The sequence below is a fragment of the Cognatundibacterium aquatile genome (genome assembly GCF_014699135.1).
Taxonomy (GTDB): domain Bacteria; phylum Pseudomonadota; class Gammaproteobacteria; order Burkholderiales; family Burkholderiaceae_D; genus Undibacterium; species Undibacterium aquatile.
In genome coordinates this window covers 172,345-230,015 of the sequence record NZ_JACOFT010000004.1, presented here as the reverse complement: position 1 = coordinate 230,015, position 57,671 = coordinate 172,345, and the positions used below count along the sequence as shown (strand labels likewise).

Annotated in this window: 42 protein-coding genes, 1 tRNA gene, 1 pseudogene and 1 riboswitch (2 of these 45 only partly in view); of the genes and pseudogenes, 21 read left to right on the top strand and 23 right to left on the bottom strand. The window is 49.6% G+C overall.

Annotation, left to right across the window (positions count from 1 at the left end):
- Together ybgC and H8K26_RS12690 are read right to left on the bottom strand one after the other, a co-directional pair.
- A protein-coding gene (gene ybgC, locus H8K26_RS12695) for a tol-pal system-associated acyl-CoA thioesterase (RefSeq protein WP_190479971.1) crosses the window boundary here: on the bottom strand, nt 1–146 show its start. Its footprint begins 253 nt before the window's first position; 146 of the gene's 399 nt are visible here — the first part of the coding sequence; the start codon lies at nt 144–146; its stop codon lies beyond the left edge, outside the window.
- A gap of 139 nt (nt 147–285) precedes the next feature.
- Complete coding sequence (locus H8K26_RS12690; protein WP_186885174.1) at nt 286–1,038, bottom strand: SDR family NAD(P)-dependent oxidoreductase; 753 nt, start codon at nt 1,036–1,038, stop codon at nt 286–288.
- A 233-nt stretch (nt 1,039–1,271) separates the two neighbouring features.
- Nucleotides 1,272–1,405: riboswitch (ZMP/ZTP riboswitch) on the top strand.
- Nucleotides 1,406–1,550: 145 nt separating this feature from the next.
- Here H8K26_RS12690 and glyA point away from each other — a divergent pair.
- From glyA to H8K26_RS12675, 3 genes are all read left to right on the top strand, one after another.
- On the top strand, nt 1,551–2,801 hold the full coding sequence (glyA, locus tag H8K26_RS12685; protein ID WP_186885173.1) for a serine hydroxymethyltransferase: 1,251 nt from the start codon (nt 1,551–1,553) through the stop codon (nt 2,799–2,801).
- A 92-nt stretch (nt 2,802–2,893) separates the two neighbouring features.
- Complete coding sequence (gene nrdR / locus H8K26_RS12680) at nt 2,894–3,367, top strand: transcriptional regulator NrdR (RefSeq protein WP_190479969.1); 474 nt, start codon at nt 2,894–2,896, stop codon at nt 3,365–3,367.
- Between the two features lie 14 nt (nt 3,368–3,381).
- The gene (locus tag H8K26_RS12675) at nt 3,382–4,128 is read left to right on the top strand and encodes a sulfite exporter TauE/SafE family protein (protein ID WP_223827009.1); all 747 of its coding nucleotides are present in this window, start codon (nt 3,382–3,384) and stop codon (nt 4,126–4,128) included.
- A gap of 141 nt (nt 4,129–4,269) precedes the next feature.
- Here the strand turns inward: H8K26_RS12675 and H8K26_RS12670 are convergent, their stop codons facing one another.
- Entirely contained in the window at nt 4,270–5,115 is an 846-nt protein-coding gene (locus H8K26_RS12670) for a D-hexose-6-phosphate mutarotase (protein WP_190479964.1), read from the bottom strand.
- Between the two features lie 129 nt (nt 5,116–5,244).
- Here H8K26_RS12670 and H8K26_RS12665 point away from each other — a divergent pair, with 129 nt between their 5' ends.
- The 8 genes from H8K26_RS12665 to H8K26_RS12630 all read left to right on the top strand — a co-directional run bounded on the left by H8K26_RS12665 (nt 5,245) and on the right by H8K26_RS12630 (nt 16,898).
- Nucleotides 5,245–5,994, top strand: a complete 750-nt coding sequence (locus H8K26_RS12665; RefSeq protein ID WP_190479962.1) for a FadR/GntR family transcriptional regulator — start codon at nt 5,245–5,247, stop codon at nt 5,992–5,994.
- A gap of 350 nt (nt 5,995–6,344) precedes the next feature.
- Nucleotides 6,345–7,256, top strand: a complete 912-nt coding sequence (gene kdgD / locus H8K26_RS12660; RefSeq protein WP_186885168.1) for a 5-dehydro-4-deoxyglucarate dehydratase — start codon at nt 6,345–6,347, stop codon at nt 7,254–7,256.
- Nucleotides 7,257–7,345: 89 nt separating this feature from the next.
- Entirely contained in the window at nt 7,346–8,920 is a 1,575-nt protein-coding gene (locus tag H8K26_RS12655) for an aldehyde dehydrogenase (NADP(+)) (protein WP_190479960.1), read from the top strand.
- Nucleotides 8,921–9,023: 103 nt separating this feature from the next.
- A complete protein-coding gene (locus tag H8K26_RS12650) occupies nt 9,024–10,382 on the top strand; it encodes an MFS transporter (RefSeq protein ID WP_190479958.1) in 1,359 nt (452 codons plus the stop codon).
- Nucleotides 10,383–10,397: 15 nt separating this feature from the next.
- On the top strand, nt 10,398–11,291 hold the full coding sequence (locus H8K26_RS12645) for an SMP-30/gluconolactonase/LRE family protein (protein WP_190479956.1): 894 nt from the start codon (nt 10,398–10,400) through the stop codon (nt 11,289–11,291).
- Between the two features lie 424 nt (nt 11,292–11,715).
- Nucleotides 11,716–12,969, top strand: coding sequence for a porin (locus H8K26_RS12640; protein ID WP_190479955.1), 1,254 nt, complete (start codon nt 11,716–11,718; stop codon nt 12,967–12,969).
- A gap of 24 nt (nt 12,970–12,993) precedes the next feature.
- Nucleotides 12,994–15,141, top strand: a complete 2,148-nt coding sequence (locus tag H8K26_RS12635; RefSeq protein WP_190479953.1) for a glycoside hydrolase family 28 protein — start codon at nt 12,994–12,996, stop codon at nt 15,139–15,141.
- A 149-nt stretch (nt 15,142–15,290) separates the two neighbouring features.
- Nucleotides 15,291–16,898: a methyl-accepting chemotaxis protein gene (locus H8K26_RS12630; RefSeq protein WP_190479951.1), complete on the top strand. Its 1,608-nt coding sequence runs from the start codon at nt 15,291–15,293 to the stop codon at nt 16,896–16,898.
- 85 nt (nt 16,899–16,983) lie between these two features.
- Here the strand turns inward: H8K26_RS12630 and H8K26_RS12625 are convergent, their stop codons facing one another.
- The 6 genes from H8K26_RS12625 to H8K26_RS12600 all read right to left on the bottom strand — a co-directional run bounded on the left by H8K26_RS12625 (nt 16,984) and on the right by H8K26_RS12600 (nt 28,059).
- Nucleotides 16,984–18,873 (bottom strand): glycoside hydrolase family 28 protein, encoded by a 1,890-nt coding sequence (locus H8K26_RS12625; RefSeq protein ID WP_190479949.1) that lies wholly within the window; start codon nt 18,871–18,873, stop codon nt 16,984–16,986.
- 26 nt (nt 18,874–18,899) lie between these two features.
- Entirely contained in the window at nt 18,900–21,641 is a 2,742-nt protein-coding gene (locus tag H8K26_RS12620; RefSeq protein WP_223827008.1) for a pectinesterase family protein, read from the bottom strand.
- An 8-nt stretch (nt 21,642–21,649) separates the two neighbouring features.
- On the bottom strand, nt 21,650–22,459 hold the full coding sequence (locus H8K26_RS12615; RefSeq protein WP_223827007.1) for a rhamnogalacturonan acetylesterase: 810 nt from the start codon (nt 22,457–22,459) through the stop codon (nt 21,650–21,652).
- A 63-nt stretch (nt 22,460–22,522) separates the two neighbouring features.
- A complete protein-coding gene (locus tag H8K26_RS12610) occupies nt 22,523–24,394 on the bottom strand; it encodes a glycoside hydrolase family 28 protein (RefSeq protein ID WP_190479947.1) in 1,872 nt (623 codons plus the stop codon).
- 55 nt (nt 24,395–24,449) lie between these two features.
- Nucleotides 24,450–27,140 carry a TonB-dependent receptor plug domain-containing protein gene (locus H8K26_RS12605; RefSeq protein WP_190479945.1) on the bottom strand — a complete coding sequence of 897 codons (2,691 nt, stop codon included), beginning with the start codon at nt 27,138–27,140 and terminating at the stop codon, nt 24,450–24,452.
- 214 nt (nt 27,141–27,354) lie between these two features.
- Nucleotides 27,355–28,059, bottom strand: a complete 705-nt coding sequence (locus H8K26_RS12600) for a FadR/GntR family transcriptional regulator (protein ID WP_190479943.1) — start codon at nt 28,057–28,059, stop codon at nt 27,355–27,357.
- Nucleotides 28,060–28,437: 378 nt separating this feature from the next.
- On the opposite strand from H8K26_RS12600, the gene garD reads away from it, so the two are divergent.
- From garD to H8K26_RS12570, 6 genes are all read left to right on the top strand, one after another.
- On the top strand, nt 28,438–29,991 hold the full coding sequence (gene garD, locus H8K26_RS12595) for a galactarate dehydratase (protein ID WP_190479940.1): 1,554 nt from the start codon (nt 28,438–28,440) through the stop codon (nt 29,989–29,991).
- Between the two features lie 107 nt (nt 29,992–30,098).
- Entirely contained in the window at nt 30,099–30,923 is an 825-nt protein-coding gene (locus tag H8K26_RS12590) for an NAD-dependent epimerase/dehydratase family protein (RefSeq protein WP_190479938.1), read from the top strand.
- Nucleotides 30,924–31,044: 121 nt separating this feature from the next.
- Nucleotides 31,045–32,610, top strand: coding sequence for an ATP-binding protein (locus tag H8K26_RS12585; RefSeq protein ID WP_190479936.1), 1,566 nt, complete (start codon nt 31,045–31,047; stop codon nt 32,608–32,610).
- A complete protein-coding gene (locus tag H8K26_RS12580; RefSeq protein WP_186897958.1) occupies nt 32,607–33,293 on the top strand; it encodes a response regulator in 687 nt (228 codons plus the stop codon). The genes H8K26_RS12585 and H8K26_RS12580 overlap by 4 nt, the downstream gene beginning before the upstream one ends.
- Nucleotides 33,294–33,857: 564 nt before the next feature.
- Nucleotides 33,858–35,684, top strand: a complete 1,827-nt coding sequence (locus H8K26_RS12575) for an NACHT domain-containing protein (protein WP_190479934.1) — start codon at nt 33,858–33,860, stop codon at nt 35,682–35,684.
- Between the two features lie 1,014 nt (nt 35,685–36,698).
- Nucleotides 36,699–38,576, top strand: a complete 1,878-nt coding sequence (locus H8K26_RS12570; RefSeq protein ID WP_190479933.1) for a potassium transporter Kup — start codon at nt 36,699–36,701, stop codon at nt 38,574–38,576.
- Nucleotides 38,577–38,648: 72 nt separating this feature from the next.
- Here H8K26_RS12570 and H8K26_RS12565 read toward each other — a convergent pair whose 3' ends face one another.
- Nucleotides 38,649–39,509 (bottom strand): SDR family oxidoreductase, encoded by an 861-nt coding sequence (locus H8K26_RS12565; RefSeq protein ID WP_190479930.1) that lies wholly within the window; start codon nt 39,507–39,509, stop codon nt 38,649–38,651.
- Nucleotides 39,510–39,596: 87 nt separating this feature from the next.
- Here H8K26_RS12565 and H8K26_RS12560 point away from each other — a divergent pair, with 87 nt between their 5' ends.
- A complete protein-coding gene (locus H8K26_RS12560) occupies nt 39,597–40,004 on the top strand; it encodes a winged helix-turn-helix transcriptional regulator (RefSeq protein ID WP_223827006.1) in 408 nt (135 codons plus the stop codon).
- Nucleotides 40,005–41,637: 1,633 nt separating this feature from the next.
- Nucleotides 41,638–41,988 (top strand): annotated as a pseudogene (locus H8K26_RS18040) (methyl-accepting chemotaxis protein); the annotation flags it as partial.
- Between the two features lie 362 nt (nt 41,989–42,350).
- Here H8K26_RS18040 and H8K26_RS12550 read toward each other — a convergent pair.
- The 12 genes from H8K26_RS12550 to H8K26_RS12495 all read right to left on the bottom strand — a co-directional run bounded on the left by H8K26_RS12550 (nt 42,351) and on the right by H8K26_RS12495 (nt 53,922).
- Nucleotides 42,351–42,725 (bottom strand): MerR family transcriptional regulator, encoded by a 375-nt coding sequence (locus H8K26_RS12550; RefSeq protein ID WP_186897953.1) that lies wholly within the window; start codon nt 42,723–42,725, stop codon nt 42,351–42,353.
- A 9-nt stretch (nt 42,726–42,734) separates the two neighbouring features.
- The gene (locus H8K26_RS12545) at nt 42,735–43,148 is read right to left on the bottom strand and encodes an integration host factor subunit alpha (RefSeq protein ID WP_186885145.1); all 414 of its coding nucleotides are present in this window, start codon (nt 43,146–43,148) and stop codon (nt 42,735–42,737) included.
- A 41-nt stretch (nt 43,149–43,189) separates the two neighbouring features.
- On the bottom strand, nt 43,190–45,616 hold the full coding sequence (pheT, locus tag H8K26_RS12540; protein WP_190479926.1) for a phenylalanine--tRNA ligase subunit beta: 2,427 nt from the start codon (nt 45,614–45,616) through the stop codon (nt 43,190–43,192).
- A 49-nt stretch (nt 45,617–45,665) separates the two neighbouring features.
- Nucleotides 45,666–46,682, bottom strand: a complete 1,017-nt coding sequence (gene pheS, locus H8K26_RS12535) for a phenylalanine--tRNA ligase subunit alpha (protein ID WP_186885143.1) — start codon at nt 46,680–46,682, stop codon at nt 45,666–45,668.
- 126 nt (nt 46,683–46,808) lie between these two features.
- Nucleotides 46,809–47,168 carry a 50S ribosomal protein L20 gene (rplT, locus tag H8K26_RS12530; protein WP_186885142.1) on the bottom strand — a complete coding sequence of 120 codons (360 nt, stop codon included), beginning with the start codon at nt 47,166–47,168 and terminating at the stop codon, nt 46,809–46,811.
- A gap of 29 nt (nt 47,169–47,197) precedes the next feature.
- Entirely contained in the window at nt 47,198–47,395 is a 198-nt protein-coding gene (gene rpmI, locus H8K26_RS12525; protein WP_038493025.1) for a 50S ribosomal protein L35, read from the bottom strand.
- Between the two features lie 156 nt (nt 47,396–47,551).
- Nucleotides 47,552–48,073, bottom strand: coding sequence for a translation initiation factor IF-3 (infC, locus tag H8K26_RS12520; RefSeq protein WP_186885293.1), 522 nt, complete (start codon nt 48,071–48,073; stop codon nt 47,552–47,554).
- Nucleotides 48,074–48,144: 71 nt separating this feature from the next.
- Nucleotides 48,145–50,055, bottom strand: a complete 1,911-nt coding sequence (thrS, locus tag H8K26_RS12515; protein WP_186897950.1) for a threonine--tRNA ligase — start codon at nt 50,053–50,055, stop codon at nt 48,145–48,147.
- Between the two features lie 216 nt (nt 50,056–50,271).
- Nucleotides 50,272–50,348 (bottom strand) — tRNA-Val (locus H8K26_RS12510).
- 156 nt (nt 50,349–50,504) lie between these two features.
- Nucleotides 50,505–52,739, bottom strand: coding sequence for a RelA/SpoT family protein (locus tag H8K26_RS12505; RefSeq protein ID WP_190479924.1), 2,235 nt, complete (start codon nt 52,737–52,739; stop codon nt 50,505–50,507).
- Nucleotides 52,740–52,747: 8 nt separating this feature from the next.
- Nucleotides 52,748–53,098, bottom strand: coding sequence for a RidA family protein (locus tag H8K26_RS12500; protein WP_186885139.1), 351 nt, complete (start codon nt 53,096–53,098; stop codon nt 52,748–52,750).
- Between the two features lie 8 nt (nt 53,099–53,106).
- Nucleotides 53,107–53,922, bottom strand: coding sequence for an alpha/beta fold hydrolase (locus H8K26_RS12495; protein ID WP_190479922.1), 816 nt, complete (start codon nt 53,920–53,922; stop codon nt 53,107–53,109).
- A gap of 183 nt (nt 53,923–54,105) precedes the next feature.
- Here H8K26_RS12495 and H8K26_RS12490 point away from each other — a divergent pair, with 183 nt between their 5' ends.
- Nucleotides 54,106–54,900, top strand: a complete 795-nt coding sequence (locus H8K26_RS12490) for a 3-hydroxybutyrate dehydrogenase (protein ID WP_190479920.1) — start codon at nt 54,106–54,108, stop codon at nt 54,898–54,900.
- 69 nt (nt 54,901–54,969) lie between these two features.
- On the opposite strand, the gene H8K26_RS12485 is transcribed toward H8K26_RS12490, so the two are convergent.
- Nucleotides 54,970–56,598, bottom strand: coding sequence for an electron transfer flavoprotein-ubiquinone oxidoreductase (locus H8K26_RS12485; protein WP_190480147.1), 1,629 nt, complete (start codon nt 56,596–56,598; stop codon nt 54,970–54,972).
- A 357-nt stretch (nt 56,599–56,955) separates the two neighbouring features.
- Between H8K26_RS12485 and H8K26_RS12480 the strand changes: the two genes are divergently transcribed.
- Nucleotides 56,956–57,671, top strand: the 5' portion of a protein-coding gene (locus H8K26_RS12480; RefSeq protein ID WP_186885136.1) for an SDR family oxidoreductase. 61 nt of this gene lie beyond the right edge of the window; only the first 716 of its 777 coding nucleotides appear in the window; it begins with the start codon at nt 56,956–56,958; its stop codon lies off the right edge, out of view.

Genomic DNA, 57,671 nt, shown 5'->3' with positions numbered 1-57,671 from the left:
GTCATTTCCTGCTGATGGATGCCGGTGGCGCGCAGCCATTCGGTGCGGGCGCGTTCAAAGAACTTCAGGTAATTCGCATAAAAGACGATGCCGCCAGCGTCCGTGTCTTCGTAATACACACGCACATTCCAGTTGAAATTATTCATGATGAGCAGCTGATTTTCGCTTTTTTAACTAGGTGTTTTTCATAAACAGGGGGAGTATCTGCCTGTTTCGCCTTAATGTCAGCATAAACAAAGGGCTTTTAAATATACTCCCCCCAGTATTATTTCAGCAAAAATCCGCTCAAACGACGTTTCGTTTGATGTTCAGCGGCCCGAAACCCTGGCAGGTCGGCATCATCTCGATATAGTTGATGTTGACATGCGCGGGTAAAGTCGCAATCCAGTAGGCGGTTTCAGCGATATCGACCGAAGTCAATGGCACCGTGCCTTCATAGACTTTCGCGGCAGCATCGTCGTTGCCACGGAAACGCACATTTGAAAACTCAGTTCCACCACATAAGCCTGGTGCAATATTCGTCGTGCGCACGCCAGTACCAGCCATATCTGCCCGCAGATTCTTGGTGAACTGATCGACAAAGGCCTTCGTCGCGCCATACACATTGCCGCCCGGATAAGCGGTTGAGCCAGCAATCGAGCCGATATTGATAATCATGCCGCTGTTACGCGCCACCATGTCAGGCAAAACTGCCCGCGTCACGGTCACCAGACCTTTGGTGTTGGTGTCTATCATGGTTTCCCACTCTTCCTGCGAGGCCAGATGGGCGGGTTCGGTTCCCAATGCCAGACCGGCATTATTGATCAGCACATCGATTTTCTTCCAGTCCGCAGGCAAATCTGCCAACGCCTGCAGTATCGAAGACTTTTGCGTCACATCCATCGTAACCGGCAATAACTTGTCGCCCAGCTCTGCGTGCAAAGCAGACAAACGTTCGAGCCGACGGGCGGCAGCGATGACCTGATGACCTTCGCGTACAAATTTACGCGCCATTTCTTCGCCGAAACCTGAGCTTGCACCTGTAATTAATACGATCATGCTGAAATCCTTTATGCCGTTGAATAAAAAAATGCGCTTGTTTGCCGTGTTTGTCGTAGCCGGAAACAAATATCTGTCAGATATCTATTCTAAGGGCTTTTGCGATACAGGTTAGGGCAGACAGACTGCGACTAAAACGAAAGCAGTTATTTTTTAGCAAAATAACCATATCTATCATGTGCTGATGAGTGGCTTGCCCATTCAAAGCGCATCACGTAAAATCTCAGCACCATTTTGTCTCACGTGACTGGCGAAATTGTGGCTGATCCCGATCAGGGCGGCTGCAAAAGATGGAGATCCATCGGGAAGCGTGAGATGTCGGGGTTACTGTGTTCCGTGATCCCAGCCGTGCGCCTGGGTAGCCTGATGGTAAAAGTAGTGAGGCTGCCTCTCTTCGTCCGCGTCAGACTGACACCTCATTGAAGTCAATCACCAATCTCGTTTACTTAACCAGTTTAATGCGCTTGTTGAATTCACTTATTTAACTCACTCTCACGATAGTCAGGAAAACCATGTTTGCAAAAAACCATACTCTCGCCAATATCGATCCCGAATTGTTCGCGACGATACAATTAGAAAACCAGCGTCAGGAAGATCACATTGAGCTGATCGCTTCTGAAAACTACACTTCCCCTGCCGTCATGGAAGCACAAGGCTCGCAACTGACCAACAAATATGCCGAAGGCTATCCAGGCAAACGTTACTACGGCGGCTGCGAACACGTTGATGTGGTCGAACAACTGGCGATTGATCGCCTGAAGCAGTTGTTCGGCGCTAACTTTGCGAACGTACAGCCAAACTCAGGCTCGCAAGCGAATCAGGGCGTGTTTTTTGCGCTATTGAATCCGGGCGACACCATCATGGGCATGAGCCTCGCTGAAGGCGGTCATCTGACGCACGGTATGCCGCTGAATATGTCGGGCAAATGGTTCAATGTTGTGTCTTATGGCCTGAACGCACAGGAAGACATCGACTACGATGCAATGGAAAAACTGGCACGCGAAACCAAACCAAAACTGATCATCGCCGGTGCATCTGCATTTGCACTGCGTATTGATTTTGAACGTTTCGGCAAAATCGCCAAAGAAGTCGGCGCGTATTTTATGGTCGATATGGCGCATTATGCCGGCCTGATCGCAGCGGGCGTGTATCCGAATCCAGTGCCGTTTGCTGACGTCGTCACTTCCACCACGCATAAGAGCCTGCGCGGCCCACGCGGCGGTATCATACTGAGCAATGACGAAGCGATCGCTAAGAAAATTAACTCATCGATTTTCCCTGGTATTCAGGGCGGCCCGCTGATGCATGTGATCGCCGGTAAAGCAGTGGCATTCAAAGAAGCGCTGTCTCCGGAATTCAAAGAATATCAGCAACAAGTCATCAAAAATGCGGCGGCTCTGGCGCAGACACTGACAGAACGCGGTCTGCGCATCGTTTCCGGCCACACTGAATCTCATGTGATGCTGGTGGATCTGCGTCCTAAAGGTCTGACAGGCAAAGAAGCGGAAGCAATCCTCGGTTCCGCACACATGACTTGCAACAAAAACGGTATCCCTAACGATCCGCAAAAACCGATGGTCACTTCTGGTATCCGTCTGGGCAGCCCGGCATTTACCACCCGTGGTTTCAAAGAAGCAGAAGCAATCAAAGTCGGTCATCTGATTGCTGACGTGCTGGATAATCCTAACGATGCGGCAACCATAGAACGCGTCAAAGCAGAAGTGAAAAAACTGACCAGCGCTTTCCCTGTGTACGCGAAGTAATTTCTGGTCGTCATCAAAACGCCACTCAGCCGAGTGGCGTTTTTTTAATTGTCGCTGTCTGACAGACAAACTCACCCACTACGGCTCTATTCATGAAATGTCCTTACTGCCATCATATTGATACTCAGGTCATCGATACGCGTGTTTCCGAAGAAGGCAATGTTATCCGTCGTCGCCGTCGCTGCGCAGATTGTGATAAGCGCTTCACCACGTATGAGCGGGTGGAACTGGTGATGCCTGTCATCGTCAAGAAAAATGGCAGCCGCACTGAATATGAATCGAATAAACTGCGCGCCAGCTTCATGCTTGCGCTGCGCAAACGCCCTGTGTCTGCCGAAGCGATCGACAGCGCCATTCAACGCATAGAAGAAAAATTGCTCTCCAGCGGCGAACGGGAAATCATGTCCGTCCATCTGGGCGAACTGGTCATGCACGAATTAAAACGTCTCGACAAAATCGCCTACATCCGTTTTGCTTCGGTCTACAAAAGTTTTAAAGACATCTCTGAATTCGCCGAGGCGATACAAGAAGTGAATGTCGACAACAAACCTTCAAAAAATAAATAAGCAACATGGAGCACATGAACACCGCCGGCTGGCTGGTTGCCGCCTTTGCGGTTCTGATTACCGGGATTTCTAAATCAGGGCTGGGTGGTGCATTGGGCGGCCTGGCCGTTCCCTTTCTTTCGCTGTGGATTTCACCGCGTAACGCAGCAGCAGTGATGCTGCCTATCCTGATCGCGATGGATATGGTCGGCATCCGCGCCTGGAGCGGCAAAGCCGACTGGCGTGATCTGAAAGTGCTGATACCGGGCGCCATCGTCGGCATTGTGTTGGGAACGCTGGCCTTTGGTGTCATGTCCGACCAACTGGTGAAAGGACTGATAGGACTGATCGCCGTCGGTTTCACCCTCGACCGGCTATTACGTCATCGCGGCCAGGCAACGACAGAACAGCGTCCATCACGTATTTTTGGCTGGCTCAGCGGCATTGGTGCTGGCTTTACCAGCACACTGGCGCATGCCGGCGGGCCACCGGTGATGATCTATCTGCTGTCTTGGCGGCAGCCGCGTGAAACCTTCGTCGCAACCACGGTCTTTTTCTTTTCCGTCATCAACCTGGCGAAACTGCCTTTTTACATCGCGCTCGGCCTGTTCAGCATCGACACGCTGACGATGTCCGCCTTACTGCTGCCGCTGGTACCAGTGGGCGTGTGGATAGGCATGCGTCTTTTACAGCGCATCCCGGAACGTCCGTTTTATCTGTTCGCAACCGCAGCGCTCGGGCTTTCCGGCGTCAAACTATTGTGGGATGGATTGATGGCGTAAGTTTATGCCGTGCTTAGGTCGCGAGAGTAATGGCATGCTCCACATTCTGTGTCTGACATCTCTTTGCACCATTGTTTTGCTGTGTACTGTGTCCCAATTCGGGTACGGGTCATCTAAGTAATGCGGTTCCTCACCGCAGGTTCATTCTTCTGAGCATCCCAGCTTCATACTAGCGTTCCAGTTTTGTTGCGGTGATAGAGTAATGGGAACATTTACACAAGCTGCCTCCACACAGATGAACGCACGCCCTTCATCATCTGCGAGATCCGCAATTTGCCGCGCGCCCTCATCCCAGGGAGTCCATACGACCGTATCGGGAAAACCATGCTTGTCAATTCGGAGCTCGCCAAGACCGGTCTGTAAAATCAGATGATCTGGTGTTTGCGCATAAATACTGTCGATCGCATTTTTCACAATCAATTGATCCATTCCGCTTGCCGCTGCCTTTTCCTGTGTAAGTTTGTTGTAACTGGGGCTATTTGCCAGTCCCAGTATCGTCGCAAATTTCCCTTCTGCGACGCGGAAATAGGTATGCAACGCAACCTGAAACGACATTGTTTGCACGCCCTCATTCCGCACTTGCCAATCGACCTGTAAGGCCTGGTCGGTTAAGGTGATGCGTATCGTTGCAGTAAATGAATGCGGCCAAAACTGCATACTTTCAGGGGTATCCGTCAGCACCAGTGTCGCGCTTGCCGTATCGTCGTTCTGCTGCACATCCTCAAGCCGCCAAATTGCCGTGCGGGCAAATCCATGCTTGGGCAACGGCCCCAAGTCAGCAAACTGAGGAAAGATGACAGGAATGCCACCACGCAAAGGCTGACTCTGATCTGGAGAAGAAAGACGACTCATAAATAACTGTTCGTCGCGACCTGCCGGTGACCAGGAGGCGATATGTGCGCCTTGAACACGGATATTGCATCGCGCATGATTTTTGGTATGCAACGCTATCCAGTCTGCATTTGTTTTTTTATTGTTGTTCATCATCGATTAATTTTGATTAATTTTGATCAATTCACTTACAACGTCGCCATTTATACGACATCGTATAACATTTAACAGACGTTTTCCTATACAATCGCGCCAAAATCATCTCTACGGCGAATAGATACTGCGATGGAAAAATCAGCCTTATTTCCCAATAACACCAGAAGAAAACATAAGAGCCTCTCGCAAAGTCTGGCGGAAAATATCACCGAAAAAATTCGTAGCGGCGCCTTGAAACCTGGGGATAAATTACCGACCGAATCCGCCATCATGGAATTATACGAGGTCAGCCGCACTGTGGTCCGGGAAGCAATTTCCCACTTACAGGCCGGAGGCTTAGTACAGACACGTCATGGTATCGGCACCTTCATTCAGGAACCGCCGAGTAATCCGCTGAGCCTGCATAAAGAAGCCATCGTTACGGTGCGTGACGTTCTCGACATTCTGGAGTTGCGTATCAGCCTTGAAACCGAAGCGGCATGGCTGGCAGCATTACGGCGTACCGACGCGCAAATGGCGGAACTCAGTCTGGCATTAAAAGATATTCTGGGACATGTACAACGGGATACAGAATCCGTGAACGCAGATATGCGTTTTCACCAGTTGATTGCGCAAGCAACCGGCAACCGCTATTTCGTCGATATTCTTTCTGACCTCGGCAGCACACTGATTCCACGTGCGCGTCTGGACTCCGCAGCGCTGAGCGATGAAGCCAGCAACAGTTATCTGGAACGAGTCAATCGCGAGCATGAAGATATACACGATGCGATCTTACGCAAAGACTCGGAAGCTGCCCGCGCCGCTATGCGCACTCACCTCAGCAATAGCCGCGAACGTTTGCGCCTCGCGCAACAGAAGTTTGAGACTGATCAGCAGTAAATCCTTCGCAATACAAAAAACGCCGGTCTGCCATGCACCAACAATAAAGACCGGTCAAAGTGACCGACCTATGCTGGTCGTATCTTTGCGCACGGCCAATCAGTCACGCTGACGATAAAACTTCGATATTCTGCGCTCTGACCTAGCACTGCACCTGCCCCCTCAAAAAAACCACCTGACAAACCACCTGACCAACAGCTGAATTGAATTTATGAATATTCAGTGTTGCATCAACATAAAATCAGTTGTACGATGTCGTACATGTATTTTTGAATTTAAATTTCCAGACTTTTATTTACCTTAATGATTCTGGTGAAACCGATCACCAGACGCTTACTTTTGGAGACATCATGCACCCACAAGAACTGAAAAAAATCCTCTCTTCCGGCCTTCTGTCTTTTCCGCTGACAGACTTTGACGCCAATGGCGACTTCAACGCAAAAACCTATGCGGATCGTCTGGACTGGCTGGCTCCTTATGGCGCGAGTGCATTATTTGCCGCTGGTGGTACTGGCGAATTTTTCTCACTGACTTCATCCGAATACAGCAGCATCATTAAGGTCGCGGTTGATACATGCCGTGGCAAAGTACCTATTCTGGCAGGTGCCGGTGGCCCTACCCGCGTTGCTATCGCTTACGCACAAGAAGCAGAACGTCTGGGTGCTGACGGCATTTTGTTGTTGCCACATTACCTCACAGAAGCCAGCCAGGATGGCCTGATTGCGCATATTGAAGAGGTATGCAAATCGGTCAGCTTCGGTGTCGTGGTGTACAACCGTGGCATCTGCCGCTTGACGGCGAACTCGCTTGAAATTCTGGCGGCACGCTGCCCTAACCTGATTGGTTTCAAAGACGGTATCGGCGATATCGAACTGATGGTTTCTATCTGGCGCCGTCTTGGTGATCGCCTGACCTATCTGGGCGGTTTGCCAACAGCCGAAGTTTATGCAGCCGCCTATAAAGCATTGGGCGTGCCGGTGTATTCTTCTGCCGTCTTTAACTTTGTACCGAAACTGGCGATGGACTTCTACCATGCTGTCGCCAAAGATGATCACGCGACAACCAATCGTCTGATCGACGAATTCTTCCTGCCTTATCTGGATATCCGTAACCGTAAATCAGGTTATGCAGTCAGTATCGTTAAAGCAGGTGCGCGTCTGGTCGGTCACAGCGCAGGCCCAGTCCGCGCACCACTGACTGACCTGACGGCAGCCGAAGATGAAATGTTGCGCGAACTGATACTCAAACAAGGCGCGCAATAAACGGCGATCGTTAAGATCATCCGTATTGTCAACGTAACGATTTCAGGTGGTTATTGCGGTAAACGACCACCTGCACCGGAGAAATAAAGATGGAAATTTCAGGACAAATGCTGATAGGACGTCAGCGCATCAAGGGCCAATCTGGCGGCACCCGTGCAATCAACCCAGCCACCAACGAACAATTGGAACCATTGTTCAGTTACGCCTCAGAAGCTGAGGTCAACCGGGCATGCGAATTGGCTGAACAAGCATTTGACGCCTATCGCCTGACATCGCTGGAACAACGCGCTGCATTTCTGGAGGCAATCGCCGATCGCATTCTGGCGTTGGGTTCAACGCTGATTGAAAGAGCGCATACCGAAACTGGTCTGCCAGTCGCACGACTGGAAGGTGAACGTGGTCGCACCGTGAATCAGTTGAAGCTGTTTGCAAAAGTTTTGCGTGATGGTCACTACCTGCAAGCAACGCTGGACTCGGCATTGCCAGAACGGACACCGCCACGCCCAGACCTGCGTATGCAGAAAATCGCATTGGGCCCAGTTGCAGTCTTTGGCGCCAGTAATTTCCCCTTAGCCTTCTCCGTTGCCGGTGGTGACACAGCGTCAGCACTGGCTGCCGGTTGCCCGGTCATCGTAAAAGCACATAATGCGCATCTGGGCACATCAGAACTCGTAGGCTCAGCAATCCAGCAAGCAGCGATCAGCTCACAAATGCCGGAAGGCGTGTTCTCCATGCTGATTGGCGCGGGTGCGGCAGTCGGGCAAAAACTGGTTGCGCATCCTGTCATTCAGGCGGTCGGTTTTACCGGCTCGCGTAGTGGCGGCCTCGCATTAGTGAAAACAGCCAACGAACGCAAAGAGCCTATTCCAGTCTATGCAGAGATGAGCAGCATCAATCCTGTGTATCTGTTACCTGCTGTATTGGAAGAAAAAGCCAGCGCACTGGCGAGTCAGTTTATCGATTCACTGGTGATGGGCGCAGGCCAATTCTGCACTAACCCAGGGCTGGTGCTGATGCAAAAATCTGCGGCAGCAGAAGAGTTTATCGCAGCGGCAAAACTGGCACTCGAAAGCAAACCAGCGACAACCATGCTGACGCCCGGTATTCACGGTGCATATCAGAGCGGCTGCGCGAAAATTACTGAATTGAAAAACGTGCAGATCGCAGCCAAAGGTCAGCCAGCAGCCACTCCAAATGCCGCGCAAGCGATGTTATCGGTGTGCGACGCCGGCGATTTTCTGCAGACCCCGGCATTGCAGGAAGAAGTATTTGGCCCATCTTCCGTGGTCATCCTGTGTGACGATTTGCCGCAAATGCTGGCCGTCACAAAAGAACTGGAAGGCCAGTTAACTGCAACCGTACATACGGCACCAGACGATCATGTCGCAGCCCGTACATTATTAACGAGTCTGGAAAAGAAAGCCGGCCGTATCCTGTTTAATGGTTTCCCGACCGGTGTCGAAGTCGCACACGCCATGGTGCATGGCGGCCCATTCCCTTCAACATCGAACAGTCGCAGTACGTCTGTCGGTGCCACGGCAATTGATCGCTTCCTGCGCCCGGTCTGCTATCAAGCGATTCCATCTGATCTCTTGCCTCCGGCATTAAGTGATGAAAATCCTTGGAAGCTCACAAGAATGGTCGACGGCAGCCTGAAAAATTAATATGATCGCTCCCCTTTGCTGCAACGCTGCCTAGGGGAGTTTGCGGTATACCAAGCACACGAAACAGATGTGCGTAGACATACAGTAACAAGGAGACACTCAGATGAGTTCTAATCAAATCGGCAAATACCGATGGACTATTTGCGCACTGCTGTTTTTTGCGACAACAGTGAATTATCTGGATCGTCAGGTGCTCAGCCTGCTGGCACCGGATTTATCAAAAGAGTTCGGCTGGTCAAATACTGACTACGCCAATATCACCGCTGTATTTCAGTTCGTCTATGCGATTTCCATGCTTTTTGCAGGCCGCCTGATTGATAAAATCGGCACAAAAGCAGCCTATACGCTGGCAATCGCGATCTGGTCAATTGGCGCGATATTGCATGCTTACGCCATTCCCGCCGGTGAAGCGACATCAAACTTACTGGCAACGCTTGGCTTAGCAATCGTGCCAGTGTCGGTTGCCGGCTTCATGTTGTCACGCGCAGTTCTCGCCTTCGGTGAAGCAGGTAATTTTCCCGCTGCAATCAAAGCGACCGCTGAATATTTCCCCAAACATGAACGCTCATTCGCAACCGGTATTTTTAATTCCGGCGCGAATATCGGTGCGATTCTGGCGCCGCTGACCGTACCCTGGATTGCCGAAAAATTCGGCTGGCAAACAGCCTTCATCGTCATCGGCGCAATCGGCTTTGCATGGATGGTTGCCTGGGAAATTCTGTATGACAAACCTGAGAAACAAAAACGACTCAGTAAAGCAGAACTGGACTACATCCAGCAACATGATGCGCCGGTCAGTGATGCGGTCACGACTGAAAAAACTTCCTGGCTGAAGTTGTTAAGCTATCGCCAGACATGGGCATTCGTCTTCGGTAAATTCATGACGGATGGCGTGTGGTGGTTTTTCCTGTTCTGGCTACCCAAATATCTGGAAGTCCAGTACAAAATGCAAAAGACAGAAATCGTCATTCCTCTTGCAGTACTGTATAGCATGACGATGGTAGGCAGTATTGGTGGCGGCTGGTTACCAAGCTATTTCATGAAGCAAGGCATGGCTCCGTACACAGGCCGGATGCGAGCGATGTTGCTGATCGCCGTATTTCCGCTCGTCGTATTGCTGGCACAACCATTCGGCTATATCAGCTCCTGGGTGCCGGTATTACTGATAGGGATAGGTGCTTCTGCGCATCAGGCATGGTCAGCCAATATCTTCACCACTGTTTCTGATATGTTCCCGAAAAAAGCCGTGGCATCAGTGGTCGGTATCGGCGGCATGGCTGGCGGTCTGGGCGGTGTGTTGATTTCAAAATCAGGCGGCTGGTTATTTGATTACTACAAAGCGGCCGGACACATACAGACAGGCTACACCATCATGTTTTCATTCTGTGCGGTCGCCTATCTGCTGGCGTGGGCTGTGATGAAAGCCTTAGTCCCTGCACACAAAGACATCACTGACCTGTAACGCCGGAGTATTGACATGCAAGCATTTGCAAACCTTGAAGTTATCGGCAACGAATCCTGCGTGGTAGGCGAAAGCCCGCTCTGGTGCGAAAGCCAGCAGTCCTGGTTCTGGGTTGATATCCCCCAGAAACGTGTCTGGAAATACGACACCAGCAAGCAGCAGAGCCGTTACTGGAACACATCAGAAATGGTGGCCAATATTGCGTTCTCAGCGCAAGGTGATCTGATCGCTGGCATGGAAACCGGGTTATTCCGTTTATCACTGAATGCTGAAATACATGCATTGGAAACGCGGCTGGTCGCGCTGCCGGAAGCGCAACCAGGATTACGCTTTAACGATGGCAGATGTGATCGTCAGGGACGTTACTGGAGCGGCACCATGTGGATGGACATGGCTGCCGCCAGAAATATCGGCAATCTGTATCGCTACACCAGCCACGACGGCTTGTCTGCGCCCGTCATAGCTGGATTACTGACGCAAAATGGCCTGGCATGGTCGCCTGATGGCAGAACAATGTATTTGTCAGATTCTCACCCGCAAAGTCAGCTCGTCTGGGCATTTGATTACGATACTGATAGCGGAACACCGTCAAACCGGCGTCTCTTTGCGGATATGAAAGAATTGCCGGGGCGCCCCGACGGTGCGGCGGTCGATACTGATGGTTGCTACTGGATTTGCGCCAACGATGGCAGCGCTATTTTGCGTTTCACACCGCAAGGCATAGTTGATCGACAGATTGCATTACCGATGAAAAAACCGGCGATGTGCAGCTTTGGCGGTCCGAATTATGAATGGATGCTGGTGACTTCGATCAACCCGACGCCGGGTCAAAACGATGAGTGGGCGGGAAAAACTATCCTGCTAAAACTGGGAGCGCAAGGAATTGCTGAAACAGGTTTTCAGTTTTAACTACCGCCAAACCTGACAGATATTTCAGCTCCTCGGATACAAAACTAAAGTTTCCAAAAAGCATGAGATACGATAACATACAACGAATATTACATTATTTCACATAAAAACATTATCTTTTTACTACATTTAATTAGAAATTTGAAAGTTTAGCCAAGAATACCAGATTTAGTTATCTTTATTGCAAATAGTTGTCCGATGTCGTAACTCTGAATTCTACATCCCTCCTTTTTCCGGGAAATACAGATTCGATCCATCGCTGTATTGCTCCGTAAAGTCCGTTGTATTTTCAAACACGCTTGGCTTCCCTCCGCTGATCAGCTGCGCAACTGCGCCTGCACTTCCGCAATAAGACAACAAATCTGTTCTGACGAACCCGAATCAATTCACTTTACCTACTTTGTGTAATCACCTGGAGAACAAGATGCAAAAAGTTGTACTAACACGAAACACTCTGGCGGCAGCGCTGGCAATTGCCTGCACCGCGCCTACTGCATTTGCGACGGAAATCAATAACTTCGTCAGTATTTATGGTTTTATCAACGGACAAATTGAGTCGGTTGAAGCCAAAGGTGGTGCCACACCGTACGAGCGTCGTGGTCGTATTTCTGATGGTAACTCGCGCATCGGTTTCACAGGCAACGTTGAAGTCAACAGCGACATCAAAGGTATCTGGCAAATTGAAGGCGGTCTGAACAACTTTGAACAAGCAGGAACCAACGATAACGGACAAACCGCCACACTCGAATCGCGCAATACCTTCGTTGGCTTACAAAGTGAAAAATTCGGTCGTTTTGTGATCGGTAACAGTGACTCTGTCTATCGCAGTCTGGTTGGCTCCGGCAGCGCATTGGGCGGTAACATGGGTATGACAGTACATGGTGTGGACGTGTTCAACAACACCTCCGCCCAACTGACTGGTAATCAGGACAGCATTTTCAGCCGTGGTGAATCACGTATGAAAAATTCCGCACATTATTTATCCCCGGAATTGTTTGGCTTTCAGGCTGGTGTATCGTATGGTTTCGATGAAGCACGCGCCAGCCGCAGTGATCGCAGCCGTTATTCCTTAGCGCTGAAATACCAATATGAAGGACTGGCGATCGGCGTTGCTTATGATCGTCAGAACAATACTGGTATCGATTCCATGATGCTGCAACGCGGCTACGGTGTGATTCTGAATGCACAGGAAGGACTCAGCACATCTTACGCAAAAGCCGTCATCAGCTACACACTGCCAACAAAAACGACGGTTGGCTTTGGCTATGAACGCAGCAGTCTTGGCAACTCTCAATTTATCAATCCATCGGTCGGCTCAATCTACACTGGCAACCGCGACAAAACGCTGAAGCAAGATGCAGTCATTCTGACGCTGGCGCAAGATTACGGTGACGCATCGTTCCTGTTCGGATACGGAAAATTAAACGGCCTCAAAGGCATCAACAGTTTTGCTGAGGATGATTTCCAATCCAAACAACTGTCTTTAGCAGCGACCTACAAGCTCAATAAATTCCTGACGCCATACATCTATCTGACGCGTATCAACAATAACGCTCAATCCAGCACTAATTTAGGTCAGTCTTCACTGCGCAGTAACAATCTGGGAACCAGTACTGCCTTCTTTGCACCAGGCAACAGCCCACGTGCAATCGGTGTTGGTTTGTTAGCGCGCTTCTGATAAATCACTTCCGGAGACTCAATAATGAAAAAATTAAATCAAGAAACAACATCTGGCCGCGTCTGTAAAACGACGGCACTGTTATCGGCACTCACTTCAGCTCTCCTTCTGACAGCATGCGGTGGTGGCGGTGGCAGCGATAACGCAGCAACCGCAGTCAGCTACACACCGGGCGCGGTCTTTAAAGTAGGCACGACGACCTTTGATCCAGACTTACCGGCAGAACCACAATTGCCAACGGATGCCCAGGTTTGCGCGACTCTGGAAGCGAGCAACAATCTGGTGCGCCGTCCTGATGGTTCGTTGCCGCCAGAAGCAGATCCATCCAAAACCGGTGTTGGTGTTGCGGTTGATCCTGCAGTCGCTAATCCCGACCAGGCGCGGATTCAGAGTGCACTCGATGCCTGCGGCGCTGCCGTGGACAAAGAAGTCGGTGCGGCGATTGCTGCGGCTGATGCCGCCGCGGTAGCGCAACAAACGGCAGCGGCTGTTCCCAATAAAAACATCGCCGGTATCAGCGGTGAGGAACTGGCTAAACCACAATATCGCGGCAGTAAATTTGCAGTACGACTGGTCGTCAACAGTAAAGGCCCGGGTAATGGCTTCATTTCAGGCCCATTGACATTGCCGTCTGGCGTGACATTGTGGATCGATAAAGGAGCCACGTTGTATGCAACACGTGACGTCAAAGCTTACGCACCAAATGTGGCAGGCCCTTACTGCGGTAATACAGCGGTCAGCTCAAGCAAAGCCGGTAGCTCCAGCAATTGTCTTGCGTTGATCAATGGTAATAATCTGATCAACTCTGCCGTCGTCGGTGATGGCTCAATTGATAGCCGTGCTTATGCAGAGATCGTCACAACAGACAAACTGTATCCGATCATGAAGGTCGATATGAGCTGCTCCAATACCTATGCGAACTATGCAAAAGGTACACAGGCGGCGGATGGCACAGCGTGTGACAACGGTGGCACGACGGTCAACTCGAAAACCACAGCCCGTAATATGACATGGTGGGATCTGGCGTATCTCGGCAATATGGTACAAAACGGCACAACTGGTACAGGTTCGCAATCGAACTTCCGTATGATGGTGTTCAACTATGCGAAAAATCTGACCCTGTATCGCATCACACTCAATAACAGCGCTAACTTCCACGTTGTTCCAAGTGGTATTGACGGCTTTACTGTATGGGGTGTGAAAGTACAGACACCATCGCTGGCGGCATTTGCCAATCCGGCAGGTAACGGCAATCCTTTGTACACGGGCGACACCTATACCAAAGACAATGTTAAAAATACAGATGCCTTTGATCCGGGTGCAGCAACCAGTCCGACGATCGTCGCATTGACAACAGGAAAATCAACGACATCCAGTGCAAAGCATGCATTTGATGGCTACCTGAAAAACTTCGTCTTCGTCTACAACTATGTCAGTACAGGTGACGACGACGTTGCAATCAAAGGATCGTCTAACCCAAGCCCAGCCGGCAGCAATCTGGCAGCTGTTGATGGTAGCCGTGATGTCCGCAGCGACCGTAAATCCGGTGCGGTCATTGCACATAACCACATTTACTGGGGTCATGGCATTTCCATCGGCAGTGAAACAAATGCAGGCGTAAAAAATGTCGAAGTGTATGACAATTCCTTCCAGCATTCTGAAGAAGGTCTGCGCATCAAATCCGATTACGCACGCGGCGGTGAAGTCAGCAATATTAATTACAAAAACATCTGTATTAAAGACGCCGACAATGCACTGTTGTTCACTACTTATTACAGTACAAAAGGCCTTCCAGCAACGGGTCCTAAAGTGCCGAATTTCCATGACATCCGTCTTGAAAATGTACGCATTCTGGGCGACTCTGCAATTAAACTGCAGGGCTTCCAGGCGAACACTGGTGGCTTTAATCTGCCAGCTTTCCCATTGGTGATGAGCATGAACAACGTCGTTGCAGATACACCATCAGCAATGCGTATGACGATGTCTGATGCGCAACTCTCGATCAAAGGTGTGAATCTGCCTATCGTGGCATCAACAGACAATCGCGTCACAGTCAATGGTGTTGCGACATGGGCGGTTGACGGTGATCTGGTGCTCGATTGCAGCAAGGCTTTTGTCGACTTCCCAGCCATAGGCCAATCGAACATTTTCGGTTCAGGATGGGACAAATAAACCCACTAGTACTACAGGCAGCCCGCAGGCAAGCGGTGCAGCCATAAATCGGGCTGACGCCAGCATCACACGATGCATGCGTCAGCCTTTGTCGTTTTTCAGCATTGCCATGCTTGCAGTCTATCCAACTTTTTTGAGGGATATCCCATATGAAAATCTCCACGCGTTTATTAATGTTGGTGGGTGCCGCCATTGTCGCTATCGCCGCCATCGGTGCCAGCAGTCTCAGTACGCTATATTCTGCCCTGATGCATGACAGAGAAATGCAAATCGAGACCATGCTGGCAATGGGTGAAAACCTCGTCAAGCATTATCATGGCTTGCAACTGAATGGCACACTGACGCAAGATGAAGCACAAAAGCAAGCAAAAGCCGCGCTGACGCAACTCCGCTACGGCAGCAGTTATTATTGGGTCAGGCAACCGGATGGCTTGAATCTGGTACATCCAGACACCAAGAAAGTTGGTACGATTTCTCAAGGGCAGACCATGGATGGTCGCCCCGATGCAAGCGCTTATCGCGAGGAGCTGGCGAAATCCCACATCGCGCTGGTCAGCATGAAATCGCAACGACCAGATGGCAGCCTGGCTCCGAAATTAAATGGACTGGTTGAATTCACACCATGGAACTGGTGGATAGGAACCGGTTTTTTCAGCGATGATATTAACCAAACCTATTGGCAATCAGCGACCACACAAACGATCATTTTTGTCATCGCGCTGATTATTCTGATCGGTTCAGGCTGGCGCATCATCCGTTCCATCAGCGCCATCCTTGGTGGAGAGCCAGCTTATGCCGCCAATATCACACGTCAGATCGCAAATAATGATCTGTCTGTCGACGTCGCTCTGGAAAAAAATCAATCTGGCAGCCTGCTTGGTGCCATCGTCGCCATGCAGGAACAGTTAGCGACAACCGTGCGCAGCATACGTCAAAGCTCCGAAAACATTGCCACCGCATCTTCTGAAATTGCTGCAGGCAACCTCGATTTATCGTCGCGCACGGAAGAACAGGCCAGCGCACTGGAAGAAACATCGGCGACGATACATGAGCTGGAAAGCACCGTCAGAAAAAATACCGAAAATGCCAGAAATGCGAATCAGCTGACAATCGATGCAACGATGCTGGCGAATCGTGGCGGCGCGGTCATGAAGGACATGCTGACAACTATGGATGCGATCAATCAATCATCAAAAGCGGTGGTGGATATTGTCAGTCTGATTGACGGCATTTCATTTCAAACGAATATTCTGGCGTTGAATGCAGCGGTTGAAGCAGCACGCGCCGGTGAACAAGGACGTGGCTTTGCGGTGGTGGCAGCGGAAGTACGAAATCTCGCGCAACGCTCGGCTTCAGCCGCAAAAGAAATCAAGAGTTTGATTGACGCCTCACAATCTCATATGCTTAGCGGTAACCAACTGGCACAAGAGGCAGGGAACTCGATGACGCAAATTGTCGGCGGTATCGAAAAAGTTGCCTCTATCATGCGCGATATCACGATGGCCAGTGAAGAACAGCACACCGGCATCATACAAATTACTGAAGCGATTCGTCAGATGGACAGTGTGACACAACAAAATGCAGCACTGGTGGAACAAGCTGCCGCGGCAGCCGACAGTATGCAATTGCAGGCGGCGGATATGGCAGGACTGGTCAGAGTGTTTAAACTCAAGGATGACGAAGTCGCTGATATCCGAAAAATCAAGACGATACACCCGGCAAAAGAAGCGATGAACTTGAAAGCCATCCGCCGTTAAGCCAACAACAAAAAAAATAGCGGCAAAACAAATGCCGCTACCATTCTTAAAAGCGCATCCGGGAAATAACCAGATGTGCTTTTTTTTACGCAGAATACTCGCGCGTGATCACTTCTTTACCAATCTTCACATTACGCAACTTCAATCCTTTGACGTTATACAGATACATTGCCTGTGTGCCCGCTGCTGGCGTACCAAAATCACAATCAGTAATCGTCACATCGCGCACAGGAAACACTTCCGGCATCGGCGCACTACCGTTATAGTCGGAGGCAACCGGCCCCAGAATAACGATCGACTGGTAACAGGAATACTCACCTTTTGCCGTCTTCACGTTCTCCACCCGGACATTGGAAATATGCACATCCTCAACCACAGGTGGGCGTATCCTCACGTTATCGCTGACTGGCGTGTAATCGCAGTCAAAAGTGACTATCGCACCGGCGGCCGTGGCAACCGTCTTCGATGCAATAGGTGAGCCCGGTAAGGATGTATAAAACGATGGCGATGTCTGCACGCCATTTGGAATCTTGATATTACGCACATAGAAGTGTTTCAGATATCCGCCCCTATTCAGATTCGTCTTCAGACGAATCGCTGTATTTAAGGGATTGGTTTGCCAGTGTACGTTTTCAAACAATAAATTCTGCGCATAAACATGCTCGATGCCGCCCGCCATTTCACTGCCAAGCGTGACGGCGCCATGCCCACTCTGCATCGTACAATTCTGAATCACAATATGGCGCGACGGTCCATATTGTGTATCCAGATTTTTCCCCGCCTTAATCGCAATACAGTCGTCACCGGAATCAAAAGTACAGCCATCCACCAGAACATGGTCACATGCTTCCGGATCAAAACCATCACTGTTAGGTCCGTGACTTTTTGCATGAACACGGCGAATCACGACATGCTGACAATTCACCGGATGATGCTGCCAGAATGGCGTGTTCCTGACCTCATACCCCTCCATCAATACTTTGCGACAACCGATAAACTGTATCATTGGCGGACGCAGGAAATGTCCTTTACCAAATACACGCTGAGGTAAAGGAACACCAGCCTCTGACAATGCAGGCAGATAGCTGGCGTCAGCACGCCATTTATCGTCGTTGCCTTGTATCAGCGCCTGCAGTTCCGGGCTGATCTGCGGCGCTACTTCTTTTAAAGTTTTAGCGTTGAGTGGATTCACCGCATTTTCGGATGGCTTACCGGGGCGATAATTCGGCACTGAACTCTGTGCAACTGCATTCAGCGTTTTCAGCTTGCCTTTCCAGGTCCACCAGCAATCGCCGAATTCATTAAATGGCACGCCACCCTGCCCGTCTAATACCGCAGTCCAGTCTTCACCCGTCAATGCAATATTTTCTTGTCCTATCGCATAGATCATTGGCGAATAGTTCAGACAGTCATTGCTCTGCCAGCGTGAAATACTTAACTTACCGTTTTTTCCGCAATCAACGTCGCCGTATTTCGCATAGTCTTCGGGCTGATGACTGAAATAAACATGTGCTCCGGCCTGCAAGTGAACCTTAACATTCGATAATAAGACGATAGGCCCGGCACAAAACCAGTCACCTGCAGGAATCAGCACGCGGCCGCCGCCTTCACGGTGACAAGTTTCTATCGCATTACGAATTGCTGAATAACAGTCAAAAGACGATGCCGCTGGAGTCTGTAACACACCCTGATCCTCAAACGAACTCCATGCCTGTACTTTTTGCAGCTCACATGTTTTTGCACCGTATCGTGTGATCGGATAATCCGCTTCGCGAAAATGGAATGGAACACTCAGCTTCATAATAATTTCTGTGGCTCTTTTCCATGGATCGGCTGGCGTTTGTCGCTGTGCCGCACTGGCCGCCGCCCAAGGCATACTGCTACCGATACCGATTGCCGCGAGTTGCTTCAGTAAGCGGCGTCGCCCCTGATACTTCTGGTCAGCAAGGGATTCCGATGATGTCTTCAAGGTCATGTCGTACTTCCTTTTTTTGTCTCAAATTATTCGTATTGATTATTGAATTCGCCCAGAAATTGCATGGGTGCAGGTGCAGCCTGATAGCCAAAAGCCGTAGGGCTGATTGTGCTCGCAGATAAATTTCGCCAGAAGTCGTCGCTGTTAAATTGCGCAGGACGATACGGCAAGGTGCCATTTTTATTCCAGTCGGACCAAGGCGTAAGCGGGTGTATATGGGCACCGATCACAGAATTGAGCACAATCATTTTCCCTACCGTTTCTATCGTCTGACGGGTAATCGTGCCAGACGGACTGACAAACTGATCTGTCGTTCCTGCTTCGCAACGATAGCCATCGATAGGTACTTTGCCGTACGGCGTGCAACGCTGATTATGAAACCATTGACGGACCAGATAAAATTTCCCGGCCATCGCATTGCTGCTCTGATCATGGGTAAAGCGGCAGCGGTTAAATACAAATCCGTAACGTGAATTCAGATTCGTACTTGGTGCCGCGACGTAAGAACTGGTGCGAGGACCTAATGAGCGTATCTCCGTCTCAAGAAAATACGCGGTCGCATCACCGAAAATGTAATCAACGTCACCTTCGATATAAGAATGATAGAAGAAGTGACGAGCGGTCTGACCTGATTTGCCGGCGCGCATATACAAGGTATCCTGCAACCCTAGCAGACGCACTTGTTCAAACTGAGCTTTGTCGACACCATCAGTCATCATCGCTAAGGCCTGATGATGCACCATCAGACTTTTCCCATACACGCCATTTCCGGGGCAATCAGCTCCTTCACACGCCTGCGGTGCCGGTGCGCCATTTTTGTTATAGCTGTTTTCAATGGTGATATCACGCATCTGGAATGCCTGACTTTTCACCCACAGCACTGCCGTACCAAATGTCCCGATAATCGGACGGATACGAATGCTGTTAAACATGTCAGCAATCGCCGCCGGAGCCTGCGCAAACTGCGCCCCAAAACGCTCCTGATATTGTGTTCCGGTGATCGCGGCATCCAGATTGGCACGGATACGTGTCGTGGCAGCATCTCTGCCAATCACGCTGATAGGGACGGATGTTTCAGGGATATATACCAGTCCATCATAGACTCCGGGCTCCACCAGAACAGTAATGCGGCGGGATGCCGGTAAGCGATGCGCCAGATCGTCTGTCACGATCTGATTGATCGCATCCTGTAAGCGCTGAAAACGGAGCTTAGCATCAGCTGGCTCACTGGCATTGACAATATAGTCGGGTGTTATCTGCTGCGCATGAACAACTGGCGAAGACAAAGGGTCCCATACATCACGTTGCTCTTTTCCTGGCAAACCTGCATAACCAAGAACTTCGTCATAAGAAAAATGAGCAGCCTGTGCTTCATTTAACTGCGGGCGTTTATCTGTCGGCGATGACGAAGGATAGACCGTAAATGCATAGGCGCAGGCAGTGTTTTTTGTCGCTGATTGCAGCGGCTGCCATGCAAAATTCTGATCCAGCATCGATTGCACAACGGCCGATGACCACAGCGCGTTTTCCCTGACGATCATACTTTGTTCAGGAACGATTAAATCATTGGCGCTCATTCTGAGCGGTCTTGTTGCGTCGTAGCCATGAAATATCAGTTTCCCCGGCGTCAGCACTTGCACACGTTCGAGATGGATATCACGATATTCCGGTATCAGATCACCCGATGCACGCTTACCGTAATGCGTGTCGAAATCCAGCGGTGCTTTACTGTTCTGTATGCAGATATCCCTATATGTCACGTCCTGCACCAGCCCCCCACGCGACACGTCACTCTTAATGCGCAAACCCGAAGTAGCGCCATCAATACTCAGTTTTTCGACCAGCACGTGTCGGATATTACCGTTGGTTTCACTACCGATGGACATACCGTGTCCAGAGTAAAAGTGATTATCACTGATGGTAATGTTTTCGGTCGGCCCCTGATTACCCGCCTTAATCGCGACGTTATCGTCACCAGTGCGAATGTAACTTTTGGTGATCGTGATATTGCGGGATGAAATGGGGTCAATACCATCGGTGTTTCTGGCCGTCGCCGGCGTATCGATATGGATTCCCCATGCGGTAAAGCCATTCACCTGATTCAGGGTGACATGAAAATTAGCCGAGTTTTTCAACCATATTCTGTGCAATGCTATCTCGCGTGACTGCGTTATTTCCAACATGCGCGGCACGTTCTGATGCAAGTCTTCACGCTGAGCACGACGTGCTATTTCCCACCAAGTCTCTGCACCGCCAAGGATTTTCTTACCGCCCTGCCCGTCAATCACACCATCGCCAAATAGCCCGGCGTTCTGTGACTGAGTAACGCTGATCAGCGGGCGACAACCACGTCCTTTCTGATCGACTGTGCCACAACTTTTCTCACCTTTATCATAATCAGCAGGCAAGCGTGATCCCGCCAGCACCACACCAGCATCAATCACCAGAGAGACGCCCGCCTTCATCTGCAACGCGCCGGTAAGAAAATAATTTTTATCGCTATGTCTGACCAGACGCAACGCTTTACCCGATGGACACTGATTGATCGCTTGCTGCAGGCGCTGAGTGTCAGGTGCTGCCAATGTCTGCGCATCAACCTCATTCATGGTCAGTTGCGCTGGTAACAATTGACAGATGGACGGCGCAAGCGGTTCTTTCACCGGCCTGCTGTCCTGCGCGCAGACATCCGCAGCAAACAGGCTGGACATCATCAGCAACACACTGGTATAGCGGGAAACCATGCTGAATAGTGGCTGCTGCTGTTTCATGTTGTATCTCATTTTGAACTTCCTCTGATCATGCCATTACCGATTTCAGGATCTACAGCCACGAGAGCCTGTACGACCATCGCAGAAAAAATCGCTGCGCCTTTTTTACCGACATGGGTACGATCAAACGCACTTTTCGCGGCGCCCTGACGCTCTACTGTTGCCAGTGTGCTGCCACTGGTCGGCGCGACGATTTCAGGTGGCGGCGGCACCATTGCCAGCGTATCAGCTTCGCTTTGCCCCATCGCGGCAACCAGCGCGTGGCTTTGCTGATTCAGGTCTATCACTGGCACCTGCTTTTCGCTGGCGACACGCAAACTGGCTTCCGCCCACGGACGCAAATCATTTGGCAAGACACCATCTTTGAAGGTTCTGCGCGTGAGAGGTGTCAGCAAAATAATTTCAGCACCAGCAGTTCTGACCTCGTCGACATAGCGCGCGAGGTTAACCGGAAACTCTGTCGCCAGATCGGTAGAGCGTCCGGGCTTACCAGGCTGATCGTTATGCCCGAACTGCATCAACACCACGCGGCGTTTATCTGTGTCGCGTCGCAATTGTTGCATCACTATCTCCCAGGAACCTTCCGCCCTGTAACTACCAGAACTGCGTCCACCTTTAGCAAGATTCAGGCACGTGACTTCTTTCAAAAAACGTTCGCACAATGCATTGCCATAGCCGCTGTTCGGTGCCATGGTCGAGTCGCCGACAAGAATAATTTCGAGTGGGCGACTATCTTTCACGACTGGCACCGGCCCCTGACAGGCCATCCATAGCGGAGCAGAACAAGCGAGCAAAACGACACGAAGTAATGTCTTCATGATGTCATCCAATTTAAAAAAAGAGCCTCACGAGGAGGCTCCAAACTGACTACAGGGAAGTGGTCAGACAGACAATGTTTTGTTGTAGACTGTACCGCCGACACGGACATTTTTCAGTACCAGGTCTTTGACATTAAAGAGATACATAGGATTCTCTTTATTCACCGGATTACCGAGATCACAGTCAGAAATAGTGACATTTTTTACCGGCACAATTTTGGGCGCAGGTGATGCAGGGCCGTTGTAATCGCTGGGTACAGGCCCCAGAATAACGATAGCCTGATAGCTGGAGAATTGCCCTGCACCAGTGTCAACGTTACCTACATTAACGTTAGAAATGTGAATATCGGACACCACAGGTGGACGTGTACGGACATTGTCGTTGATCGGATCGTAACCGCAGTCGATGGTAATAACCGCACCGGCAGAAGTTGCCACCGATTTCGTCGGAATCACTGAACCGGGTAAGGTTGAGTAAAACGCCGGTGTCGTACGGATACCATTCGGAATACTGATATTCCTGATGTGCAGATTTTTCAGGAAACCACCACGACTCATATTGCATTTAAAACGAATCGCAATATTCAATGGATCGGTTTTCCAATGGCTGTTTTCAAATACCAGATTCTGTGCAAACACATTCTGAATACCTGCCGACATAATGCTGCCAAATGTCATCGCGCCATGCCCGCTGTGCATCTTGCAGTTTTGCACGACGATATTTTGTGACGGACCATACTGGACATCCGGTCCTTTGCCAGCATCGACAGCAATGCAATCATCGCCAGTATCAAACGTCGAATCTTCGATCAGGACGTAGTTACAGGATTCTGGATCGAAGCCATCGCTGTTCGGACCTACGCTGTTGGCGTAAATGTTTTTCACATGAACATTGCGGCATCCGACCGGGTTATGTTGCCAGAATGGCGTATTCGTTACCTGATAACCCTGAAACAAAACATTGCTGCAATTGATGAACTGCACCATGTGTGGACGGAGGAAATGGCCTAAACCGAAAACACGTTTATCAGCGGCGACTCCGGCTTCCGCCAGCGCCCGCAGATAATTCGAGTCACGACGCCATTTATCACCCTCGCCCTGAATGAACAGGCGTTTTTCTTCCGTCAGATGCGGCGCAACTTCCGCCAGCGATACAGGATTCTGCGGATTCAAAGATACTTCTGTCTCGCCTTTCTGATGCTTGATCCAGTCGCCACTGCCAGGGGCAATATCACCGACCGAACTTGGCTTTTCACGTCCCTTCCAGGACCACCAGCAATACGGGCTGTCGGTGAAATTAACACCGGCCTGTCCATCCAGAATCGACGTCCAGTCATCACCCGTCAACGCGATATTTCGCTGACCGTACGCATACACCATAGACGAGAAATTCAGACAATCATTGCCTTCCCAGCGTGTCATGGAGAGCTTGCCGTTTTTGCCGCAGTCATACTTACCGTATTTGGCGTAATCCGCCGGATTATTACTGAAATAAACGTGTGCTCCGGCATTCAGATGCACATTCACATTGGAGAGCAAAACGATAGGTCCGGCACAGTACCAATTCCCCGCCGGAATCACCACACGCCCGCCTCCGGCCGCATGGCAGGCAGCAATCGCAGCCGCAATAGCTGGATAGCAATCGGTCGCTTCAGCAACAGGCGTCTGCAAGGTTTTACGTTCGACGAAAGAAACCCATGCTTCTACCGGTTTTACTTCACAGGTTTTGGCACCATAACTGGTGACCAGAAAATCTTCTTTGCGAAAATGGATAGGTTTGGCAAAGCGATCAATAATCGCCTGCGCCTGTTTCCATGGATCTTGTTTCGTTGTCGCAGCAATCGCTTCGCTGGCCAGACCACTGCCCATCAACAGTCCGACACTGGATGCGGCTTGCAACAGGCTTCTGCGTTTTTCGTTAATCACAACACTCATAATTTTTCCATCTTTTAAAATGTCCCTGACCTGCAAGGCCAGGGACTAAGCACTATCAGAAGTCGTAAGACAAGCGAACATTTAAAGCACGGCCAACAGGGCTCGCGGCGCTGCTCAGATAACCGTAGGTGTAAGCGTTATGATTAGTGACAGGAGGACGGGCATTCAGAAGATTCGAAATGCCTGCGGAAATTGCCATGTTTTTAAAGCCACGGTAATTCACTGTCCAGTTCCAGATGGAATACGACTCGATATCACGGAAATACTCTGGTGCCACCAGGTTCTGATCGTGATAACCAGTGTTGAAGTTTTGCGTCAACTGTGATGCCCAGTCGCCACGATCCCAGGATAAACTCAGTGTGTGCTTCCAACGGAAAGTGATGATAGGCATGCTGGAAGTGGTGCCATTGCTTGCTGCACCAAAGCGACCGATATTCGACACATACGGGCTATCTTTTTCCAGCTGATTATCAAACTGCGTCAGATAAGTACCGTCAAGTTTTACCTTAAAATTGCCTGCGGATGTTTTCGGGAAAGCATAGGCCAGTGAAACGTCGATACCGGAAGCTTTTTGACCACCCAGATTCATCGTGACATTTTTGATGAACGCCAGTGAACCATCTGCATTACGCACAAACAGATCAGCATATTTTTGCGGATTCGTGAAATAAACCTGTTCTGGTAAGTTCGCCAGCATGTCGGTCATTTCTATGTGCCAGTAATCAGCCGATACCGTCAAATTTTTCAGCGGTTCAACCACAAGACCGAAGGTATAACCTTTGGATTTTTCTGGCTGTAAATCAGCATTGCTACCGGTTTGCTTAGGTAAGGTCGTATTACAGACAGTAGAAGCCACCAGACCAGGTAAGGCTTTACCTGTGCCAGCAACGCCTGGCGTGCCGCCCGGACATTGCACAGGATCATCCCATTTCGCTGCTGTTTTTGTCGTTGCACCTGGCAAACGGTAACCGTAGCGGTCGAACAAAGTCGGTGCACGGAAACCCGTGTTAGCAGAACCACGGAACATCAGTTCTTTGGTTGGCTGATAACGGAAGCTGGCTTTAGGGTTGATCGTATTGCCGAAATCACTGAAATGATCGTCACGTACTGCAAAGTTCAGATTCAGTTCTTTGGTCAATGGTACTTCTAACTCAGCGTAGGCCGCAGCGACATTCCGGCTGGATTTCGCAAACGATGGCGAAGCGCCTGCATACGTTGCAATATTAGTGATGTCCGTCTTTTGATCTTCCGTCGTATCACGGTGATAGTCCGTACCCAGCGCCAGCATCATCGGGCCGCCAGCCAGATTTGACAACTCACGCGACACCGTCAAATCAACGCCAGTAAATGTACTGACAGAATGCCGGTTCAAGGCGCCATCGACCGAGATACTTTTCAGATATGCCAGCCCGGCCGAATCTTGTAAGCCGAATGGATTCAGGGTGCCGTTGCTGATACCTTTCAGTAAATCAGCCCCGCTCACATAGCCAGAGTCATAGTAATTTTCACGCAGACTGTGACCATAAACAAAACCAAGTTTGTAATCCCATGATGCGATACGCCCTTCGTCGTTCACGGCGATACGCTGGTTCACTTGTTTATCTTTGGTTGTTGCCAGCCCCAGATCAGCAACACTCCAGGTGACAGTCAGAGGTTCGCCCTTCAGACCAGCAACTGCAGGTACACCACCGCTGCCGCCCGGATACCATTTACTGCTTGACGGTAATTGCGCCGTCACACCATTCGCAGCCAGACTTGTTGTTGGATTTTTAGTGCCCAGGATGTATTCCTGTCCACGCATGTAATCCACCGTCAAGGTGTGATCTTCATTGAAGCGTTTTGTGAATTTGGTGTAGAACGTCACCTGCTCATTGCCATACAAAGCACTACCGTATGCAGCGTCGTTCAGAATACAAGTATTTTTTGCACCTTGCATCGAATACGGTGATTGGCAACCTGAAGCGTAGTAAGGATTTTGTGCGTTTTTATTTGTTGCGGTCGTGAAGTTGGCAGGCATCGAATAACCGCCACTACCCAATGCAGGTGCACGACCAATACTCGTCAGAATATCATTTGTACTTAATTCGGCGCGATCTGATGCCGCCAGACGACTACGACGATGTGCGTCAACAGTGGCATACCAGTTCCAGCCATCTTGTGCCAGGTTGCCGAAACCGACAGTTCCGCTGATACGCTGCTCATCTGCACCACCATTTTTTTGTGGCTGCACCAATTGCGCAGATATCGATTTACCTTCAAATGTGCGTTTGGTGATGAAGTTAACTACGCCACCGATCGCATCCGAACCGTAAATCGAGGAAGCACCATCACGCAATATCTCTACGCGTGCAATCGCACTCATAGGAATCACATCCAGATTGGCATAGCCATCGGCAATCGCTTCGTTCGCCAGACGACGGCCATTCAACAACACCAGCGTGCGGTTAACACCCAAACCACGCAGATTGATGTTTGTACCTGAGCCTGCATTTGAAGGTGCCAGCGATGCTGATTCCGGCAATGCCATCATCAGATCGGCAAGTGTGGTCATACCACGTTTTTCCAGCTCTTCACCAGTCACCATCGTGACAGGCAACGATGCCTCGGTAGCCAGACGACGGATAGAAGACCCCGTGACTTCTACCTTTTGTATTTCTTCTGCCTGCACCTGATTGACCAGCGTCAGAACAGCAATACTGACGCTGCTCAGCATAAATGCGGAACGGCTCGTTACTTTCTTTTTCATTCTAATGTCTCCTCAAACTCCTATTTTTCATCAACGATGTCACTCCCGGTTTTGGTGGTGAGTGACTTGTCTGGAGCACCTCGCGTACTCCGTGCCGCTGCGACGAAGATGAGTACACAAAAAATATCAGTGTCTCACCGGGGTCTCAGCCGGTCGAAAAATCGGTAGTCTCTACCGCTAAAACTGGCAAATGTGTCTTTGCCTTATCAGTGTTTCAGCCGCGAGAAAAAGTTCTGGTTACACGTTCCAGATGCGCCCGCATCGCTTTGCGGGCAGCCGCCGGATCATGTGAGGCAATCGCCTCCAGAATGTTTCTATGGTCCGTCAATGTTTCATGACGTAATTCTTCTGTCTGAAAATGCTCCTTCAATTTGTGCCATAAGCGGCCACGTTGATTCCATAAATACTCGACAGCACCGACTAACGCGCTATTACCTGTTGCTCTGGCGATGGACAGATGAAAATTCCTGTCAGCACTTTCATTACTGGCGTAATTCGCGTGATGCGCTTCCATCTCCAGTACCGCTTTTAAAATGTCGTCAATCGCCGAATCAGTCGCCACACGTGCCGCAATTGCTGCGACTTCTGATTCAATCAAGCGCCGTGCCGATAACACTTCAAATGGCCCGGCACCGACTTCAGGCAAATGTGCCTCTGATTCAACCACCTGACTGACATACACACCAGAACCGCCACGCACTTCAACCGTACCGCTCAGTTCAAGTGCAATCAGTGCTTCACGTAAGGACGCGCGTGATACGCTGAGCTTTGTTGCCAGATCTCGCTCAGATGGAAGACGCTCACCAGGTTTGATTTCTTCTTCAGCAATCAATCCCTTAATCTTGTCTGCCACGACGCGATACAGGCGCGGCTCATGAGAAATTGCCTCGCTATGTCCCACATTATTTTTTTTATTCATTTTTTGACGACCTTATCAACATAACAGCCAGTCATTTTTTGTTCGGTCAGGCCATTCTAATTTGGTCTGACCAAAACATCAATCTGGACTAGCCAAAAATTTATCATAGTGGCATACTCACCACAAATTCGGCAGCAAAGATTATAGCGAAACGGCCGCAGCACTCCCAGTTAAAATGCGATAAACCATTGAATTTAAATGAAATTAACTCTAAAAATTCAACTAATCTACAAAATTACGCATACCTGATCCAATAAAAATATTTTGTGACATCGGCGCAATTCGGTCTATCCAGTTATCATCTGGTCTGACCAATTTTTTAAAATTTTGCGCTAATCAAAAAATAACACCACCGCAAAACCAGGCAAAGGATATTTCATGCAGCTTACTTCCGAGCAAAAACCCTTGTATATCAAGATGCACGACGATGACAACGTCGCCATCGTCGTCAATGATGGCGGGCTGCCGGCACATACCGTGCTCCCCTGCGCTCTGGAACTTGTTGATCATGTTCCTCAGGGACATAAAGTTGCGTTAACAGATTTACCCGAAGGCAGCGCCATCCGGCGTTATAACGTGACGATTGGCTATACCAACACCGATGTAAAGCGTGGTCAGTGGCTCAATGAAACATTGATACGCATGCCGGATGCCCGCGTACTCGACAATCTGCCGATTGCAACTGTATCGCCAACACCGTTGCCCCCGCTTGAAGGTCATACGTTTATGGGCTACCGGAATGACGATGGCAGCGTCGGGACACGTAATATCCTCGCCATCACCACGACTGTGCAATGCGTGTCAGGCGTGGTCGAACATGCAGTCAAACGCATCAAAGCAGAATTACTGCCGGATTTCCCAAACGTCGATGACGTTATTGGGATTGAACACACCTATGGCTGCGGTGTTGCGATTGATGCGCCGGGTGCAGAAATCCCGATTCGTACCATCAGAAATATCGCCCGCAACCCGAATTTCGGCGGACAGGCAATGGTCGTCAGCCTCGGTTGTGAGAAATTACAACCAGCCAAACTATTCCCTGCCGGTAGTTTCCCGATTAAGAATGAAGCACAGCCTCCCGTTGTCTGCCTGCAAGATGCCGCCCATGTTGGTTTTCAATCGATGATTCAATCCATCATGGAGCAGGCCAAAGCGCAGTTGACGATACTGAACCAACGTCAGCGCGTGGTATGCCCTGCTTCTGATCTGGTCGTCGGTGTGCAATGCGGTGGCAGCGATGCCTTTTCCGGCGTGACCGCCAACCCTGCGGTCGGATTTGCCACCGACCTATTAGTACGTGCGGGTGCCAGCGTGATGTTTTCCGAAGTGACAGAAGTGCGCGACGGCATCGATCAACTCACTTCACGCGCCACGAGCCCGGAAGTCGCCAACGCCATGATCAGGGAAATGCAATGGTATGACGATTATCTGAAACGCGGCGGTGCAGACCGCAGCGCCAACACGACGCCGGGAAATAAAAAAGGTGGGCTCTCTAACATCGTTGAAAAAGCCATGGGGTCCATCGTCAAATCAGGCTCATCACCAATTTCAGGTGTGTTATCGCCCGGCGAAAAACTGCAGCAGCGCGGCCTGATTTACGCAGCAACACCCGCCAGTGATTTTATTTGCGGCACTTTACAAGTCGCAGCCGGAATGAATCTGCATATCTTCACCACGGGCCGCGGCACACCTTATGGTCTGGCACCAGTACCAGTGATTAAAGTGGCGACACGCGATGATCTGGCGCGACGCTGGCATGATCTGATGGATATTAATGCCGGCAAAATTGCGACTGGTAGCGCCACGATAGAAGATATAGGCTGGGAACTCTTCCACATGATGCTCGATGTCGCCAGCGGTAAAAAAACCTGGGCTGAACATTGGAAACTCCATAATGCTCTGGTCTTGTTCAATCCGGCACCAATCACCTGATTGTTGATCGCTGATCGCAATCTATGCTGCTGACAGACCGATATCAAGTTAATCAATCTAAGCAATTACTGACCCGATTCACTACACAAAATAAAAACGAGGAAACTATGAACCAACAAGTTGCAGCAAAACCTTTTCACCGCATCTTATTGACCGGCGCCGCTGGCGGTCTGGGAAAAATCCTGCGTGAAAAACTCAAAGACTGGACGGATATTTTACGTGTCAGCGATCTGGCTGATCTGGGTGCTGCGCAAGAAGGCGAAGAAGTCGTACAGTGCGACCTTGCCGACAAAGCAGCGGTAATGGATCTGGTGAAAGATGTAGAACTGATTCTGCATTTCGGCGGCATATCCGTTGAAGCCAGTTTTGAAGACATCATGCGTGCCAATATTCAAGGCACCTACAACATTTACGAAGCAGCGCATCACCATAAAGTACGCCGCGTGATTTTCGCCAGCTCTAACCACACTATCGGTTTTTACAAAACCACTGATTTCATTGATGCGACGATGCCACCACGTCCTGATGGTATTTACGGCGTCAGTAAATGTTTTGGTGAAAGCCTGTCCCGCTATTATTACGACCGCGTTGGCATCGAAACCGTATGCGTACGCATAGGCTCCGCCTTCCCTGCTCCAGCCAATCGCCGCATGCTGACGACTTATCTGAGTTACGATGATTTAGTTGAATTACTGCGTTGCGCAGCCTTCACTCCACGCGTCGGCTACACCATCGTATTCGGTGTCTCCGACAATCGTGAAAAATGGTGGAGTAATCACGCGGCATCGCATCTGGGCTACGAACCAAAAGACAGCTCAGATAAATTTGCGCATTTATTTCCGGATACAGGTCGCTATCCGGATGCCGATGATGTCGGCAGCACGTATCAGGGCGGCGGCTTTATTCTGAGCGGCCCACAGTACAAACCATAATACAAACCATAAGTTGCAACAACAGCGCCAGTGATGTGATCAACTGGCGCTGACATTTCCGCGATTGAATAGTCAGAAAATCCTGATGCGTTCTTAATATCGTCTATGGTACGCTGCTCAGATGAACAAAATCACTGAGCTCCTGCAGCGACCGCATTCCCCGTTAAGAGATAGCTTTTCTATCTTTTTACTGCTGGCATCAGCCAGCGGTGTCAATGCGCTGATTGACCCTTATGTCTCGCTCACCAGCCAGTCCATGATCTATGTGCTGGCGGTCGTGATTGCGGCATACAGGTTAAGCTGGATTTACTCTGTCACTTGCGCCCTCGCCGCGGTGGCCGCGCTGAATTTCTTTTTTGTGCCACCGCGCTGGACCTTCCGCATCGATCAGTCGGAACATTTCATTGCACTGATCACGATGCTGGTGCTGGCCTTGGTGATTCATCGCCTGACATCTGGCCTACGTCGAGAAACCGAGATCGCGCATCTGAATGAGCAACGTGCACGACAATTGCAACATCTGGCGGTGCAACTCGCCGCATGCAATAGCGCTGACGATATTTCTGGCTTAGGACAACAAGCGTTCGACGATTCTTTTTCCGGCATCAACCTGCTTGGTCTGAACGACGCCAGCGGAAAACTACATTGCCGCGATGAGCTGCCGGTGACCATACGCGATGGCATGGCATGCTGCATGAAAGAAGGCAGCGTCATCGGCGCGGGCACCAATCGCTGGTCTGATCTCGACGCATGGTATTTACCCATAGCAGATAGTCATCCGCATGGACAAATGCTGGGCGCTGTATGCATACAATCCGTTGCTGCAAATGACAGCAGCGGCCGCCAGCATGCCGAAGCGCTTTGTACGATACTGGCGCAGGCGCTCTTGAGATTAAGCCTGAACGCCAGCATTCTGGCTGCGCAACGCGAAACAGAGCGTCAGCAATTACAGGGCATATTTTTAGCGGCGGTCTCGCATGATTTACGTACACCATTAGCCGTCGTGGTCGGTGCAGCATCCGCGCTGCAACTTCAGCATGCCAAACTCAGCACAGCCGAACAAGAACACCTGCTCGACAGCATCATCAAAGAAGCCGGATATTTATCGGCGCTGACAGAAAACACCCTGCAACTTGTGCGTCTGGAAAACACACCGCAATCGCTGGTGCGGGATTGGGAATCCATAGAAGAAATCATCGGCAGCGTGCTGGCGCGGGTGCGCCAACATGACACAGACAAACGCATTCAGCTTCAGCTTCCGAAAGGCCTGCCATTGGTCAGAGTCGATCCGGTTTTGATTTCGCAACTGCTGGCGAATTTGCTGGAAAACGCCCTGAAATATACCGATGGCGACATACAACTGCACGTCAGCATACAGGGCGCACAAGGTTCTGATGAACACAACGCCGATCAGCATCAGCAGTGGATGCGGATCTCGGTGAAAGACAGCGGTAAAGGCATACCGGAACACGAACAACTCAGTATTTTTGAACCCTATGTGCGTGGCGATCACACCGATCGCAGCAGCCAGCGCGGCTCAGGACTCGGGCTCGCCGTTTGCAAGGCCATCGCAACTGTGCATGGCGGCAATCTGGTGCTGAACCAGCCACAGGAAGGCGGCAGCGAATTCAGCTTGCAGTTACCGCTGGATGCGCAACCACCCGCACTTGCAGGAGAGTTGTCATGAGCATCCGCGTGTTAGTGGTGGAAGACGACAAAGAGATACGCTCACTGATACAGGCATCGTTGTCTGTCGAAGGGTTTACCGTGCAAACCGCCGTCTCCATCAGCGAAGCCAGCGCCATCTTAAAACATGCGTTGCCGGATGTGATGGTGCTCGATCTGGGCCTGCCCGATGGTAACGGAGCCGACCTGGTGCGCCAGGTGCGCAAGCAAAGCAATCTGCCGATTCTGATTGTTTCAGCCAGACACCAGGAAGCCGAAAAAATTGCCCTGCTGGATGCAGGCGCAGACGATTATCTGACGAAGCCATTCAGCGTCGGTGAAATGCTGGCGCGCATCCGGGTCGCCTTGCGCCACCGGGGCACCAACGTGCCCGCCGCCACAACCGAATACACGCTGGATGGCTTACACATCGACCTCAGCACCCGCCTGGTCGAACGCCACGGCCAGGTTCTGCATCTGACCAAAACCGAATTCAGCTTACTTGCACGCCTGGTGCGCAGCAGCGGCAAAGTCGTCACACACCGCCAGCTGCTGGTCGATGTCTGGGGCGAAGAATTCATCGACCACACGCATTACCTGCGACTCTACATGGCACAACTGCGCGCAAAAATCGAAGACAACCCGACAGAACCCCGCTACCTGCTGACAGAAACCGGCGTCGGCTATCGCCTGGCCGCCATCTAGCGCCAGCATCGTCATCTGCCACTAGCCCCGTCAAAATGCTCAAAATATACTCCCCGGGGTATCTCTACAAGCCCAATGTTTCTGAAGGGATTAAGGGTGTTTTATTAAAAACAGGGGGGAGTATGCAAAATTCAGGCTGTTTACCTGCAGTTTTGAGGATGATTTTTGTCTGTTGCCAGCGTAGGCAAATGCGTATCCAGTAGGCATGTTTTTTCAGTTGCGAAACGTGAATACAGGTAACACTTCCGTTCCCGCAGCTATTCGAATAAACGAGCTTTGGCGATGCCGTTGATGTGATCCTTTTTTTTGCTTGGATATGCGCTATCTTTAACCGGTATACCCAAACATAGCCAGACTAGATAAATAGAAAAAGGCATAGCAAGCGTATGGTTAATTTTTTAACGCTGAGTTAAGATGCAATCTTGCAAACTTAAATCTCGGCTGTAACCTTAGAGGCCTAATACGTCATCCAAAGCCGATGCCTTCGGTGCGGCCTTAACTCCCAAGTTAGGTTTCACGACTTCCGCAGCTGATGCAACCCAGCTACTGTTAATTAAGGAAAAAATGAGCGCGACCATAATCGGATTATCAGCGATAGCAAAGGCAGCGTCTCCGATAATAAAAGACATTTACGACGGCGCAAAGGGAACAGTCCAAAGGTCGCTTGACCGCTGGACCGCGACAGGATTCTCAAAGAAGATTGCTAGACAACTTTCCGACATCGACTCTGTGCGAACGATATGGAGCCCAGAAAAGAATGTTTCACTCAGAAGTTTCTACTATCCGAGTAGGCTTCGTTCTGCTGAAGAAAGATCAACGGTCCTAGAGTCAATTACCGATCTTGGTGAAGGCTGCATAGTCATTCAAGGCATCGTTGGCCAAGGAAAATCGATTCTACTTCGCTATCTGGCACTCCAAGAAATTCTCCGTAAGGACAACCGACGCCTACCGATCTTTCTTGAGCTGAGAAAAGTCACAAAATCGACTCCATTAATCGCATCTATTCACAAAGCATTGTCGGCTTATGATGTTAATGTAGACGATGCATTGTTCGAATATCTGGCTGCATCAGGAAAGATTGTAGTACTCCTCGATGGCTTCGATGAATTGGAAACGCCACTGGTTAGACAAGCGACTCTTGACCTCGAACACCTTGCGCAAAAATTCCCGGAACTTCAGATAATTGTAACTTCAAGACCAAACAACGAGGTTCAAAAACTCAACTCCTTTCGAGTACTGGAAGTCGCTCCGTTGCATGCAGCAGACTACCCTCCATTTCTGCAGGCACTAGGTCTTGAACCCGTCAAAATTGTCGATATCGTGCACGCAATTCAGTCGAGTCCGAGTCAAGTAGCGGGGTTGATTGTCACCCCCCTGATGTTAACCTTGGTAGTATTTGTCTACCAATCCGAAAAGCAGATTCCAGCCGACCTCCCCGAGTTCTTTGATAGACTTTTTTACACAGTCTTTACTCGCCACGATAAGCTTAAGGCCGCCTTTGAAAGAGAGCACCACTCAGGACTCTCAGAAAGGAAACTCCAAGCCCTCTTTGAGGCATTCTGTTTCATGAGCCTTCAACTCGGAACCAGCCGGACTCTGAGTCCAGCACAGTTCAATGAAGCCTTTGAGCTTGCACAAGACTACCTTGAAGGATCAGCATGCAAGGAATCTGCGTTCAGAAAGGACATAACCAAGGTTGCATGCCTGATGCTAGAGGAAGGTGTCGGAGACGCGACGTTCCTTCATAAGAGCATCGCTGAATATCACGCCGCTGCATTCGTAAAAAGTTCTGATGATGCATTCGCTAAACGGTTCTACGAAGAAGCCACCGTGTCGTGGGTTCACTGGCAGGAATGCCTTGGCTTTCTACAGAGCATTGATCCCTACAGATTCTCCAAATATTTCGCGATCAACAATCTACGTTTAGCGATTTCATTGTTTGAAGAACTTGCCGCGTGCAAAAGTGGAATACAACTACAGACCATGATGCCCTCATGGATGAGCAAAACGTACGTCGCTTATCGTGCGTCGCCGGATAAGGCTGGAACGTTTAAGCGGTCCTCATTTGGGAGTTGGCAAGAAGCAGACAACTTCTATGCACGAGAACTTAGCGACGTGCTGTCAACAGCCGCGTTCCTCACCGGACCAGAAATTCTAACTGAATCCGAGGTATCGGAACTTCGTGCCGAAGAAATGCAAATCTCAGCTCATCTGAACAACGAAATAGAATTCGCATTCCCGAAGTTTCTGGATCGATGGGGAATCGATAAATGCCAGAGGAGTCTGGCAGATCATATCTATAAGCTGAAGGAAAAGCTAAAGGAAGCGGAAGTTCACGCCAACAAGCTGAATAGCCGACCCATGATCTTTGACAGAAAGCGAAAGAGCTAGCCTTGCTCCAGTTCCGCAACCACATGAAGTTCATAGTCTTGTCCGCCCTCAGCATCTGCATTACTGTCCGATGTATCGCGAGCGAACCCTTGGCGCAGTCGCGTAACGGTAAGGTCAGAGTGGAACGAATGCCCGAAGTTGTTGAGAAGGAGTTCGAGGGCTGCAGCTGCAACTTTAGCAGCAGCCACGGTCAATCTTCGACGGTTATGGCCTGGATCTATGGGGTGCAAGAACCGACAGAAGCCGCAATGCAGATAAACGGAAAAACCGAGCGCCAGGTACTTGTAGGAGTGAAGAGCCGCCGTAAGGGAGGCACAAACTCTGAGCCCCAGGTCGGCGATAAAACTGAATACAGATTCTCGGCACCTGCCAGCGGAACGCTTCTGAGTTGTAAGGTATCTCAGACCTGTTGGGGAACGCCAGGCTGTGAGTACATTGGCTATTCCTGCACTGCCAAAGTAAGCTCAGCCGGCAGTCAGGTCACGCTTTCCGTATCTGGGGGCTGCGGGTGCTAAATCAGCTTTCTGACCTGCGGTATATGTCTCCTTAAAAAAACAAGCTTCTACTCATAGCAATCACATTAACCGATATCAGTATTCACTACCGTGTGCCTGGTACCCAAACAACCACCTCCAAACACTCTCAAAACCCTAAAAATATACTCCCCCGAGTATGTTTACAAGCCCAATGTTTCTGCAGGGATTAAGGGTGTTTTATTAAAAACAGGGGGGAGTATGCAGAATTCAGGCTGTTCGTCTGCCGTTAAGGGGACGATTTAAGCGCTATTGAAGGATGCGTTCTTCCGCTATAAGCGCTCCATTTTCATCACGCGCAGTGTGCGTTCGCCGCGCGTTCGCCAAGAGCTGTACCGGTGCGAAGTTAGCACTGCGTTGTGTTGTGTTGGAAAAGCGCACGCCTGACGCAGTTATTGATTCATTCCTGATTATTTCCTTATGCTTTCCTGATGCCAGCCACCGCATAGTGCATTTCTGTTCATTGAATTTCGGGAATTGTATGAGTCAACATTCTGGCCGCGAAAGCATGGCTGCCTTAACGCTCGGTGCGTTGGGCGTGGTCTATGGCGATATCGGCACCAGCCCTTTGTACACCATGAAAGAGGTATTCAGCCCCGCGACGGGCGTGCCTTTGGATACCACGCATCTGATCGGTGCGGTGTCGGTCATCTTCTGGGGCCTGATGATGGTGGTGACGCTGAAGTATGTTCTGCTGATCTTACGCGCAGATAATCGCGGCGAAGGCGGCATCATGGCGCTCACCGCATTAGCAGCGAAAGCGGCTGGTGATACGGGGCAGCGACGTTTAATTCTGTTGCTGACCGGCGTATTCGGTGCGTCTTTATTTTATGGCGACAGTATTATCACTCCGGCGATTTCTGTACTGAGCGCGGTCGAGGGGTTAGAAGTAGTGTCGCTGGGATTCAAGCCCTATGTCTTGCCCATTTCCATCGCCGTACTGATTGCCTTATTCGCCGTACAGCGCTACGGCACAGCCGTGGTCGGCAAACTGTTTGGCCCTGTAATTGTGATCTGGTTTGCTGTGTTAGCCGTCGCGGGGATCAGTGAAATCATGTTGCAACCAGCGATTCTTGCTGCTTTGAATCCCTTGAACGCGATTCGTTTTTTAAGCTCGCAAGGCTGGCATATTTTTATCGTTATCGGTGCGATTGTGCTCGCTTTTACGGGCGCCGAAGCGCTGTATGCAGACATGGGGCACTTTGGAAAACGTCCTATCCAATTAGCCTGGACAGGCATGGTCTTACCTGCGTTGGCGATCAATTACATGGGCCAGGGCGCTTTGCTGATGCGCGATCCGTCGGCGATTGAAAACCCGTTTTTCCGCTTATTCCCAGAGCATCTGTTGATACCCGCCGTCGTGCTGGCAACGATCGCCACCGTCATCGCTTCGCAAGCGGTTATTTCAGGTGCGTATTCGATGACCAAGCAGGCGGTGCAGTTAGGGCTGCTGCCGCGCATGCAGGTGAATTTCACCTCGGCGAAAGAGATGGGGCAAATTTATATGCCCGGCGTTAACTGGTTGTTGCTCGTTGGCGTATTGCTTGCCGTTGTCGGCTTTGGCAGCTCTTCCGCGATGGCGGCCGCCTACGGGATTGCCGTGACGGTGACGATGATGATTACGACCATCTTAACTTTTTTCGTGATTCATCACGGCTGGAAAATGCCTTTCGCGCTGGCAGTCACTGCGACCGGCGTATTTTTAACCTTGGATGTTTTGCTGGTCGTCGCGTGTTCGCTGAAATTTTTGCAGGGTGGATGGTTTCCGCTGGCGATGGGCGTTGCGATTTTTCTGGTGATGGCGACCTGGAGACGTGGCCGCGAATTATTGATCGACAGCATACGCAAAGGTGATCCTGAGTTATTGCCTTTCGTGACCGCCTTATCCGGTGACAACACGCCGCGCGCATCGCGGACTGCGGTGTATGCAGTCGCGAACCCAGATACGGTGCCACAAGCCTTATTACATAATCTGAAGCACAATCAGGTGCTGCATGAACGCAATATTATTTTGACGGTGAAGTTTCATGATGTGCCGTGGGTGCCGTTTGAAGAACGGGTACAAGTCGAAGCCTTAGCTCCTGGGTTCTGGAAAGTGAAACTGAACTATGGCTTTAAAAATACGCCGGATATTCCGAAAGCGCTGGAGTTGTGCAAGGCACATGGCCTGACCTTGAATATGTTTGAAATTTCGTATTTCCTGAGCCGCGAAATCGTTGTGCCGACCAAAGGTACGGGGATGGCGCACTGGCGGGAAATTTTATTTGCACTGATGTCGCGTAACTCGCTGAGCGTCGTCGATTATTTCCATCTGCCGAATAATTGCGTGATCGAACTTGGTACCCGGGTGCAGATTTAAGTCAAAAAGTATTTTCAGCTAAATGCAGCCAGCCTTCGATGAACATGATGATGACTGGCTGCATTCCTATTTTCAGGATGCCGACGCGAGCGCAGCTTTAAGCAATACTGGCAATGCCGTGGTTGGGCGTGCGATCAGTTTGCTCAATTGATGGCTATCATCAAACAGACCCCCCTTCGACGCACCGACATCAGATTCGGCCAACAACACTGCCACCGGTTCAGGCAGACCCGCACTCAGCAAGGCATCTTTATAAGCGCTTTCCGGCAAATTCTGATAAGCCACTGCTTTAGCTGATTGCCGCGCGATTTCTTGCGCCAGCTCTTGCAGAGAATACGAATCATCACCTGCCAGCTCATAAATGCGCCCGGCCTGATTTTCGCTGGTCAGCACCACCGCAGCCGCTTCTGCGTAATCAGCGCGGGCAGCAGATGAAATGCGACCGTCTCCGGCACTTCCCAGCAAGACACCGTACTGTAAAGCCGCTGGCACGCTGGCGAGATAGTTCTCGGTATACCAGCCATTTCTTAACAGAACGACTGGCAAACCAGAAGCCTGCAGCAGTTGCTCGGTTTCCTTGTGTTCGGCAGCCAGCGGCAATGGGGAAGAATCTGCATGCAAAATACTGGTATAGGCAATCAGTTCAACACCGGCGTTTTTCGCCGCATCGATCACGGCTTTATGCTGAGATACGCGCTGCCCGATTTCACTGCTGGAGATGAGCAGTAATTTTTCACCCTTTTTGAAAGCGCCAGCAAGCGTTTCCGGGCGACTGTAATCGATCTGCCGCACCTGTACACCGCGCCCGGCCAAATCATTCACGCTGTCTGGCTTACGTACCGCCGCGACGATCTCACTGGCTGGAATTTTTTTTAATAAGGCTTCTATCACTAAACGACCAAGCTGGCCGGAAGCACCTGTGACGACTATCATGGTAAATCCCTTTGTAAATTGAGTAGGAACAGGCATAATAGCGCCTTAGCTAACTAAAAGTAAGTACGCACAAAAAGGTAAGTAAGAATGAAAATGAAAGCGGTCGAAATACCTTTTGCACCGAGCCTGGCAGACAGAATGCAGCGCGGCGATCTGTTCACCGAAAAATGTCCTTCCAGAGAGATTCTTAAACACGTCACCAGTCGTTGGGGCGTATTGCTTCTGGTGGCGCTGTTAAGTGGAACGCAACGCTTCAGCGATTTACGGCGCAAGGTGAATGGCATCAGTGAAAAAATGCTGGCGCAAACCTTGCAGTGGCTGGAATCTGATGGCTTCGTTGAGCGGATTTCTTATCCTGTCGTGCCGCCGCATGTGGAATACACACTGACGCAATCCGGTACCGAAATCGCAAAAAAAGTAGAAGCGCTGGCAGATTGGATAGAGTTGAACCTGCCGGAAATTATCGCGGCACAAATTCAGAAAAGTGAGCAATAAGCAAATCTGCTAGCTGCTCATACCAATCGCATTTTTCACTTCACTCAAAACGGGTCTGGCCTGAGTGCCCGCCCCGCTTGATTTGCGCGACGTCTGTCCGCCGATCTGGCACCAATTCACGCTCCGCAGTGAGTCCGCCGGGCAATTCAAGGCGCGTCTGAACACGCCTCCCTAAGGTCATAACGAAGTCATATTTAAGAACTATTCTCACGTTAAATATGTTTCCTCCATGCATTTTTCCTTTAAGAAAATCGTGCTCAAACTCCTCTCTCCCGCCATTCGTCTGACGCAAGGTTTTCGCATCGGGCATAAGGTCGCGTTCATCGCCGCGGCATTTTCTATTCCTCTCTTCATTGTTCTGACGCTGCTCTTCATCGAAATGCGGGCAGAGGTCAGCATTAGCAAAGAAAAGCAATTCGCCATACAGCAGATACACGGATATCAGGATCTGGAAACCCTGATACGGAAACAAAGGGCATTGCAGCATCTGCAGCTCAATGGCAATAAACAAGTTGCCGATGCAATCAGCTCAAATCAAAAGCAAATTGCCGATAGCCTGAAAAAGCCGGACGTTAGCGACGACATAAAAAAACGCTGGCAAGATCTGATTGGTCAGCAAGCGAGCTTAAAGTCTGCCGTCAGTTTCACCGAATACACAAAATTATCAGAGCGCTTGAATCAGCAGATTCAGGAGCGCGCTTATGCTTCCAAGCTCGCTCTCGACAGCGATTTCGTCACTCATGAACTGGCGAATATCTATCTGACCGGCATTCCCTCCATCGCAGAGAAAATCGCAGTGATGTCCGCCCGTGGCGCAGCATATATCGACACTGGCTTATTTGAAGGTGGCGAAGATGTGATGCTCAATTCGTTGCAACTGATGGCGAAATACGAGTTAGTGCAGTTGCGACAAAGAGTGGATTCACTGGAAAAAAGCAATCCCGATTATCAAACGGAATTCCGCTCGCTTAAAACAGCGATCGGCGTTTCGGAACAATATCTGGAAAGAGCCAAAGATGAAGTTCTGTCTTCAGTCAATCAAAGCTCAGGAAACGCATTTTTAAAAGCCGGCGATGAAACGCTGGTAAATCTGAACGCTGCGAGTAACACCGTATCCACGCTGATTGATCAGCGCCTGACGCGTCACGCGCAACAATTGAATCAGAAAATAGCCAAAATGTTTTCTGCACTCATGTTACTGGTGCTGATCGCCAGCTATTTTTTGCTCGGAATCTATTTCGCACTGTCGAGAGATATCAAAACACTGACTGAAAATATCGAAAAAACAGCATCGGGAGATTTAATTCAGATGCCTGAACGCAGCGGGCAAGATGAGCTGGCGCAATTGATTAACGCGGTCACAAAAATGAATCAGGGCTTGAGTCGCCTTGTGCAAAATATCCGTACTGGCGCTGAAAACGTCAACAACATTGCCCATCATATCCATAATGAAAATGCAGAGCTTGCCAATCGTACTGAAACGCAGGCTGGCTCTCTGCAACAAACAGCAACCTCCGTCGAGGAACTGACCAGCACAGTGAAAGAGAATGCGGGCAATCTGGCGCAGGCAAGCAGCCTCGCCAACACATCCGCAGAGCACGTGCAACAAGGCTTGCAGGTTATGGATAAGGCCATCGTATCGATGCAATCAGTCACATCCGGTACGCGCAAAATTGCGGAAATTATCGGTGTGATGGATGGCATTGCATTCCAGACCAATATCCTTGCGCTCAACGCGGCAGTTGAAGCAGCCAGAGCCGGACAGGAAGGGCGTGGCTTTGCAGTAGTCGCCAGTGAAGTCAGAAATCTCGCACAGCGCAGCGCGAATGCCGCCAAGGAAATCAAGTCCTTAATCAACACATCAAGCGAAGCAGTACAACACGGTAACAACATGATTGATTCGGCAGGAAAAACGATGCAGGAAATCGCCGAAAATATCGCTCAAGTGACCGATCTGATCCGGCATGTGGCAGATGTGAGCCGGGAACAAAGCATGGGTATTTCCAGCGTCAATGAAGCAATCGCTGCTATTGATGAAATCACGCAACACAATGTCAGCCTCGCAGATGAGGGAGCGAAATCAACCGCCAGCCTGGAGGACCAGGCATCAGCACTGATTGATGCAGTCAGTGTATTTAAAATCTACCAAAGCGACATTCATGTGGAACATGACGAACAAGGTCAATTGCTGAGATTAAAACAACAGAAAAGGAAAATTGAATTGAAAACGGCAGAAACTCAAACTGAATCTGCCGTAGTACGATTGCGTACAATCAAGAGGTAATAATAAGGAAGTAGAGCATCAGGAAGTAAAACATCCAAGGGCATTCACTCTGCCCTTGATGTTTATTGCGGGGTGAGCAGATTCAGTATGGAACGCAACTCATCACGGATGTAGTGCAAATCCACCGGAGTTTCCACCACTTCGTCAGTTTCCTGGATACGCCCGGCGGCACTGCCGAGTTTATTGCGGGCACCGTTGATCGTGAAGCCCTGTTCATACAAAAGTTCGCGGATACGTCGTATCAGAAGCACTTCATGATGCTGGTAATAACGACGGTTGCCCCGGCGTTTTACCGGCTTCAGTTGCGAAAATTCCTGCTCCCAATAACGCAAAACGTGTGGCTTAACGCCACACAATTCGCTTACTTCTCCAATCGTGAAATAACGCTTGGCCGGAATCGGTGGCAAGGTCACTGTTTCGATTTTAATTTCAGTCATGAGAATCTTTTAAGCAGCATGAGCCAATGGTTGACCGCTGATGTCATCCACCATACCCTTCAATTTCTGGCTGGCATGGAAGGTGACAACACGACGGGCAGTAATCGCAATTTCTTCGCCCGTCTTAGGATTGCGCCCGGGACGCTGTGGTTTGTCTCTTAACTGAAAATTACCGAAGCCAGACAACTTCACCGCTTCGCCACGTTCCAGTGCATCACGAATTTCATCGAAAAAGGTTTCCACCATATCTTTAGCTTCGCGCTTGTTGAGGCCGACCTGCTCAAACAACAGCTCGGCTAACTCAGCTTTAGTTAAAGTGGGTAACTCTTTTTCCGCTTGAGAACGCGCCCTGGCCTCCAGCATCGCACGATTTAAATCGGCATCCAGCACCGATTGAAATTCAGCGGAATTTACGTCATTCATTATCAAACTCATCTAGTCTATACGGGCGTAAGCCAATCATCTTAGCGCAGCTTGGCAGCAAACTTCAAGCCTGCGGCCTGAGTCAATGCGGTCATTGCGGCTTCAACCTTGTCATCTTGCAATGTAGCTTGAGTATCTTGTAAGCTAAAGCGGAAAGCAAGACTTTTCTCATCTGCCTCCAAGCCCTTACCACGATATTCATCAAACAAAACAATAGCTTGCACAATTTTACAGGCTTCGTTCCGGCCTATTTCAGCGCTAAACACATCGATCATCTCTTGCACGGAAACGGATTGTTTAACCACAAGAGCAAGATCACGCTTCACAGCCTGGAATTTCGATATTTCCTGATAAACCGGAACATTGACGGATTGCAAAGCTGCTGTATCAATTTCAAATACAACCGGCGCCAGCGGCAAATCGTATTTTTGTTGCAAGCGTGGATGCAGTTCACCGATAAAGCCAACAATCTTGCCGTCACATTCAATGCTGGCACTACGGCCCGGATGCAAGGCAACGTGTTCATTTTTGATGAAACGCACAACTTTTGGCGCAAACAAGGCCTCGACATCCGCTTTCACATCAAAGAAATCCACATTACGCGTTGCTACGCCCCATTGTTCTTCAGCGACGGGACCATAAGCGAGTCCAGTCAGATGCTTAGGCTGGCGATAACCCGCGACTTCCAACGGGCCATCCTGTACGGAAGCATCACGCAGATAAACAGCACCGATTTCAAAAACACGGATACGGCTGACTTTACGATTCAGGTTATAGCGGGCATTCGCTACCAGGCTGCCGATCAGATTGGTGCGCATCACACTCATCTGGCTGGCGATAGGATTCAATAACTTCACAGGCTGATCGTTACCGGCAAAGTCTTTTTCCCAGGCTTCTTCAACGAAGCTGTAGTTAACCACTTCCTGATAATCCATATCAGCGACCAGAGAGCGCAAATCAAACAGCGAGCGTTGATTTTCCGGCGCGATCAGCATGGCGTTCGCGGCAACCGGAGGTAAAGCCGGAATATTCTCAAAACCGTAAACGCGCGCGACTTCCTCAATCAGATCTTCTTCGATTTCGATATCGAAACGATAGGACGGCGGCGTCACCAGGAATTCACCTGTCTGCTGCGTAAATTGCAATCCCAGACGTTTGAAAATATCGGCGATGACCTCATCAGTCAACGGCACGCCGATGACTTTTTGTGCCCGTGCGGTACGTAATTTCACCGGCAAACGTTGCGGCAAATTAATAATCTGATCATCAACCGGACCCAGTTTTACCTGTTCACGGCCACCACAAATCTCAACGATCAAAGCACTGATACGTTCGATATGTTCGACGATATTTTCAAAATCGACGCCACGTTCAAAGCGATGTCCGGCATCGGTAGAGAAATTAAAACGACGGCCCCTGCCCTGGATTGCCTGTGGCCACCAGAAAGCAGCTTCGAGGTAAATGTTTTGCGTATCCAGAGAAACAGCGGTCGAATCGCCACCCATGATGCCGGCCAGAGATTCGATTTCTTTTTCATCCGCAATCACGCCGACCCATTCATCGACCTCAACTGTATTGCCATTCAGCAGCTTCAGTGATTCACCTGCTTTACCCCAGCGCACATTGAGGCCGCCATGGATTTTATCGAGATCAAAAACATGCGATGGACGCCCCAGTTCAAGCATCACATAATTGGAAATATCAACAAGCGCAGAGATAGGGCGCTGTCCGCTGCGCTCAAGGCGTTGTTTCATCCAGTCTGGGGTCGGTGCTTTCGCATTGACGCCACGAATCACGCGACCGCAGAAACGGCCACACAGATCAGACGCGGAAACTTTCACCGGCAACACTTCCTGCAAGGATGGCGCAATGACATCCGTCACAGGCATCTGCAAAGGCGTTCCAGTCAGGGCAGACACTTCTCTTGCAACACCTAAGACGGATAAGCAGTCAGCCTTGTTCGGGGTGAGCTTGATTGTGAACTTCAGATCATTCAACTCATAGTAATCACGGAAATTCTGGCCCACTGGCGCGTCTGACGGCAATTCCATCAAGCCGCCATGGTCTTCGGACAATTTCAATTCGCGTGCAGAACACAACATGCCTTGCGATTCAACGCCGCGCAACTTGCCTACCTTAATCACGAACGGCTTACCGTCAGCCCCCGGAGGCAAAACCGCGCCAGCCGTTGCACAAGGTACACGCATGCCAACGCGGACATTCGGCGCTCCGCAAACGATATTCAACAATGTGCCGGTGCCGACATCAACCTGGCACACATTTAAACGATCAGCATCGGGATGCTTGACGATTTCACGAATCTCCGCAACCACGACATTGTTGAAAGGAGGAGCAACAGGCTCCACTTCTTCGACTTCCAAACCTGACATAGTCAACAGATGAGACAACTCATCCGAAGTCATCTTCGGATTGACCATGGTGCGGAGCCAGTTTTCAGAAAATTGCATAATTCAGCCGTCTATTGTTAGATGCTTGAGCTCAGATTGCTCAAAAAAGTTAGTTGAATTGCTTCAGGAAGCGCAAGTCGCCCTCATAGAACAAGCGCAGATCGTTGACGCCGTAACGCAACATGGTAAGGCGTTCTAGGCCAGAACCAAACGCAAAGCCTATGTATTTTTCAGGATCGAGTCCCATGTTCCGGATCACAGCAGGATGCACCTGACCAGAACCCGATACTTCCAGCCAGCGACCTTTTAAAGGCCCGCTACCGAAAGCGATATCAATTTCGGCTGATGGCTCGGTAAATGGAAAATAGGAAGGTCGGAAGCGCACCTGCAAATCGTCTGTTTCAAAAAACGCTTTTACAAAATTCAGATAGACACCTTTCAGATCCGCGAAGCTGATATCTTCGGCAATCCATAAGCCCTCAACCTGATGGAACATCGGGGAGTGTGTCGCATCGCTGTCGACACGATAAGTGCGGCCAGGTGCAATAATTTTGATTGGTGGTTTGCTCATGCGCGCATATCGCACCTGCATAGGGCTGGTATGCGTACGCAGCAGCAATTGCTTACCCTGACTATCCTTACCATCAATATAGAAAGTGTCCTGCATAGAGCGGGCAGGATGATTTTCAGGACTATTTAAAGCAGTAAAATTGGTCCAGTCGGTTTCGATCTCAGGGCCGTCAGCGACGTCAAAACCAATTGAACGGAAAATTTCTTCAACTCGCTTCCAGGTGCGCATAACAGGATGAATGCCACCGATACCACGGCCACGCCCGGGCAGTGTCACGTCAATCGCTTCGGCATTTAAACGCGTCTGCAATTGCGCGTCTGCTAAAGCATCGCGACGCTCAGTTAAAGCATTTTCGATTTTGACTTTAGCAGCATTAATCACCGCGCCCTGCACTTTGCGCTCATCCGGAGACAATTTCCCCAGACTCTTCATCTGTTCGGTAATCTGGCCACTTTTGCCCAGGTACAATGCCTTAGCATTTTCGAGTGCTGCGGCATCCGGTGCCGCGAGAAAATCAGCACATGCCTGGCTGACGATTTGATCTAATGGGTTCATGCGTTGTTCCCGCTTACTGTGAAGCTGAAATAATGAGCTGAAAACAAAACGGGGCATAGGATTCAACCTCTGCCCCGCTTGATATAGCGATGTTTAACACATCGCAACGACTACAAATTACTTTGATTACGCAGCCAGGTTGGCTTTAACTTGATTAACAATCGCAGCAAACGCTGGTTTGTCCATCACAGCCATGTCAGCCAGTACTTTACGGTCGAGTTCAATGGAGGCTTTTTTCAAGCCGTTCATGAACACGCTGTAAGTCATACCGTGTTGACGGGTTGCTGCGTTAATACGAGTGATCCACAATGCGCGGAATACGCGTTTTTTATTGCGGCGATCGCGGTATGCGTATTGACCTGCACGCATAACTGCTTGCTTAGCAATACGGAATACTTTACTACGACGACCACGGTAACCTTTAGCAAGGTTCAGAACTTTCTTATGACGGGCACGAGCGGTAACCCCACGTTTTACTCTAGGCATAATAACTCCTTAAAATAGTGAGTATGAGGTTAAGCGGTAGGCATCATGCGCATGACTGATGTCACGTCGGACGCATTGATGTTACGTGTACCACGTAATTGACGTTTGTTCTTTGTGGTCTTTTTAGTCAAGATATGGCGCTTGAAAGCGTGACCACTCTTTACTGTTCCACCTGGACGTACACGAAAGCGCTTCTTAGCAGAGCTCTTTGTTTTCATTTTTGGCATAACACTATCTGTCGTTGACGACAGCTCCGGTTTTATATGATGGTAGGTGGCAGCAATAAACGCTACTCTTGGATGCCTACTTCTCACTTATTGTGATCTGTTCCTGACGAAACAGATCTATCGTAATACCCGTACCAAACAAGTACTACAAAATACTTATTTCTTTTTCTTAGGTGCCAGAATCATGACCATCTGACGCCCTTCCATTTTTGGAAACTGCTCTACCTGACCGTAAGGCTCTAAATCAAGCTTCAGGCGCTCAAGCACACGCATACCGATTTCCTGATGCGCCATTTCACGACCGCGAAAACGCAAAGTAATCTTTGTTTTATCGCCGTCATCCAGAAACTTGACCAGATTACGCAGCTTGATGTTGTAATCACCATCATCTGTACCAGGACGGAACTTCACTTCTTTCACCAAAATGACTTTTTGTTTCAGTTTGGCTTCATGAGCTTTTTTCTGTTCCTGGTATTTAAACTTGCCGTAATCCATCAAACGACAAACAGGAGGTTGGGCAGTGGGTGCAATTTCCACCAAATCCACATTAGCCTCTTCGGCCAAACGGAATGCCTCACTCAGTTTAACGATACCCAGAGGTTCATTATCAACGCCGGACAAGCGCACTTCAAGCGCGGTAACTTCCCCGTTGATACGATGTGTTCTTTCGGTAGCTATTGCAGTTTCCTTTAAAAAATTAAATCTTTACCGTGCCAATCTCGCTTACAGCAAGATTGCGGACTGATCTGTTAAACCTTAGTGTCTGCTTCGTTTTTTAAACGAGCTATGAAGGCATCAAGAGGCATTACCCCCAGATCCAGATTGCCACGCGTACGCACAGCGACTGTGTTTGCATCTCGTTCTTTATCGCCTATTACTACTATGTAAGGCATTTTTTGAATAGAGTGCTCGCGTATTTTATAGGTAATTTTCTCATTACGCAAATCCGTGTTAACTCTAAACCCTTGTTTCTTCAGGATTTCAGCAACAGATTTTGCGTATTCCGCTTGCGACTCCGAGATATTTAACACGGAAACTTGCACTGGAGACAACCACAAAGGCAAAGCGCCGGCATGGTTTTCAATCAAAATTCCGATGAAGCGCTCCATGGAGCCAACAATAGCGCGATGCAGCATTACCGGCACTTTGCGACTGTTATCATCAGCCACATATTCAGCACCCAGGCGACCCGGCATAAAAAAGTCGACCTGCATAGTACCGACTTGCCAAGGGCGACCCAAACTATCCTTCAGGTGGTATTCGATTTTCGGACCGTAAAATGCGCCCTCACCCGGCAACTCTTCCCACTCAGTCACACCGCAAGCGCGCAAGCCAGCGCGCAGCGTTTCTTCAGCGGTATCCCAGACTTCGTCACTGCCAATGCGATTTTCTGGCCGCAAGGCGAGTTTGATTGCAATATTTTTAAAGCCAAAGTCATCATAGACCTTCATTGCCTGAGGGTGAAAAGCAATTACCTCATCCTGAATTTGCGCCTCTGTACAGAAAATATGTCCATCATCCTGAGTAAAGCCGCGCACACGCATAATTCCGTGCAAAGCACCGGACGGCTCGTTGCGATGACACTGACCGAATTCACCGAACCGCAATGGCAGATCGCGATAACTCTTCATTCCAGAATTGAAAATCTGCACATGTCCAGGGCAATTCATCGGCTTCAGCGCATAAGAGCGATTTTCCGACTCTGTGATAAACATATTGTCTTTATAGTTATCCCAGTGCCCGGTTTTACCCCACAGACTACTGTCGAGAATCTGCGGACCTTTCACTTCCTGGTAACCACAATCCTGATAAACCTTGCGCATGTATTGCTCTACTTGCTGCCAGATAGTCCAGCCTTTTGCATGCCAGAACACCAGGCCCGGAGCCTCATCCTGAAAATGGAATAAATCCAGTGACTTACCCAGCTTGCGATGATCGCGCTTTTCAGCCTCTTCCAGCATGTGCAGGTATTGCTCCTGATCTTCTTTTTTTGCAAAGGCAGTACCGTAAATACGCTGCAACATTTCATTCTTAGAATCGCCACGCCAGTAAGCACCTGCAAGCTTCATCAATTTAAAAACTTTCAGCTTGCCAGTGGATGGCACGTGCGGCCCACGACACAAATCAGTAAAAGTACCCTCGGTGTAAAGAGAGACATCCTGATCAACAGGAATCGACTCAATGATTTCTGCCTTATACGCTTCACCGATCGATTTAAAGTAAGCAACGGCCTCATCTCGCGGCAACACCTTGCGGACAACTTGCTCATCTTTTTTAGCGAGCTCAGTCATTTTCTTTTCTATCGCGAGCAAATCGTCAGGAGTAAATGGACGCTTATAAGAAAAGTCGTAATAAAACCCGTTTTCGATCACAGGACCAATTGTCACCTGCGCATCGGGAAATAATTCTTTTACCGCATAAGCCAGCAAATGCGCTGTCGAATGACGAATCACATCCAATCCATCCGCATCTTTGTCGGTCACAATTGCCAACTCAGCATCTCGCTCAATCAGGAATGAGGTATCCACCAATACGCCATCAACTCTGCCAGCGAGCGCCGCCTTTGCCAGGCCAGCACCAATACTGGCAGCAACTTGCGCCACGGTTACAGGCGCATCAAATTGACGTTGCGAACCATCAGGAAGTTTTACTGAGACCATGTCACTCTCCATAGTGGCAGAAGTTTGCCGAAATTTGCGATTAGAAAATAAAGACGAAAAAAAAGCACGGCTAGCCGTGCTTTTTCAAATTTGATACAGACGAAAAAGATCCTCGACTAGAGTCGCTCCCAAACCATTTGCGTGGTAGTTCGCGGTGTCATAACCAGGATGCCTTTCTCGCTCTTATCTAAAAATACTTATATTTCTTAAATTCATTGGTAGACACGATTGGACTCGAACCAACGACCCCTACCATGTCAAGGTAGTGCTCTAACCAGCTGAGCTACGCGTCTAAAGAAACCGAAGTATAGCAGAGACCCGCGAACAATTACTAGCCCTGAACCGAACTTTTTCTAAGAACCGGACAAGTACTTGTATTTTTCCCCGTATGTATTCCAGCGCCAGCAGCAACACTTTGAGGCCAACCGCATTCGCCCCCCCCGCTTGCATTATTGCCTCCGAACCTCAAGCACTCCACTCACTTCACGTATTGTCGTCAATGCTTTTTGTAATTGCGAAGTGCCGCCGATTTCAGCAGTAAACGACATCCGGGCCTGCGATTTTGCACTCTGTGTATTTACGCCAACCACATTAATTTTTTCCTTAGAAAAAACCTCAGAAATATCGCGCAACAATCCCTGCCTGTCCTGCGCCAATACAAAAATATCGACAGGATAAACCGTATCCTTACCGTGCTCACCCCAAGTCGTCTGTATCACCCGCTCGGGTGCTTTATTACGCATTTCTGCGAAGTTTTTGCAGGTAAGCCGGTGAATGGAAACGCCCTTACCTCGGGTGACAAACCCAACGATATCGTCCGGCGGTGCGGGCTTACAACAACGCGCCAACTGCGTCATCAATCCATCTGTTCCAACAACCAGCACACCAGATTTCGCACCTTGCGTAACACTTGATGCACGACTCTTATTGGTGATATTCAGATCATCAGGTATTTCGACCGGGCTATCCCTGAGCACGGTTTCTATCTGCCTGAGACTGAATTCTTCTTTACCGACAGATAGCAACAAATCATCCAATGCGGCAAAGCCCAGCTTCCGCGCCAACTCCTCAAGATTAACGGCAGTCTTACCTTCACGCTGCAACGTTTTTTCGACCAGGGCCCGCCCCGATGCCAGGGTTTCCTGCTGATCAATAACATTAAACCACGCACGAATTTTGCTACGGGTACGAGTACTGACCGAATACTCAGAATGGAGCCAGTCTCTCGATGGGCCAGACTGCGCAGATCCTGCCTTCAGCGTAATGATTTCAACGGTCTGCCCATTCTGCAAACGAGTGTTTAACGGCACCATAACACCATCGACTCGGGCACCGCGACAACGATGACCGACGTCTGTATGCAACTGATAAGCAAAATCAACCGGTGTCGCCTCTCGCGGCAATTCGATCACTCTTGCCTGCGGCGTCAGAACATAAATCCGCTCATCCAGACTTGCAGACTTCAGCTTTTCCACCCACTCTCTTTGTATGTCTTCGTGCTCAACAACCGCATCAGCAACCTCACTTTTCCAGGCAAGTAACTGTCGTAGCCAGGCAATTTTTTCGTCATATTCTTGTGCCGTGAAGTTAGAGCCGCCACTCTCTTTATAACGCCAATGCGCAGCGACTCCATATTCCGCGAACTGGTGCATTTCTTTCGTACGAATCTGTACCTCAAGTGGCCGGCCATCCTCAACAACAACGACTGTATGCAGAGATTTATAACCATTCGATTTTGGACGAGAAATGTAATCGTCAAATTCTTTAGGAATCGGCACCCAGACGTTGTGCACAAGTCCAAGTACGGTATAACAATCCTTAATATCATCAACAACGACCCGGAACGCACGCACATCATAGAGTTCGTCAAAATTAACTGACTTACCCTTCATCTTTTTCCAGATACTGTAAATGTGCTTAGGACGGCCAGACACCTCGCCTTTGATACCTGCGTTTTTCAATTCAGAGGTTAAACGTGCCAATGCCGTTGCAACAAAACTCTCGCGCTCCACACGCTTTTCTTCCAGCATTTTGGCTATGCGCTTGTATTGTGCAGGCTCGAGAAAGCGGAAAGATAAATCCTCAAGCTCCCACTTCAGTTGCCAGACGCCCAGCCTGTTTGCCAACGGCGCATACAGGTTCATCGTCTCGCTGGCATATTGCTGTGTAGCGCTGTCTTCGCGCTTGCACTCGGCAAAATAGCGCAAAGTAGTGACCCTCGACGCCAACCTGATCAACACCACTCGCATATCGGTTGCCATTGCCAACATCATTTTGCGCAACGTTTCCATCTGCGCTGCAGCTTTCTCGGCCGCATCCTTGCCATGACCGACATCATGATGGGTTAACGCGGTCTCCCGGAGTTTCATCAGACGCCGGATGCCGCTGACCAGATCTGCAATCTCTTGTCCGTAGCGGACTTCGATTTGCTCGGCCGCGATCGGGCTTAATTCAGGCAATTCGAACAATAAAGCAGCAATACGTGAGTCTATATCAGTGCGCAACATCGCCAGTGTGGAAGCCACTCCACGCACAAACTGCAATGCATTCTGTCCGGTAATTACGTCTTTTTCCGCATAAAACGGCGTAACAAATTCGAGTGCAGAAATAAGTCTATCTTTCTCTGCTTCTGACAGACCTTCCAACAACTGAGATTCTGATGCGGCAACTGATGTCGATACCATACAATTCTTTATTTTTGCGCTGCTGTTACAACGATTTCTATCAACCAATCAGGATTGGCAAGTCGGGCTTCTACGGTCGCACGTGGCGGTGAATTATTTTCTGCAACCCACTCATCCCAGACAGTATTCATCTCGCCAATTTGACTGATGTCAGTCAAAAAAATCTGACAAGAGAGTATCCGAGATTTATCACTCCCTGCCTCCGACAACAGGCGATCGACATGACCGAGTACCTCTTTAGTCTGGCCAGCAATGCCCTGACTCACATCTTCCGGGATCTGCCCCGCCAGATAAACAATGCCGTTACATATCGCCACTTCAGATAAGCGCTTACCAACGTGCAATCTCTTTATTTCCATCATTCACTCTATTTTTCATTTAACAAAAAATCACGCACCAGTTTGATTTGCTCTTCACTGACAAAAGTTGGGGCATGCCCGACGTGGGGCACTTCTATCAACTGCGCACATGGGCCGCGCTTCGTCATTGCAAGCGCAGTATCTGCTGTCAGCAAATCAGATTCAGCACCGCGCACCAGTAAGGTTTCGCAACGAATCGCATCATAAGCAGCCCAAAGCATCGCCTGCCCTGCAGCGATCATTTCCGGCGTCGTCGCCTTAAACACTTCCGCCAATGACAGATCATAATGCTTGCGCCAATGACCATCGGAAGTCTGGCGCAAGACATCATGTACCAATTTACTCCACTGAGCCTCAGTATGCTCACCAAATGAAAGCGAAATCGTCTTAATGTACGCGGCAGCCTCTTCGAAAGTACGGAACTGTAAATCCTCACCAATGTAAGTGCCGATTCGTAATAAAGCCTCAGGATTGAGCGCCGGCCCCACATCATTCAAGATCAGCTTACGTATCGGGTTACCTTCCAACGAAGCAATTCCCATTCCTATCAGCCCGCCCATCGAGGTACCGAGCCAATCGACAGTTGTTGCCTGCAAACGGGCCAGCAAGGTCACCATGTCACTGACGTATTGCGGCAACTGATAGTGCAAGGGATTGCGCAGTCGGCCAGAATAGCCGCGACCGACAACATCTGGACAGACAACCCGGTAATGCGAAGACAAAGATAGCGCGACAGCATCAAAATCGTCGGCAACCCGCGTCACACCATGCACGCAGATCAGTACATCGGCATTAGCAGGATCCCCCCACTCTTTGTAGGACATGGTATGCAGCCCCGATGGAGACAAGCATTGAACGGTATTGCGCCTTGGCTGCATGAGGCATTCCTCTGAGATAGTATTTTTACTACTGCTAGTAACTCACATTTTACCGATCGTTACGCTTAAAATCATTCACATTCGCTTTGTTACGCATGCTTTTTTATATAACTAATGTCAGGAGTCAACATGCAAGCATCTTTTTTACGTGGAAAAACAGCACTGGTAACGGGCTCAACTTCAGGAATCGGCTTGGGTATCGCGCATTCTCTCGCTGCCGCGGGCGCAAACATTGTATTTAACGGCTTTGGTGATCCAAATGAGATTCAGGCAATTCAGAAAGCCACTGAAGAAAAATTCAGCGTCAAAACGGCTTATCACAATGCCGATATGAGTAAAGCCAGCGAGATTACCGCCTTGATGGCATTTGCCAGCACAACATTTGGTGGTGTCGACATACTGGTGAATAATGCCGGCATTCAATATGTCGCCAACATTGAAGATTTTCCGGTCGAAAAATGGGATGCCATTATTGCGATTAATCTGACCTCCTGCTTCCATACGACAAGGCTGGCATTACCGTATATGAAGAAAAAAAACTGGGGGCGCATCATTAACCTGGCGTCGGTGCACGGGTTGGTCGCGTCAGCACAGAAGTCTGCGTATGTTGCCGCTAAACATGGCTTGATCGGGCTAACAAAAACAACGGCGCTCGAAAACGCGCAAACGGGAATTACCTGTAACGCGATTTGCCCGGGATGGGTACTGACGCCATTAGTACAAAAACAGGTTGATGCCCGCGCCGAGCGAGACAACATCAGCAATGAAGTGGCAAAAAAAGCGCTGCTCGCGGAAAAGCAGCCGTCAGGAGAATTCGTGACTCCGGAACAACTGGGGGCTCTGGCAGTGTTTTTCTGCAGCGATGCAGGAAGTCAGATCAGAGGTGTCGCCTGGAACATGGATGGTGGATGGGTGGCGCAATAACAAAGTATTTTTGCGACATATTAAATAAAAAGAAAAAGCCGCTATTTCAAAATAGCGGCTTTTTCAGTTTTACATGTTCGGATAATTCGGTCCACCACCGCCCTCAGGGGTGACCCACACGATGTTTTGCGTCGGATCTTTAATATCACAAGTCTTACAATGAACACAGTTTTGTGAATTGATCTGCAAGCGATCCTTACCATCATCTGTCTTCGTAAATTCGTAGACTCCTGCTGGGCAGTAACGCGCTTCTGGCCCCGCATATTTCGCCAGATTCACGTCAACCGGAACGTTACTATTTTTCAAAGTCAGATGGATAGGTTGATCTTCTGCATGATTCGTGTTGGAGATAAACACAGAAGATAAGCGATCAAAAGTCAGCTTGCCATCCGGCTTCGGATAATTGATTGGCTGAAACTCAGAAGCTGGACGCAAACACTCGTGATCGGCATGCGTATGTCTCAAGGTCCACGGTGCTTTGCCACCAAAAACGACCTGATCAATTCCGACCATTAATGTGCCGAGTACCAAGCCTTTACTCATGGATGGTTTGAAATTACGTGCTTTATGCAATTCCTCATGCAACCAAGATGCCTCAAAAGCTGCACTGTATGCAGTCACTTCATCGTATTGGCGATTTTCACCTAAAGCATCAAACACCGCATTTGCAGCTAACATCCCTGTCTTGATCGCAGCGTGACTACCTTTGATGCGGCTGGCGTTCAGGAAACCGGCATCACAACCGATTAATGCACCGCCTGGAAAAGTCAGCTTAGGCAATGACTGCAAGCCACCCGCTGTAATCGCACGCGCACCGTACGCAATCCGCTTGCCCCCTTCAAAGAACTGACGGATTTCCGGATGCGTTTTATAACGCTGAAATTCTTCGTACGGCGAGAGATATGGATTTTCATATCCAAGCCCAACCACATAACCGACTGCGACCTGGTTATTTTCCAGGTGATACAGGAAAGAACCACCATAGGTAGCGTTATCCAGCGGCCATCCAGCCGTGTGAATTACCAGACCCGGCTTATGCTTAGCCGGGTCAATTTCCCACAATTCTTTAATACCGATACCATAAGTCTGAGGGTCTTTACCTGCATCCAGCGCATATTTTGCGATCAGTTGTTTACCAAGATGTCCACGTGCACCTTCAGCAAACAAAGTATATTTTGCATGCAACTCCATACCAAGCTGGAATGCCGGACCTGGTTCACCTTCACGATTTACGCCCATATTGCCGGTCGCAACTCCTTTTACCGAGCCATCGTCGTTATACAGGATTTCTGCAGCCGGAAAGCCCGGGAAAATCTCAACACCCAATGCTTCAGCCTGCTGCCCAAGCCAACGCACGACGTTGGCCAGCGAAATTACATAGTTTCCATGATTTTGGAAACAGGCAGGCAACATCCAGTTTGGTGTTTTATAAGCCTTGGTTTCAGATAAAAATAAAAAACGGTCTTCAGTCACTTCCGTATTCAGAGGGGCGCCAAGCTCTTTCCAGTCAGGAAAAAGCTCACTCAGCGCCTCTGGATCCATTACCGCCCCGGAAAGAATATGCGCACCAAGCTCGCCGCCTTTTTCCAGCACGCATACGGAAACTTCATTTCCTTTTTCCACTGAGAGTTGCTTGAGTTTGATCGCAGCAGACAAGCCTGCAGGACCGCCGCCGACAATAACGACATCGTACTCCATCGCATCGCGGGGACCGTACTGTTCAAGAATGTTTTGGGTCATGACTGTAATCGCTTTAAAATATTTTTCGAACGAACGTGCTAAATTAATCAACGCATGTTAGCTGTTGATCTGCCATTGCGCAAGCAGCCGATTAGATGAAGACATCCATTGCGAAAAGCTGGTACTGAGTGTTGGCGAAAGATAATTATCGCAGAGCAGTGTTTAGCATGCATCAATTAAAGCGATGAATCTCTACGAACTATCAATGAAAAGACGGGGCGTGCTAAATTCTGGGTAACACAGAAAGACGCTGTATGTCATGATAGTGCATTAAACAGAATACTGAGTTTATCCAAATTTTTGCAGGAGATACTGATGGGAATAGAAATTAATTTTGAAGGAAAAGTTGCACTGATTACCGGTGCATCGAGTGGCCTAGGTGCTCGCTTTGCGAAAGTGCTGGCAAAAGCTGGCGCACAGGTGGTACTTGCCTCACGACGCGTTGACAGACTGAAAGAATTACGCGCAGAAATTGAAGCCGATGGTGGTGCAGCCCACGTCGTTGCGCTGGATGTGACAGACTATGCGAGCATCAAATCAGCGATAGCCCATGCTGAAACGGAAGCTGGCCCTATCGATATTCTGATCAATAACTCAGGTGTATCAACGACGCAACGTCTGGTCGACGTTACCCCCGACGATTACAACTATGTAATGGACACCAATCAACGAGGTTCATTCTTTGTTGCGCAGGAAACAGCAAAACGGATGATCGCCAGATATAAAGGCGATCAAAGAAAACAACACCGCATTATCAACATCGCCTCAGTCGCGGGTCTGCGCGTGTTGCCACAAATTGGTATCTATTGCATGAGCAAAGCCGCCGTCATACATATGACGAAAGCAATGGCAGTCGAATGGGGTAAATACGGCATCAACGTCAATGCGATTTGCCCCGGATATATTTCAACAGAAATCAATCAGGAATATTTCGATACCGAGCAAGGACAGAAACTGATAGAAATGCTGCCCCGCAAGCGTGTAGGCACACCAGAAGACCTTGATGGTCTGTTGTTATTGTTGGCAGCAGA

Coding starts and splice junctions, on each gene's coding strand:
- H8K26_RS12495 (WP_190479922.1), bottom strand. CDS start 53,922: ATGTCCTACAAAGAGTGGGGGGATCCTGCTAATGCCGATGTACTGATC.
- glyA (WP_186885173.1), top strand. CDS start 1,551: ATGTTTGCAAAAAACCATACTCTCGCCAATATCGATCCCGAATTGTTC.
- H8K26_RS12590 (WP_190479938.1), top strand. CDS start 30,099: ATGAACCAACAAGTTGCAGCAAAACCTTTTCACCGCATCTTATTGACC.
- garD (WP_190479940.1), top strand. CDS start 28,438: ATGCAGCTTACTTCCGAGCAAAAACCCTTGTATATCAAGATGCACGAC.
- H8K26_RS12640 (WP_190479955.1), top strand. CDS start 11,716: ATGCAAAAAGTTGTACTAACACGAAACACTCTGGCGGCAGCGCTGGCA.
- rpmI (WP_038493025.1), bottom strand. CDS start 47,395: ATGCCAAAAATGAAAACAAAGAGCTCTGCTAAGAAGCGCTTTCGTGTA.
- H8K26_RS12490 (WP_190479920.1), top strand. CDS start 54,106: ATGCAAGCATCTTTTTTACGTGGAAAAACAGCACTGGTAACGGGCTCA.
- H8K26_RS12630 (WP_190479951.1), top strand. CDS start 15,291: ATGAAAATCTCCACGCGTTTATTAATGTTGGTGGGTGCCGCCATTGTC.
- H8K26_RS12580 (WP_186897958.1), top strand. CDS start 32,607: ATGAGCATCCGCGTGTTAGTGGTGGAAGACGACAAAGAGATACGCTCA.
- H8K26_RS12575 (WP_190479934.1), top strand. CDS start 33,858: ATGAGCGCGACCATAATCGGATTATCAGCGATAGCAAAGGCAGCGTCT.
- H8K26_RS12655 (WP_190479960.1), top strand. CDS start 7,346: ATGGAAATTTCAGGACAAATGCTGATAGGACGTCAGCGCATCAAGGGC.
- H8K26_RS12615 (WP_223827007.1), bottom strand. CDS start 22,459: ATGAAGACATTACTTCGTGTCGTTTTGCTCGCTTGTTCTGCTCCGCTA.
- H8K26_RS12570 (WP_190479933.1), top strand. CDS start 36,699: ATGAGTCAACATTCTGGCCGCGAAAGCATGGCTGCCTTAACGCTCGGT.
- H8K26_RS12500 (WP_186885139.1), bottom strand. CDS start 53,098: ATGGAAATAAAGAGATTGCACGTTGGTAAGCGCTTATCTGAAGTGGCG.
- H8K26_RS12625 (WP_190479949.1), bottom strand. CDS start 18,873: ATGACCTTGAAGACATCATCGGAATCCCTTGCTGACCAGAAGTATCAG.
- pheS (WP_186885143.1), bottom strand. CDS start 46,682: ATGAACCCATTAGATCAAATCGTCAGCCAGGCATGTGCTGATTTTCTC.
- H8K26_RS12550 (WP_186897953.1), bottom strand. CDS start 42,725: ATGACTGAAATTAAAATCGAAACAGTGACCTTGCCACCGATTCCGGCC.
- H8K26_RS12690 (WP_186885174.1), bottom strand. CDS start 1,038: ATGATCGTATTAATTACAGGTGCAAGCTCAGGTTTCGGCGAAGAAATG.
- thrS (WP_186897950.1), bottom strand. CDS start 50,055: ATGGTCTCAGTAAAACTTCCTGATGGTTCGCAACGTCAATTTGATGCG.
- kdgD (WP_186885168.1), top strand. CDS start 6,345: ATGCACCCACAAGAACTGAAAAAAATCCTCTCTTCCGGCCTTCTGTCT.
- rplT (WP_186885142.1), bottom strand. CDS start 47,168: ATGCCTAGAGTAAAACGTGGGGTTACCGCTCGTGCCCGTCATAAGAAA.
- H8K26_RS12485 (WP_190480147.1), bottom strand. CDS start 56,598: ATGGAGTACGATGTCGTTATTGTCGGCGGCGGTCCTGCAGGCTTGTCT.
- H8K26_RS12605 (WP_190479945.1), bottom strand. CDS start 27,140: ATGAAAAAGAAAGTAACGAGCCGTTCCGCATTTATGCTGAGCAGCGTC.
- H8K26_RS12600 (WP_190479943.1), bottom strand. CDS start 28,059: ATGAATAAAAAAAATAATGTGGGACATAGCGAGGCAATTTCTCATGAG.
- H8K26_RS12650 (WP_190479958.1), top strand. CDS start 9,024: ATGAGTTCTAATCAAATCGGCAAATACCGATGGACTATTTGCGCACTG.
- H8K26_RS12565 (WP_190479930.1), bottom strand. CDS start 39,509: ATGATAGTCGTCACAGGTGCTTCCGGCCAGCTTGGTCGTTTAGTGATA.
- H8K26_RS12560 (WP_223827006.1), top strand. CDS start 39,597: ATGAAAATGAAAGCGGTCGAAATACCTTTTGCACCGAGCCTGGCAGAC.
- H8K26_RS12675 (WP_223827009.1), top strand. CDS start 3,382: ATGAACACCGCCGGCTGGCTGGTTGCCGCCTTTGCGGTTCTGATTACC.
- H8K26_RS12585 (WP_190479936.1), top strand. CDS start 31,045: ATGAACAAAATCACTGAGCTCCTGCAGCGACCGCATTCCCCGTTAAGA.
- H8K26_RS12610 (WP_190479947.1), bottom strand. CDS start 24,394: ATGAGTGTTGTGATTAACGAAAAACGCAGAAGCCTGTTGCAAGCCGCA.
- H8K26_RS12670 (WP_190479964.1), bottom strand. CDS start 5,115: ATGATGAACAACAATAAAAAAACAAATGCAGACTGGATAGCGTTGCAT.
- H8K26_RS12620 (WP_223827008.1), bottom strand. CDS start 21,641: ATGAAACAGCAGCAGCCACTATTCAGCATGGTTTCCCGCTATACCAGT.
- H8K26_RS12545 (WP_186885145.1), bottom strand. CDS start 43,148: ATGAATGACGTAAATTCCGCTGAATTTCAATCGGTGCTGGATGCCGAT.
- H8K26_RS12505 (WP_190479924.1), bottom strand. CDS start 52,739: ATGGTATCGACATCAGTTGCCGCATCAGAATCTCAGTTGTTGGAAGGT.
- H8K26_RS12665 (WP_190479962.1), top strand. CDS start 5,245: ATGGAAAAATCAGCCTTATTTCCCAATAACACCAGAAGAAAACATAAG.
- pheT (WP_190479926.1), bottom strand. CDS start 45,616: ATGCAATTTTCTGAAAACTGGCTCCGCACCATGGTCAATCCGAAGATG.
- H8K26_RS12645 (WP_190479956.1), top strand. CDS start 10,398: ATGCAAGCATTTGCAAACCTTGAAGTTATCGGCAACGAATCCTGCGTG.
- H8K26_RS12635 (WP_190479953.1), top strand. CDS start 12,994: ATGAAAAAATTAAATCAAGAAACAACATCTGGCCGCGTCTGTAAAACG.
- nrdR (WP_190479969.1), top strand. CDS start 2,894: ATGAAATGTCCTTACTGCCATCATATTGATACTCAGGTCATCGATACG.